Below are 57532 nucleotides of genomic sequence, written 5' to 3' on the forward strand. Positions count from 1 at the left end.
CCTTGCTGTTGCGGGTGCTGAACTTGAAGACGGGCAGCTTTTTGCGGCCCGTGGACTCCTCGGCACGCATCCCCATGCAGTTGATCACCAGTCCCCAGGCAGGGTGGCCTAGGGCTTGGCGTTCCCGCGTAATGCCGCGAATCGTTCGCTCAATGGGCCCACGCTTCAAGTCGCTGGTGCACCATCTCTGCTGAGGTGACGGGAACATTCCACGGTCTTCAACCATCCGCAGCAGGTTTCGAGAGGCCCGGCAGGTGATCAGACGCTCGCCGCGCGAGGTGGCCAGGATATGGCCGACCGCGCCGGCCCATTCCACGGCGCCGAGGTCGGCGTGCACGAGGATCAACTGTTCAGGCGGGACGAACTGGCGAAGGACCAGATACATAGCTTGGCTGTCCTTACCCCCAGACGTGTTCACAACCACGAGTGCGCCGCGCGCAATGAGTGCGGAAATTTCGGTCGGGATGTGGGCCATGATTAACCTCGCGCTCGCTTCCCTGTGCGCAACCTGCGGCGCGCGAGGCGGAGCCGAAAGCCTTTGCTGTGGTTGAAAGGGTAATAACCGAACAGGAGGAAGCCGGCGCCAGGGTCTCGTCCGAGGTCCTGCGGGCTAAAAAGCAACGCGTTGCTGATTCGGCGGGTGCGCATCTTCATCATGCCCCCTCGAGTTCGAGAAGGTTCAGTTGAACGGCGCCTTTGGACGGGATGGCGGTCACGGGCGCGCGCTGCTTGTCTTCAGAGGAGGCCTCGGTCTCGCGCGATCGGATGCGCTGGGCTGCGTCCTGCTCTTCCCGCGCGTGAAGCCGGCGCTCCCAGCCAAAAAGGCAGTGCGCTGGGGTGCGCCAGGCACTCTCGGTGTTCCAGCCCTTGTACGGCTCCTGCGAGAGCGAATTTCCGAGAAGGAGGATAGCGGGCACATTGAGCAAAGACAGCTGAATGTAGGACATCTGCACAGCAGTGCGGTCGATGTCCACGCCCGTCACATGCAAGGTGCGGTGGGGCGAAAGCCCTTGGTCACGGAACTGCTCCGCAACGGCAATGAGCATCGCGCCCCCGCCCGTGCACGGGTCGTTCAGTGTGATGAAGCCGCCGCGCTCACGCACCCAGGCTGCCAAGTCCCTTTGGCCATGGAGCATGCGTGCCATCAGCAGGCTGACCTCATAGGGGGTGAAGAACTGACCAGTCCCGGCGTTCCCTAGATCGAGACCCATGTACAGGCTGCCAAGGAAGTCCTGATACCGTTCTTCGAGGGCCATGACCACGTGCGCAAGGCATTGCGAAAAGATGGCCATCTCCTCGGGCGTGTAGCGCGCCTGAATCTTTGCGTATTCGGCTTCCCGAGAAGCGCGGCGTGCTGGCTCAACTGGTGAGCTGATCGCGCACGCCGCGCTGGCGATAAAGTCTTCCCAGACACGGTGGATGCGATGCCGGGGGCTGAAGGATTCCAGGAGTTTGATGACGGCGCGATGGTGGTCGGTGTGGCGAGGGTTTTGCTTCTTGGCCATGTGCATTCCGAAAGGTGAATGGGAGGTTCAATATTCAGAATACACATACGCATATGTACTTCAAAACATTTTGACCGGCGGCGATCTGCCGCATTTGGGTGTGCGCGGCGCATTAGGCAGCGCGTTGCCCTATCCGATCTTGCAGTCAGAGAATCTGCACCTCATAGGCGCCGCCTAGCGCGCGCGCCTCGAACACAGCCTCAGGAAGCGTGCACAGGGAGTCCATTCGCTCGCAAGGGCGGTGGTCATCCATTCGCGTGATTCGGTAAGTCTGTCGGTTCTGGGCGTGTGGCCGATTCGCGACCAGGTGGCCACGGTGGAGACGAATCAACGAGCGCAGGGCATCCCAGCAGATGGACGGAGTGCTGCCTGAATCCGCGTGGAGTCCCAACTCGTGAGCGAAGAGCGCACGAAGATCTTGCAACGTGCTCTCTCGCACGTCGACAACAGACACCGCCTCAACTGCTCGGCCCTTGATCCACGCCTCTCGGTCGGCCTGACTGTCGAGCGCCGAGTGTTCGTCGTGCTGGAGCATGATCGCAGCTGTGGCCAAGCACGCGGATTCCGGTGTGGGGGCGAAAACGTCGGCATCGAAATGGCCCTCGTCCTCCTGCGCCCAAGGCAAGACAACGCGCCAGAGGCGGTTTTGGGTAGTAGTCATTAAGAAATCCTGAAGAGAAAGGATGGCCTGCCGTAGCGGGCCGTATACGCTGAGTTGAGCCCTAGCCGTTCAGCGCGCTTACGTCGTCCCGGTCGACGAGCTTGTAGAAGTAGATCCAGGCATCGTCGGTGAGGATGTGAGTCCAACCTTCCTCTTCCGCCGCGTCCACGACGTGCATCGTCATGTCGTGCTCGTCGGGGCAAATCTTCTCGACGCCGCGACGTTGACCTGCCTGCTCCTGGCTGACCAGGACCGGATCACCGTCGCGCTCCTCTTGACGGCAGCGCATCAGGATCACGTTCTCCTGCTTGATGGTCTTGAGCTGCTCTTGGAGGTCTCCCGACGTGTTTGCTGAGGAACCGGGCGCGCGCAGGCGGCGCTCCAAAATAGGGAGGAGGGTGTTGGCAATGACGCGAGCTTGAGTCAGCGGTTGCACTGTGATGGTCATGTGAAATGGTCCGGAGATGGCGCGACTGCGCAGTGGGTAGTGATGCAACCCAGACTACAGAGCCGAGGGACCGCGGCAAAACTTTGCGGCTGCGATCACGCTTAGCGCGTGAATATCGTCGGCGCTACAAATATTGACCACGTTTGTGCGTGCGTCTCGCCGTCCCAAGATGACCCGCTCCAGGCGCTTTGGTCGAATTCGAACTCGACTTGGTTCAGGTCTTCATGGGCGAAGCCGAAAACCCGGCCCGGTGTACTGAGAGTGGCTGCAACTCCGTCCAAAACGACCACTGCTGCGCCGGGTCCGCTGGCCAGCAGAAGCGTGCGCAGGCGCTCCATATAGGACTGATAGGAATAGCGAGATGTACTGGTCATTGGAGACTTTCGATGGAGGCGGCTCCCGGGTTGGTGCCGCCTAGGTTGAGACTCAGTTGGGCACGTCGGCGGTCAGCGGCGGTTCAAGGACTACGACACGGCCGGGCAGGTCGAGTCGAGAAAGCCGCTCTTCAGCATCGCGCGCGGTCGTGTATGGGCCTTCGATGGAGATGCCAGTGTCGATCGTCCCGCGAAGGACGATGTGGCTTCCAGCTTCATTCTCGGGCTGTAGGACCGGCAAGAGCCACCAGTCGTAGGGAGCGTCAATGAGAATGTCTGCGTCCTCGACGCCGGTCAGATAAGGGCCCGAAAAGGCCAGACCGCGGTCGATGTATCCATACGCGAGGATAAACAGAGGGCGGTTCGCTGGTGAGGAGGGGGCGGCGGAAGTCGCTTCAGGGCTGCGTTCGGTCAGTGGTGTGTTCGTGGGCATAGGGCCCTCCAGATATAGAAAGACGGAGCTGGGGGCGGGTGCGAACCATGCTTGGCCGCGCCCCCAATCAATCGCTACCGGCTCAGCCGGGTAGGCCTGCACCAGTGGACGGTGTCGCGCGTTTTTGGGCGTTGCGGCTCACCAGTCGTAGGTAGGGACGTCGTCAATCACATCGCCGTCCTTATCGAACTCGATCCGGTCGATCCCGTTCGAGTCAGCGTACGCAAGGATCGGATGAAGCCACGCGGGCAATACGAGGCAGTCGCGGACTTCCGCCAGGCGAGGAGGCACCTTCCACAGCCAACCGAACTCCATCGACACGCCCATCTGGTCGAGGAAGTCCCGCGCAGGGGCTTCGTCGGGAATATGCGCGGTGGACAGTACGACGGAGACGAGCCGCTGTGGAATGGCGGGGAGGGAAGGCTGAAGCATCGGAAGCACTTCGGCCAGGATCGCTACCCGCTGGTCCTCGCGCTGGATAGCCTTGAGAACGCCCTGTAGTCGGGCGGCGAAGACCCCGGCGGCCGCTTGCAAGTTGTTCTCGCTAAGCGCAGTCTGAAGTTCGCGAGCGGCGCTCAATGAGGAACTGGTCCCGAAAGAGCCAGCAAAGTGGGACCCGAGGTACTGGGCGGAGCCGCCGAAATTGCCGTCCACGCAGCGGTCTGCCCATCGGCCCTCCTGCACGGAGAGTGACCAAAGATCGTGTCCGTCATTGAGAACCTTCGCGAGTGCGCAAAGAGTTGCGATTCCGACGTTGCCGTTGTCTGCTTCTTCCAGCAGGGTGTCAATGACCAAATGGTCGGGACTCTGGAAATGACTGCACAGGCGCAGGAGGACTGCTTCATCAGTGAGTTCGCTCGCGTCTGCGATGCCAAGCGAATCAGACAGTTCGCGCAACGAATCAAAGATTGGATCTGCGTCGCAAAGCCCGTCGCCGTCTTCCAGGAAAAAACTGAATGCCTGGAAACCGGGCGGCACTGCGCTCGCGTCGATGTCGACTGCTTCGACGGACTTGGAGGCGACGCTGCCGAAGAGTTTTTGAATGACGGCCGTGTTGCGACGGACGATCAGAATGCAGGTGGCGAGGGAGTATGCGTTGGCCATGTGTATCTCGAAGGTGGAAGGCGAAGTGCCGTTCCGTCCTTAACCAAGATACACATAGGCGTGTGTACTCCAAAACTTTTGTGCGGGCGAAAAAAAAGGCGAGGAGTGAGGTCCTCGCCAAAAAAGAAGGGGGCGCGCCGGCTGGGCACCCCGATCCGGTGCTAATTAGTGGAATGCGTACCGCAGACCGGCGGAGAAGACGTTGTTGTTCACGCCGCCCCGGCCGAGTTGCATGTCATAGTTGACGAACCAAGACAGATCCGCGCCGAGTTGCGACGTGGCGCCCAGGCCCAGCCAGCCCGTATGGCGTTGCAGGCCGATACCCTTGACCTTGAACGCGGCGTCCGGTGCACCAGCGAAGGCAGCGGTGAAGTCCAGGTTGGTCGGGTTGCCGTAGCGGTATGCACCGTAGCCCGTGAAGACGGTTTGGCCACCGGCCCACGACATCACGGACGATTGCAGGCGCAGGCCCAGCAGACCGGCGGTTTGATCGAAGGACTTCTTGTCTGCCTTGAGGCCGAACGCGTTGTCGGACTCGTCGATTGCACCGCGCTTCAGGGTGTCATAGGAGAGGCCAACGAAGGGCGTCACGCGGGTGCCGTCGAGGTTAAAGGCGTGCCCGACCTCGGCGTACAGCGATGCCAGGCGATCGGTGCGGCCGCTGTTCACTTGATCGGCGCCCCCCACCAGAATGTCACGCTCCACATCAGACTTCAGCCATTCGTAGCCAGCCCGGCCCGAAACGTAGGTTCCGATGTCTGCGCCGTAGCGACCGTACAAAGACAAGCCCGTACCTTGGCTTTTCGACTTACCACCATAGTTGTCGAAATCCGCTTTGGCTTCGGACCAGGTGAGCGCAGCGCCCAGGATGCCCTTTTCGGATACGCGATGGTCAAAGCCCACTTGGCCGCCAAACAAGCGCGTGTCAGCGCCTGCGAAACCAGACTCCTCCAGCTTGCCACGACCGCCCACCATGCTGACCCAGCCACCAGTTTTCGCGCCCGGGATTGCGAGGGTGTCCACGCGGTTCGAGATTGCGCGATTGACGGCTTGAGATTGCTGGAAGGTGAGCGCTTGGGACGAGGCGTAAAGTTGACCGCTCACGCTGTCGAGCGCGACCGCCAACGATTCGCGGTTCTCGACGGCCTGAAGCTTCGCAGCAGCAACGACGAATTCGTCGGTCACGGTGTTCTGCTCGCCCTGCACCTTGGCATCAGTCGCCTGGAATGCGGCTTCGACCGCCTCGGACGCTGCCATGCGGCTCGTTTGCCCACCGTACAGAGCTTGCGAGACGCTGGCGACGTTCGCGCGCGCCACGTCGAGGTCCACTTGCGTGGGCGTGTAGCTGGCAGTCACGTTATAGAGCAGACCTGCGCCGCCGGTCACGGAGCCGAATTGGCCGGACACTTGGCCAGCCTTCACGGCGGTTTCTTTGCTCTTGACCACGTACTGATCGTCGGGCTTTTCCACCACGAGCTTGGAGTTGTTCAGGGCTGCTTGGCCATCCACGTTGACGGTGGTACCCAGTTGGGTCGTCAAAGTGGCCTGGGGGGTCCAGGCGTTGTAGTTCCCTTTGATGTGGAGACCAACGCCGCGGGCCTGAACCACGCCACTGTTGTTCACAGATGCACCGGCTACACCGCCATTGGAGACGAGCTGACCTTCCACGAACACATTGACGTCGCTGCTGACGCTACCGTACAGCTCAACAGTGCCCTTCGTGATCGTGGTACCGCCTGCGTAGGTATTGTTGCCCCAGAGCACCAGCGATCCGGTGCCGCTCTTGGTCAAGCCCGCATTGCCCGAGATGTCGTTGTAAAACTGCGAGCGGTAGGTGTTGAAATCGGCAATAAAGTCGCCGCCCAACGTCAGGCTCGTGTCGAACTTCGCCGGGCCGCGGACAGCGCGGTCCGCGTTCAGGCGTCCCCAACCGAACTTCGACCGGTCGCCGAGATCGTCAGCCGTCGAAAGGATGGTCTGCCGCAAGGCGCTGTTGTCCATCCAGGGATAGGCTTCGGAAACGAGCGCTGCGGCAGCCGTCACAACCGGCGCGGCGAAAGACGTGCCCGTGAGACCTGCGGGTGCCTCGGCACTCACGCACCAGTTTGCAGCGACGCCGCATGCGTTCGACCAAGGGGCCAGCGTTCCATCCGCCTGAAGCTGTGTCACAGCGAGCCAACCGCGTTCGAGGACCGGGTCGACGGAGGGAAAGCCAGCCGCCAAGTAGGGGTTCGCTTGGCTTTCGTTGCCGTTTGCCCAGATGAGCAGTTGGCCATCGCGTAGCACGGCGTTGCGGAACACCCAGCCGAAGTTGTTGCGGAATGTCGAACCGGGCAGAGTTTGAGCGCCGCCGGGAAGGGCGTAATCGGGAGTGGTATCCAGCGACCAGGAGTTGTTGACGATCTTCACCCCGCGCCCGGCCAGCGTCGACAGGTTGTAATCCAAATCGCCGTTGTTGAAAGTGGACGGGTGATTCGCTTGGTACAGGCCGATCCCCGTTGCGGTGCCCTTCGGGAAGCCGTCACCAAGGTCTTGTCCGGCGATCACGCGGCTTACCGTTGCGCCATGGGTACCAGGTTCAGCTGCCGCGGGGGAGAGGACCTCCTGCAGCGCGCCGGCGACGGCGGCCTTATGGTCGGTCATGGGATCGGAGTCGAAACCACCGTCGAGGACGCCGACCTTAACGCCGGTGCCGTTGAAGTTTGCCGCAACCGGGGGCGTCGCACTCGGCTTGGTCGGAATCCAGCCGGTTCCCGGCGTGCCGCCACCTTCCGAACCTCCGCCTGTGCCGCCTTCACCGCCCGTGCCGCCGCCGGTGCCACCGCCAGTGCCCGGAAGGTTTCCGCTACCGCTATTCCCACCGCCGCCACCACCACCGCCGCCGCCACATGCAGACAGAATGGCGAGCGTCAGAATCGAAAGGGCCAGCTTGGAAGCGAGCTGGCGGGATTTAGACATTGTCATTGCTTTGCTTCTCCGAAGTAACCGGGGCTCATTGAGCGAACACGGTGTTGGTGTGTGTGATGAATGGGATGTACGATTCATAATGACAGATAGGCGGCACATCCCAAAGAATTTTTACGAAATAACTGGATAAATGTCGTTTCTTGTCGAAAAACGCGTAGTGTACGCAAATTTGGGGGACTGATAGCGCATCGTCGGGTGGTCCAGTGGCGCCGGCGGATTTGGCTTTTGACCCGTGGATGACGCGTTTTGAAACGCCAAAGCTCTTTTGCGCGCTATGCAAAGAATGTATGATCGTTACGATTCATCTTTTGTACAGTGGATCCGCAGGAATTGCGTTCGCGGCGCAATTTGCCGGTGTGGCGTGTTGCCAGAGCGAGGATTGCGGTCAAACAAGAACTAATGTGCGGCTGGACGCACAACCGAACCCCTTTATGGCGATAGAACTTCAGTACTTCGACCCCACCAAGACCAAGCCGACTCGCCTTCAGTACTACCTGCGCAAAGTCGCTGATCCTGCCGACTTTCCGTTGACAGGCGAGAAGCTGAACCTGCTTCGTGAGGGTCCGCTCCAAATGACGGAGCGCCAATGCGCGGAGATCCTCGGGGTCAGTTCTCCCCAGGAAGTGCGCTTTCGGGAGGCCATAGCGCGGCCCGGCCTGGTCGACATCCAGGTCGAAATGAACCTGCATCTGTACGTGGCCCGGCCGCACCCCTTGTCGCTGCGCATCGTCGCGGAGGAGGATCACTGGAAATCCGATCGGTTCACGGATTGGCTCTTCCAGGACATCGGCGCCTATTACGGTTCGTCGCATTGGCTCAACATGGGGGGCGCGCGATCAGACCTGCTGTCGCGCCTGCGAGTCATGGTGCTCGAATGGCTACCGATGCTCCTCAATGGCAACGTGAACAACCGGTATGCGATGGTGAATGGCACGAGGAGTAATTCCAAACCGTCGCTGCGCGTTCTGATGTCGCGGTTGCGGGAAGCGGACACGCCCAACATGGCTGACTTTGAACGTGGCGTGATGTGTTCGCCCCAGCAGGCTTATCAAGATCTGAAGGCGCTGGCGCAGTTCTGTTGGCACCGCCGTATTGGCCATCTGCCGCAGGCTGAGTATGTCCTGGAGAAAATTGCCCGGGAAGATCCTTTTGAAAGCGATCTCTATAAAGAAGTGAAGGAGCGATACGCTTCACGCGTAGAGCGGAATGACGAGTGAGTTCCCCGGCGAGCAGCGTTGCTCAGCGCCTGGCCTCCGTGTTGTCCAATCTTGAGGATCTATGAAAACCAAATCTTCCCCGGGTGAGACCGAGCAGGCCGTCCAGCCTGCCGCTGCACCGCCCAAGACAAGTCGGCAGCAGTTGGAAGCCTACATTCCGATTGATCCTTCTACGACGGAAGAATCGCCCGTGCGCGTGTCTTTGCGCCAACTCAGCGTTGACCTGCTGGATGGTGAGGACCAGCTGTTCCGCTTCCAAGAGCCACTCCAGACGTATATCGCGAAGTCAGGTTGGAGCAAGTCAGCCGGCGGATACAGCACGGCGCTGTATGAGAAGAGCCGACCGAACATTCCGAAGCGCATCGACTTTTCGTTCCCCTTTTCCGTCGGCAACCTGATGCCGCTGGACGAAACGCCCGGCCTTGACCTAACGCGCAACGACCGCACGATCACGCACGACCTGCTGACCTACTTCATGGCGCACTTCGACGCGCAACTTAGCAAGTTGCGCCGCGTGGAACGCTCGGCGATGGAGAAGATGGCCGAATCGCTGGTTCATCGCAAGCATGAGCATGTGTTGTACATGGCTCGGACGTTTCCCGGTCTTCTCCAGCAGCTGTTCGACGAATTCCCGAAGATCCAGGCGGTGCGCTACATCGCGCGCATCGGCGTTCCTGATATGCCTGAGAAGGACCAGCTCCAATCCAAGGTCGTCACGATGCGGTTCGATCCGACCATCATCGACCTTTACAACCCGTCACCGCTTTTGGACATCCGGCCCTAACTTACCGGGCGGGGAGAGCAACTGAGGGGGCGCCATTCGGCGCCCCTTTTCATTTCCGACGCTGCCTATGCGCCACGCTGTGGGTAGCGCGCGGCAACGCTTCACCCTCCATCACCTTGTCCGGCCTCAGTGGCCATCAAAAAGATGGCGCATCGTGTTGCGGGCAAAATTTTGTTTCCAGTATGATTCATTATGTTTATTCATCCCAATAAATCGCCCGCAGGTAGTGAGGATCCGTGGCACAACCCATATCCGGCAGCGCGCCATCTTTCCGCCAGAACGAGGCAAACCCAGCGACGGTTCGCTGGTTGGAAGGTCAAACGGAGTTCAGAAGCGACGATGCGAATGTAGTCCGGACCTTCGTTACTCGGCTGCTTCGGGATGGAACGCTTTCTCTCGTTCATCAGAACTTGCCCGCGTACGTCGTTCCCGCATTGGCCGAGTTCGGCCTGGCCGAAGCGGCTGCCCATGCCGTCTGGCAGCAGTTCTCGCAGGACACTAATCAGAAATCCAGTCCTTCGGGGCGGTGTCGAAGCGAGGTGCGCCGGAAGGCGAGCTTCTTGTTGTGGCTGAGGTCGCATTTGGGCAAGCCGGCCCTCAAAGGTGCCTTCCGATCGGATGTCGCTGGCACTTCAATCGCGAGGGCAATGTGATGGCTCCCTCGCTCGACTCGAGTGCTGTGGACGAGGAAGCCAAGATGCTGCTGCGACGGCACGGCGGCTTGGTGAACCGGGTGCTGTTTGGACTTGCGATCGCGTTGTTGTTGAACTCCTGCGTTTCGCTGTACGGCGCGATCCGACTGTTCTTCGCCGAACCGCGACTGGAGGCACATGCGCCAGGTGGGGCCGTATACCGCCCAGCTGTCTATGTCAATGGCGTTCGCCCAGAAGTGCCGGTCGCCGTGACTGAAGAAATGGCCGTCTTGCGTAGTGGAGTGAAGTAGCCATGACAAAAAGTTCGAAGCGAGTATCGCCGGCCACGGTGATCTTCATTCTGGCAGTCACCCTTGCCATCATGGTCGTGGCAAATGGCCTGCTCCTCACGATCGCCAGTCGCGAAAGGCCGATTCCGTTTGCCGTGAACGACAAGCTGCAGGTCATGCGGCCGGCACCGCTAGACACGCAGAACGTCTCGGACTCGAGAGTTCTGGACTTTGCTGAGGAGGCCCTTCGGGCGTCCTTTTCGCACGATTTCGTGAACGTGATCGGCACCTTGAATTATGCGAAAAGGTTCTACACAACCCAGGGCGGACGCATGCTCCAAACTCAGTTGGAGCCGATTCTGGAGGATATGCGAAAGGAGCGTGCCGTCATGAGCGTGTCGACGGAGGCACCCCTCATGTCCAGGTCCGCGCACCTGTTTCATGGACGAGTGGCATGGGACATCGAGATCCCAGTCACGATCAGATTCCAGGGCCAGCGCAATTCGTATTCCCCTCGCGAGCGAATCGCGCGTGTTCAGGTTGTTCAGGTACCCCCTGAAGAGCACGCCCGCGGCATTTCGGTGCACACGATCCAGCTCGAACCCTCAAGAAAAGCACGACCGTAGCAAACAGACAGTGCTTTCGGGGCGCCAAGAGCGAACGGATCAAGCACTTGTGTCGAAAGAACAAACAGCCGAAGCGGCCGATTGTGCCGGCAGAAATAGGAATAAGGAGTTCGCGTGAATCACCAGGGCATTTTCAAGATGCGGGCCATTGTCATGTCCCGTATCCAACCCACTGTGGGCAAGCACTGGCCCAACTGGTGGAGAGCCGTAGGGGGCTTGAATGGATCTGGGATGCGATCGGAGGGCACTGCGATGGAGTTGATGCACACGGCTCCCAGCGACTTGGCGCTCGGCTTCGCCTTTGGCTTGTACACGGCGCGAACGAACCTGAATCAGCTCACGGCCGATGACATGGTCGACAGTCAACTCGGGCTGCAGGTCATGGGGGCGGTTGATCATCACAACAATGAGCTCGCTATCAAGCACAGCGCGTTCGCCGACCTTGACCAACCTGAATTCGGTCCGGATTTCCAGGACTGGGAAGTCTGGTTTCACCAGGCACCAAACGACTTTGCGTGCGGGGTTGTATGTGGCCTCTTCAGCGCCTACGACGAATCGGTTCGAACCGGCCGAAGCGTTGCCCCGGTTGTGCGACCCCTGACATCTCGCGACTAGGGAAACCATGAGCAATCTGATCATGAAGGCAGGCCGGGGGCGATGGTCCATCGTCGCTGTCTTGGTAAGCGCAATCGGCTTAAACGTGCAGGCGCAGCCTACCCCTGCTGCCGCGGCGCAGCCCGATGCCGGTGGGGCGCCGAGCGCTGGTTCGGCGCAAGGACGTGGCGCCAGAGCTGTCACTAATGCTCCCCAAGTGGGTAACGCGAAGTTCGTTGGTGACGACGATGCTGTAGTGGCGCAGGCGTCAGCTGCGCAGCAGCCGGCTGGTGCAACTTCGCAGCCCACCAAGTCGCCTGCGGGGCAGAACCAAACCGCGGCCGCGTCGACAAACAGGGCCGGCGGCGAGCAGTCGATTGCGGCAGATGCGCCGCTTCCGTCTCCTCGAGTGGATATGGTCACGGCGGCCGTAGATCAAGTCGCACCACTAAATCCCGGCGAAATTCTTCGTCTGCGAAAGTCCGTGGACGAGAGGCAGGCTGCGGAAGTGCAGCCGCTCCGGTCCGATCTGATTCCCGTCTCGGTCACCTATGACATCGATCTGGCGCCCGGTGCGCGGCCACAAGTCATACAGGTCACTCCGGGGCAGGGCGCGCTGGTGAACATCATCGACCGAGAGGGTAACGGCTGGCCCGTAATGTCGGTGAAGAACTACAACGAAGGAGCAATCAAGGTTGAGCGTATGGGCCCGAGTACGCTCTCAATTGAAGCGACCAGCAACCACAAGATTGCCTCGGTCGGCGTTCTCCTCGAGGGAATGAGCGTCGCATGGTCGTTCACTGTAATCCCCGCTCAGGTGACCACAGATGTTCGAGTCGACCTGCGCTTGCCCTCCCTATCGCCTGGGTCCGTCACGAAGATCGGCCGTGCAAGTGGATTGCCCACGGTTGGAGCGAAGCTTGACGGGTACCTGTATGGCGGCACTCCTGAGGGTGCCCGCCGGCTCGAGGTGACAGGAGTGCCGGGCGCACGCGCCTGGCAGTCACCGGATGGCAAGTTGATTCTTCGGATCGCAGGCTTGGTGTCGTCGCCCGCCTGGTATGAGCGCATGCCCGCCGCGGATGGCACAGCCGTGTACGAACTGCCCGCCACGCCAATCGTAGCAGTCGCGACGGATGGCGGAGTGTCCCATACGGTGCGGATCAAAGGCCTGCAGCCGACCGTCGCCGCTTCAGAAAGCGCTTGGCGCCATCAATGACGATCGAGATTGATCAATGACATCGACAACTGATCCCGAGGCTTCCGGGAAGCCTCAGTCGCGGCCGGTGGCACGCGGCTTCAAACGCAACATCCTGCTCATTTTCGGCTTGCTGGTCATGGCCATCTTTACTGCTATGGGCCTCGTCTGGTGGGTCCAAGCCGGAAGCAACAAAGGGGGCGCGCCGGCGTCCGCAATTGGGCCGATTAATCCAGCGGGGAACGGCGAGGTTCGGAGAGAACTCAGCCCGGCGATGCAAGAAAAGCAAGACCGCGTGTTTCGTGAGGAAGCAGCTGCGGCACAGAAGTCCGGTCGGACATATATCCCCAATGAGGGAACGCTCGGCCCATCGGAGCCTGTCGAGTCCCTCCAACAATCGACCGCGGCCGAGGTAGGGCGGCCGATCGTTCAGCGCATGGCGGGCAATTCCAACGCTCAGCATGCCCAAGACAATCAGGGTCTGATGCGCCAGGTCGAGCGGATCATGGCCGGTATGGAAGTCAAAGCAGCCCCTGTTCAGGCGTTCCAGAAAGAGGATGCTGACATAAGGAAAGGGGCCGCACCTGTTGCTGTGGCATCTGCCAATTCGCAGGACCAGGGTGCAAACGCGACACCTCCCCGGGGTGCAGATTTGACCCAAGGGCAAGAAATCCACGCCGGCGAGTTGCTGAGCCCGATCGATACCGACAAGACCGACGAGGTTATGGCCAAAGTCACGGGCGGTCCGCTGGCCGGGGCCACCTTCGTCGGTAAGGTCGTGGTGTTTGAAGAGGATTTCTCCATCGGCTTCACCTCCATGCGCTTCAACGGAAAGTACTACTCGGTGCAGGCCGTGGGCGTGAACGAGCAAACCGCGTCGCGCGCGATGGGCGCCGACGTCGACCACCGCTTTTGGGACCGGTACGTCATGCCCGTTCTCTCGTCCGGCCTATGGGGAGCGGCGACCTACTTCACCGAGCGCGGTCGCACTGCGCAGCGGTATGTGCCCACCGGCATCGGAGGCGACATTGTTGTGAGCGACGAGCGCGCATCAAAGGAAGACGCCAAGAACACTGGCATTGGCGCGGGCATTTCGAAGGCCCAGCAGATCACGGAAGCTGAGGTCCAGCGCCGCGCCAACAAAAAGAACCGCATGACCTTGCCTCAGTACACGCCGATCGGAATTCGATTTGACCAACCGGTGTGTGCGAAGGACGCCAAGTAGCGCGAAGACCGGGCTATCAGCCGAAAAACACGGAGAAATTCTGAATGACCACTGACACAAATCGGGATTCGGGGCATGCTGATCTGCCTTCGAACTCGGCAACCGATCCCCAAGACGATCTCCCAGCTGGGCAGCCGGACGCTTGGGATACGACCGAAGGACAGCGGGATGGAGACCCGGAGGGGCAGCTCCCGCCCGAGGCAGAACACTACTCGGGGCCTCAGGGACAGGAAGAAGATCGCGATGGTGGTGACGCCGATCCTCACTTTGATGACGAAGAGGACGCTGCGGAGAAGGCGAAGCGCCGCAAACGCGGGGATTGGATCTTCCGTATTGGAAGCGTGGCGGTCGTAGGCATCGTGGGCGTCGTTGGCTACATCTTGTTTCTGAAGCCGTCTGCGCCCAGCAGCACGTCCGCGCCGGTCCTCAACACCCGCACGCAGCTTCCGACACCTGTGAGACCGCCTGTGGCTGCTGCAGCTGCCGTAGCAGCGCCGTCGCGTGACCCATCCCTCGATCACGGGGGGGCGGAGCGGCCGCAGGTGACCGCGCTACAGCGCGTGCCCGAAAGCACCGATCGCCTGCGTGAAATGGAGCTTGACGATGGCGAGTTTGAAGAAGGGCATCGTTACGTAGATCCGGCGGCAGATCGGCGCGAGCCCATCGCGGAGGTGCCGCCCGCTGGCTTGCGGGAAGCTTCGCCCAGCATGCAAGGCATTGCGGCGACTCCGAGCACTCGCGACCTTGGCATCAAAGTCGACCTGGTCGCCACCAACGTGGTCGAGCTGAACAAACAGATGGAAGTCTTGCAATCACGCCTGTCCGCGATGGAGGTGAGCCAGTCCGCAATCCTCACGAAATTGAACCAGGTGGCGGACAAGATCCCTGAGAAGGCACAGCCGGTCGTTGCGGTCGCCAAGGCGCCTGCACGTGCAGCCGAACCGAAGAAGGCACGAGCGGCGTCCGAGTCCGTTGATTCTAAGCGCGCGGTGAGCGGTGGCCCGGCGAAGACCGGCAAGCTGGCTGGTTTGTGGGTGAAGGGGGCGTATCCGACGACTGGTGGCGAAACGCAGATTGCATGGGTGATGAATGAGCACAACCAACTCGAAGCCACGGTGCGCGTAGGGGCGGTTGTGCGCGGCGCTCGCGTCACTGGATTCGATGGAATGAAGGTGATTACGACGGCCGGAACCATCCAGCCCCGCTAGCGGAACGCTCAGAATGAACTTGGACGCCTTCCTAAGCGGCTCACTCACATTCACTCAGAACATCATGCGGCTGGTGTTCATGGGGCTGGGTGTGCTCGCGGGCATGATCTGCATCTACTTGGCGCTGCGCATGTGTGTTGCCCAGGCGCAGGGCCAACGTGAAGGCAGGCCTCTATTTGGCCCGGTGGTTGCCCACGTTCTACTCGGCTACTTCTTTCTTCGGCTCGCCGGGTTTTCCACCGACGTGATCCAGCTGTTGATGGGTAGCGCACCTCAGACGCCCGCCAGCGCGCTCTCTTATCTGCCGGCGCAAGTGTCGCAAAGCAGCTTCTGGAGCCGCGTAGCGCTCGCAATTGTGAGTTGGGTGGCGATGTTTGGCGCGATCGCGATTTTCAGAGGTCTGCTGCTCTGGCGTGAGATGTCCACTGGCAGCCCAAATCAACCGGGCGACCTAATGTGGCGAGGGCTCTGGCACATCGTCTTCGGCGCGATCGCTTTGAACATAGGAGGGTTGTTCAAAGGGGGGTGAATTCGTAGAGCAATTGAAATCACGGAATCAAAGAAACTGTCGCCCGGAATCGGGCACTTTTAAGGAAGAAACATGAAGAAGATCTGGAAATCCGGTGCGGCCCGCAGCTTGGCCGTCGTTGTGGCGCAACTGGCGCTGATGGCCACTGCGCACGCCGATCTGATCGATATGGGCAATCGCGGTATCGACCTGGTGAAGGTGGGGACGCAGTTGCTCGTCGCTGCATCGGTATTGGGGGGCGTCGCCTCCGTCATCTATGGCTTCAGCCTGATGCGCAAGAAGGCCGGAGAGCGAGGTGAGGACGTCACGGTGGGCCGCATCTTCCTTGCGATGTTTGGCGGTTGCGGTCTCATCGTGATCGGGTTCGTCATCGGCTCCGTTACCGAGACGTTCGGCGCGGGTGCTGGCGACATCGGCAAGAATCTTTTCTGACGGCTCCCTCCAGAAGTGAGCATAGTGAAGGACTTATTCCTTTCCATTCGCCGCGAGGGTAACAAAGACAGCCCCTCGCGGCGGCCGGCGTCCGCGAAAGCCGCTGCAACCTCATCGACCGGCACCGCGCCTTCAGTTCGATGTGTTGACTGTGGTGTTTCCGTTCCGGACGCGCTTTCGACGCGATTCGGGACGAAAGGGATGGAGCACAGGTGTGAACTGTGCGCGAGCTACTCCACCGTGGGGGAAAAGGATCCGTGCGCCCGCGGCCGAGATATGGCTGCAAACAGCCGTGTCGCGGTCATCCCGGAGCTGTCTGGCACGGATCTGAACTTGCTCCACTGGGCGATGGCAGCCGCGATGGAGCATCCGACCGAGCGCGACCGCGCGGCGCAGGTATCCCAGCGTCTTCAGGCAAGGATATATGACGCGAAGAACGGGTACGGCTCCATGAAAACTGTGGCCTACGGTCAAGCCATGGCCTACCTGTCCGACGGTGAGTACGCCATGCGCGACGTGACTGAGCTAAGAATGGTGTTTTCTCCGACGCTTCTGCGGAACATGCAGGGAACGGTGGGAGGGGCGCATGGCGAATTCGCAGATTGCGAAAGATGGGAAGCACTGACCCAAGAGAACAGGCGGTTGATGACAGATGGCCCGGCAAGCCCGAGTCAGAATGAAGGAGAAGATCTTGGCAATTCTCGGTGACGATGCGGTTTCTGCTCGCGTGGATGCTGGAGTCCTTCCGCTTTCCGGCTATGCGCAGTTCGACGACCCTAACGCCGGCACGTCCGGAAAGGCCTTCTCGCCAGACGGGGAGGTGCGCCGCTTCGAGCAGATCGGTGATCTCGAATCAAGCGTTCTTTGGATTACCAACCTCGGCACCGGCGATGAGTCGTTGCGGCGGGGGGGAAAGCTCCGCTGCGCGTCCTTTATTGGCGCAAGCATCCAGGAGATTGCGAAAGATCTGGGACTCGATGTGCAACCTGATGGACGCTTGCCCGATGGCGCCGCGGCGCATGTGGCAGGCGTCCTTGATCGCTCCCTTCGCGCTGCCGCGAGTGCGTATGGCTCGGGATCCGCATTCCGTTGGGTTCATGGATTGAAAGGCGACTACTTGCACCAGGACATTGCTCGTGACCTACCCAAAGGCCCCTTGAGTGGTGTCGAGAACTTCCCGCGCCAGCGCGAGGTACTTGCGGCCGCCTATCAGACCCTGTCAATTCCGCAATGGGGTGAGTGGCCACTCGGACCAGGTACGCGGTTTGTGACGCTTCGGTTCAATCGTCTCGCGTACGCGCGACAAATGCTGCAGATGCAGTTTCCAGTGGGCAAGAACTGGGTGCACGTTGAGGGCACCGCGGGGGTAGATTTGGTCGGAGAAATGCTGGCTCGCCCGTGTCTGGTGCGCGGCGAAGTCTCCCTTCGGGAAGGCATGGAGGACACGTCCCCGGTAACACTGGCCGCGCTCGGGTTCGACGGCTCTCGCAATGGGAGGCGAAGAGGGTGGTTCTCGCAGCCAGAGCTCGCCAAATTGTGCGAGTTCATGAATGTGAAGGCCGAGGGGTTTCTTCTTGACGAGGATGGGACCCGACCGCTGCCGGCGCGGGCGCAGCTGCCGGAGGCGCTCACCTCGCGCGCCGAGCGATCTCTCTCCTATGCCTACGGCTTGGTGGCGCACTGTCACTGGCTTGCGCTGGCCACGGCACGGCGGGTGGCCGAACGTGACCTTGAGCACGCCGACGTCTGGAGCATCTGGCTTCGAGCCATGGATAGGGCGCTCATGCATGAAGTGGCCCTGCGTGCCCATCAAGACGGGCTGCACGTTGAAGCCTATGGAGAAGGGGCCATCGTATTGCGATTACTCGATTCCGACCTTCAAAAAGCACAGCGATTCTGGGAACTCGAGGGATTTCAGTATCCCGCCGGCGGTCCAGGACAAGATCAGTGACGACGCTGCCACCGCTGCCGTCGTTCAAGTTCGAACCTGCAGCCGCAATTGAGCATCCCTTCGAACCACTCGTAGAGAAGTTTCGACGGGGGAACGCTCGGATCCAGATGCAGCTGGATGAGTGCGTGGCCATGGAAGACGCTGTGGGCGCGATAGTGGCCTTGACGAAGCTGTACTTGGGGCTGGACGGTGAGCGCCCTTCCCAAGACGCCATCCAGTGCGTGTTGCCACTCCGAGACGTCGCGAAGTCCCGTAACACTGCATCAAAGTAGCCATTCACTTTTGAGGTTCAGCTGAGTGAGTACCACCACGATTGTCCTTTTAGTTGCCTTTATATCGCTGCAGGTATGTTTCCTTGCTGTTTGCTTGAAAAAGCGTGAAGCCATCGAAGCGACCATCCTGCACTTCATCGGCATGGTTTGGCGAAACGACGTGGAAGGCACCGTCTCCCTCGTATCGACTTTTGACAAGAACACGTTGATCTCCAAAACTCGCGATCTTGTTTCGTACATCCGTATTGAAGGCCGGGGGCGTTACATCGGTCCGGCGGAGTTCGACAAACTGGTGGAGCAGCTTGAGACCGCCCTGGAACATGTGCTCGGCGCTGGAGCCGCCAGGCAGCACCGGCTTGTCATCGGCTTTCGATCAGACCCTGAAGGCGCGGCGCATGTCTTGGATAAGGCTTTCCAGCCGGCACTCGCGACTGGGCATCGTATGGGCGCCGGACAAGGTCTGGGGATTTGGTTGGAGCGAAAGGCCCAAGCGCTATCCGGTGTCGTCGTCGACGAGAGCATCGTCCTGGGACTATTCACGCTGCGCAGTGGGTTATCCGCCGACGAGGCTGCTCGGGCGTCCGATGAGCTGGCTGACGCGCGTGCCGGGTCGGGACGAGACGCGGTGCGAGGCGCAAACTCTCAGTTTTCCCAGAATGCGATCGGCATCCCGCCGCTTCTGGCGATGCGCCATCAAGCGGCCCTGAGTACCCTGGTAAATAACCTGACTGACCACGAGGCCGGAATTGGCTTGATCGGCGAGGTGATTCCCAGTGTGGAGTCACTTCCACTCCTTCGTTCGTTTCTTGAAGGAAGACGTGCGCCGGAGGGTTGGAATCCGGCCCTGCTTGGCGGGCGTGGTGGCCCAGCTACTTCAGGCCGCCGCAGTGATGATGCGGCCGATCTTCTGCCTTTGGGCATTGGGCGCCAAGTCCATACAGCGACGACCCATGAGTTCTTCAAGGACTATGAGGGGGTGACGCGAGAAGGTTCCGTGCACGTCGGATTTGCGCTTGATGTCTTCCCGTCGGAAGACCCGACGCCTGGGTTCAACGTGTTAGCCCGTAGCATGAGCGATGTGGGGGGGAGCGATGGATCTCGCCTGCCTTACTCCGCGACATTCGAATTGTTCCCCGACGGGCAGAGGTACAAGAAGGCCAGCGCCACGATGGCGACGTTCTTGGGCGGTATGGGCGACTACAACAAGTCCATCAAACTCGCTTGGGATGACCTGCGAAATCATCGATCAATTGATGTCGCCCTTCGAGGTGTTTTCACCACTTGGTCCCATAAATCACAGGCGGAAGCGTTTGCACGGGCTTCGCAGTTGAAAAGCAAGGTGCAGAACTGGGGCGGATCCACCGTAAGCAATGAATCAGGAGCGCCGGCGGAACTGTGTTTTGCTGCAGCTCCAGGGCTCTCCGCGCGATCACCTCTGCCGTTCGTGCCCACCCCATTGGCGGCGGCCGTGCGCGCAATGCCGCTCTTTCGCGCCGCTTCTCCGTGGCGCTCTGGAGAACTTCTGCTTCGCACAGAGTTCGGGAAGCTGTTCCCGATCGCATTTGGTTCGACAGTTCAGGCCAACACCGGCGGATGCGTGATTGCACCTCCCGGGCGCGGGAAGTCCCTTCTGCTCAATTCGCTCAACTTCAGCGTCGCGATGGGTCCCGGGCTGCAGGATTTGCCGTACATCACGATCACCGACTTCGGGATGAGTTCGGCGCTGAACATTGCTCTACTGAAGTCGATTCTGCCTGAGCATAAGCGTCACCAGGCGGTGTCTGTTCGCGTGCGAAATGAAGCGAAGTACGCGAGCAACCCGTTCGATACGCAGTTGGGCTTCGACCGACCCACCGAGCGAGAACGAGACTTTCAGAGGTTTGTTGTTTCCGCGATGTCTCCAAACCTGGGAGAGGACGGGGGGAAGTTCATTGGCGCCGTGATCGATGCTGCATATGAAATGTTCTCCCGGGGGAGTCCAGAAGTGAAACGCTGGCAGCGCGCCAACCACCCCGAAATGACCCGGCTCATGGACAACTTGGGTATGCAGTCGGAGGGCCGTCGTATTTATGACCTCGTTGACGAACTGTTTGATCATGGCAAGGTGCATGAAGCGATCGTTGTTCAGCGATATGCGGTGCCCGTTCTTTATGACTTGATCAGCGCGGCACGGGCGCAGTCTGTCCGTGACCAATACGACCGGCCTGGTGAACCAACGCCTGCTAAATCCGGCGAAGCCATCGTGGCGGTGTTTACGCGAGCAATTAGTGCCGCGGCGAAGGACTATGCATTGCTGGCCACAGTGACGCAATTTGATCTGGATCACGCCCGTATTGTCGCGATCGATTTGGAGGAACTGGTGTCGGGGGGCGAAGACGAAGAATCTCGCCGGCGTGCCGCCGTGATGATGATGTTCGGCCGCAATGTAGGCGCGCGAAACTACTTCCTCCGGTGGGATGAACTCGATTCGACATGCCCGGAGCGCTACCGGCGCTATCACATGACGCGGGTGCAGGAGATCTACACGTCCCCGAAGTTTTTGGAGTACGACGAATTCCACTTCGCGAAGAACGTGGAAGCGCTGGAGGGGCTGATCGATTCTGATTATCGGACAGGCCGAAAGTATCAGGTGTTCCCGTTCTTGGTTTCGCAGCAATTTAGCGACGTCCCACCGGCCATGCTGAAGTCAATCGCGTCGGTCTTTATTCTGGGCGCGGGTAGCGAAGAAGAGGGCAAAGAGATCCAGGCAGCATTGAATCTGACCGATTCGGAGCGCCATTGCATCATGACCAAGTGCTTGGGTCCTACGTCGACCGGAAGCCCGATCTTCGCCTACTTTAAAACGGTTAAGGGGCCAGTGAGCCAACTGCTTTATCACACCGCTTCGCCCTTGGAACTGTGGGCTTTCAACAGTTCTGCAATCGATGCTGCGGTTCGCGCGCAAGTGACAGAGCAGCTTGGAGGCGACTATTGGAAGGCGCTTCTGGCGCTGACCGAGCAGCTGCCTAGCGGCTCTGCGCGCACATTGATCGAGGCGCGAAAGCTGCGCATGGGTGGTGAAGATGAGGTGGAGGATGGTGGGCTGACCGTAACAGTGGGGCGAGAGATCGCCGCGCGAGCGCTTGAGCGGTCAGCAGCCATCACTGCATGAGACGCGGACTCCACTGAACCGGAGTCAGACCGGGCGTTCTCCCATGGAAATTCACGTCCACAATGACCTGGCGCAAATTTCCTGGTATGTACAATACTTACGAGCCATAACGATTAATAGAAGCGGCTAGCCCCTGGGGCCCAGCCCTTCGATTTCGAGGTGCACGACAATGCAAACAAACTTCTGCCGGCGGATTCGTGCGGCTATCGTGCTGTTTTTATGCGGGTCCCTGGCCACGGCCTGGGCCGCCGACACAACGCAGCTGCCGCGGGACGACTCCACGGGGCCGGGCGCAGCAGTCGGGAACTCAGGTGCGCCTTGGAAACAAGATGTCGATTCCGTGCGTCAGCAGATCCCTATCTCGATCTCGAACGCGCGCACGGAAACCGTTACGTCTGCATGTGGTGCAGGTTATGCGGGCGTGCGCTTCCAGACGCGCTTAGTCAAGACCTTCACGAACGGTGTTTCGCAGGCGGATCCCTGGTCCGACCTCCAGGGCCAATGCGTCGCATTGCCGACTGTGGCTCGAGGAACAGTCCTTTACACAATGGAGGGCAGTTCGGACGCGGGCCGGTACGGCTACAAGACTTGCCAAATCGGTGGGGGCTGCACGCAGTCGCAGACGTGTCCTGCCGGCGTGTTCACTCCCGTGTCGTACGGAACCTGGCAGTCGGGAAGTGGCGAGGGTACGCAGCCGATCATCACGTACATCGCGACCGCACTCTGCATTCAACCGTGATCCTCTGATGGTTGCTTCGCTTCTCTTGGCCCCTGCCGCCCCCAGTGGGTTCGACGTCCTCGTTGAAAGGCCGCGGCGTCAATCCAAGACCGCGCTGGTGATGCTGTGTCTGCTAGACAGGGCAGTGGGCCGGCAGAATGCCGTATCCGGAAAGGCCGTTCGCACCGCGACAAGGATGAAGCCCGATGACGTGCATCGCGTTTTGTCGTCTCAGGCGGCCGGGGGGCGGGTCACCAAGGTTTTGGACAAAGCCGCTGGCGCTCGAGGCGAGTTCAAGTATTGGCTAGAGCCCGATCAGGCAGCCGAAGCCCAGATGTACCGGCATCTGAGCGGTGGGCGTCTGTCCTACCGGCATGAGGGGGTTTCCGCTGCAGATCTCGCGACACGGCTCAAGTTTTTGCTCTATTGCAAGGAAAGCACTTACTTGGGGGAGCACAAGATCCTAGACTCCATCATCGCGGACTACCGTGCCGCTCTAAAGCACTTGTCTCAAGCAGACATCTAGATTTATCCAATTGAAACATGTATCGTCCGTTGTGTCGATGAAGCGGTCCCACGACTAGTTTTAATGAATGACGTTGCTCTGCGTGTGTTGCGGCAAAGCAGAGTTTGCTTACAAAACCATGCAGTCTGACGATCCTGGCATGTCAGAAGATAGTGAACGGGGGCCGTTGGATTGAACTAGAGCCTCCAAATGTGCAAACCAAAAAAACAGCACTGGATGGCATCGCCCCTCACGGGTCAGTTGATTACCGCCATCTCGACCTTGGTGATTCAACTTTTGATGCTTTTCCTAAGCTATAGATATATAGAAAGCCAAAAAATTGAGTTGGCGGAGGCGGCACAGCGTAGCACTGATGCAAGTAATGACTTTGCACGCATTCGACTTGAGTTTGACGGAAAGATTGAAGAAGCCAAGCGGCTCGATGAGGCTCAGCGGTTGGAGATTGAGAAACTCCGAATTCTGACCGATCAACAGAAGCTGACGCCTGATTTCTTGAGGATGGTGGAAAGTGTGAGGCCATCGGTGACGACACATTGCACGCCACGGCAAAAAACGGTCCAGAGGAAGTTGGATTTCGATTGCCGATCGAAGAATCACGGGGGCGCAAAAGTAGTCCTTTCCCGAGAAGATTTCTTCCTCGTCAGCGCGACCACTGGTGAAATCAGAGAGGGCGCAATCGTTCAGGTTATTGGTCCAGATGTGAACGGCTTGCTGGCGGGAGGAGATGGCACTATGGGTTTTCAAATTCAATTGTCGCGCATTCCGAATTCCGATGACCACCTCCAGTTAAACTTTCGAGGTACCACCGACCGAACGACGGTGAACCTAGTAAAGCGACTCGCTTCGGGCGCTTTGCTTGACGAAGAAGTCGAAAACTTTTCTACCCAACTATATTCGTTGAACATTACCTTCCCGGCCGGGAGGGTGGAGTAAGGTTGCTCTCTTATTTTGGCCACGAAAGACCAATTGAGGTGGAATACGGCGTAACGGTGTGAGCCGTCTTCGCCAGGGCGCCGGCTAGCTCCTCGCACCTCATGCACCTGTTCAGGTGTCATCGCCTTTCAGATCTCTGGGCTTTGCGCAAGCCAGAGCTAGGTGCCACAAGAAGCCGGCGCTGCGTCTGGCGCCGCCATTGTAAGAGCCCGTTGGTCAAAAACCGGTCTTCCAATGACTCTCGCCGCTCACGACTTCTGTACATCGATCTCCGATGTTTGAAATCGAGGCCGGCCGGGAATCCCCCCGCTCGGGCAGACCGGCAGCAATCGCCGATACCAGACGTTGACTTTCTATCTGGCCAGACGTCCGCTGTGCGCCTCAAACCGGAAATTGGCTGAATCGCAGTCAGCCAGGCAGCCCAAACGGCAACTCTCGTAAGCTGCGAACTGGTGCTGACGACCCAAAGCAGGCGTTACAGGTCGTCTAGGAAACGATGCATGACGTATGCATCAACTAAACCAAGTTCCTTATGTGCGAACACTTTGGGAAGTGTTCCAACAATTGAGAAACCTAATTTCTTCCAAAGTGTAACTGCGGCTGTATTTGTGCTCACAACGAAATTGAATTGCATTGCCAAGTATCCGGCATTTTTTGCCTCTCGAAGGCAGTGAGCACCCAACTTTCTGCCTATTCCTTTGCCGCTACAACTCGAATGGACCATAAAGGAAGCGTTTGATACGTGTCCACCTAAGTCGCGCTGATTCTGGACAATCTTGTACATCGCCACGATTTTTCCTTCGTCCTCGGCGACGTAAGTCGAAATTTGAGTGCCAAACCAGTATGCAAATGCATCTTCATAGCTGGTGTCGGCAGCGAATACGTAGGTGGACTCAGACGCAACCGCCTCTTGGAAGATTGGCCACATGCTTGGGAAGTCTGATTCAACGGCTTTACGGATGTTCACGTCTCTACTTTCAAGCTAAAAGCGCAAATTTTGACATGAGTGACGGCTTCTGGCTGGAAGCCGCCTTTGACGGCCGATGGCTTCCTGCCCTACGCGCGGCGCCTCATTTTGAGGACTTGATGCGCTAAAACACCGTTGCAACCGCAGCGCTCGCACGTCCTGGCCACGCTGCGGTCACCCTCATCACTTCACGGCCATCGTTGCCCAATTGGTTTGGCCCGGCCGGACAAATAGCATTGCCAGCACACCTACTCCCGTCGCAACGGCAGCGGCAATGAACATGGACGAATAGCCATACTGCATCGTGAGATAGCCGGTCAACGTAGGCGCAACAATAGCGGCCGTATTGGCAACCGCATGCGTCATCCCGCTGAAAGCACCCGTGCGAGTAGCAGGCGCTGTATCGATGACGACAGCCCAAAACACCGAGTTCGGCAAAGAATTAATCGCGTTGGCCAAGGTCAACAAGCCAACGGCCACCCATACCGTCTCTGCTTTCGACACAAAGAAAAAGCACACACTGGTGCACAGCAGGCAGACAGCAGCAAATAGGCTCCGAGCTTTTACGAGGCTGCCCGTGGACTTGTATATCGCATCAGAAATCCTGCCTCCCAACAGCACTGTGAAGCAAGCTCCAACCCAAGGAATCATCCCCATGTACCAGAGTGACGAGAGATTGAAATGGAATTGATCCTCGAGATACTTTGGCGTCCACGTCAGCAGCAAGAAGTTGACGTACATGAATGAGAAATACGCCAGCGCATTGAGCACCAAGGTCCGGCTTTTGAAGTACGACCACCAAGGCACACGCACGGATGCGCTGTCATCGGTGTTGCCAGGCTTGGCTTGCTCTTCTTTTGCTTTCTCCTGAGCCAAGTAGGCTTTTTCTTCGTCAGAGATGTACTTGTTGCTCTGAGGAGTATCAGTGAACACACGCATTAAGAAGAAAAGAACGACCAGCGACACCACCCCGAGGATGATGAACATCGCCCGCCAGCCGCCTGTTGCGTACTGCAGGCCAGAGGCAATGGGCGCTGTCAGCAAAGCGCCCAACGGCGTGCTGACCAAACCCAGGGCCACGACAAAACCGCGCTCTTTAGGTGCTGCCCATCGAGAGATGCTCTTGTTGATTGCCGAGTACGCCGGCCCCTCGGCAAAGCCGAACACGATCCGGATGACAGCGAAACCAGCCAACGCAGACCCGCCAAACAACGCAACCCCCAGATCGCCTGCATAGGCTGTAGCCATCGCGAGAATGGACCAACTGCCCGCTGCCCAGAGCCAGACTTTTCGAGGCCCCAAGCCATCGGCCAGGAATCCGCCGCACAGCGCGCCAAAGAGATAGCCGTACCCAAAGTATCCGAGCAGAGCGCCCCATTGCGCCCTGTTCAATCCGTATTCAGCGGTGATGCTGGCCGCGGCGTACGACATGGCGCCGCGATCAATGTAGTTCAGCAGCGCAAGCAGCATGATCAACAAGAATATGTTGTATCTGCGCCTTGGTTCTGTGGTGCTCATTTTGTTTTCTACCCTTTTTATCCTGTTAACAAAGCCGTTTTGGCCTGCGTTTTCGATTTGGTCAGTATTGAGTCAATCAAATCCGATTGGCGGACTCGAGCACAGCGCCGACTTGGTACAGCGTGGCTTCATCTTGATAGCGGCCGATCAGTTGCATGCCATGCGGCAATCCGTTGGTCTCGCCAAAAGGCACCGACAAACTCGGATGACCAGAGAGATTTGTCGGTGCCGTCAGTCGCGTGATCAACCAAAAGGTCGGATGCGCAGTACCGTCTACCAACGTGTCCCGTTCGTCGATCCGCGGCGCAGGTACGCCGCATGTTGGACTCAACAGAATGTCCACGTCGGCCAAAGCGGCATCGAATGCCAACTGTGCCGAATGACGTTGTCCCAACGCGCCTAAGTAATCAGCCGCCGACACGTCTGCCCCGGTCATCAAGCGAGTCCGGACCTCAGGCAGATAGGGCTTATCCGCATCCAGCGCCGCCCGGTGTGTTGCATAGGCCTCTGCACGCAGAATCAACTGCTGGTTCTCGTAGATCGCCTGTGTCTCTGGCACCTCGATATCGACAACACGCGCGCCGGCGGCCTCCAGAGCCTCTCGAGCACGGCGCACACTTGCCTGCACGTCATTACTGACGAAGTCAGCGAAGTAGCCACCGGGCACGCCGATCTTCATACCTGCGATGGGTTTTCCGACCTTTGCGGCGTAGCGGCCAGACGCAGAGCCGCACAACACTTCAAGGACAAGAGCGTTGTCCAAAATGGTCGCGCTCAAATGACCCACATGATCAAGCGTGGGGCTCAGGGGAAATACACCGGTACTAGGCAGCAAACCCACAGTGGGCTTCAAGCCCACCACACCACAAAACGCTGCCGGCAAGCGCACCGAAGCACTGGTGTCCGTGCCCAAAGCGGCCAGGCACAGGCCTGCCCCGACAGCAGCAGCCGAACCACTGCTGGATCCACCCGACACGTGCTCAACGTTTCGCGGGTTACGTACCGGGCCGAAGTCCGACCGATCGCCCGTGGATCCATACGCGAACTGGTGCGTGTTGGTTTTGCCAAGAATCACCGCGCCCGCATTACGCAGACGTTGGACCACCGGCGCATCTGCACCGGCGACGTTTTTGGCATATTGGCTCGATCCCATCGTGGTGCGCATCCCTGCCACATCGATGAGATCCTTGATCGCCACCGGGGCGCCATGCAAAGGCCCCAGCGTTCCGCCGGCCGACATCACCGTGTCGCACAGCTCTGAGATAGCCAGGCTCGCCTCGCGATCCACCGAGATAAAGCTATTCAGGTCAGATTGCCCGATTTTGTCCAAGTAAGCCTGGACTACCTCTGACGCGGTGCTCTGCCCCGAGCGATACGAAGCTAGAAGTTGATTGATAATGCTCACAATTTCCTCTGCGCAACAATTTACCCAAACGATTGGGTTGAAGTTTCGCGCAAGGTTAAAGGTGCTATCAAGCATGGTTTACCCTAACGTTTGGGTAAATTTGAGTCGCCTTATGATTTGGGGTGGCTTGGTATCATTTGGGATTGCTTCAATCCTCTGTCCAATGAAACAAGGCCCTGTCACTCTGAGCTCGCTCGCACGACTGCTAAACGTGCACGTATCCACCGTCTCACGCGTGCTGAACGGCTCAGACGAGGATGCAAAATCGGCAGCAGCGCCCGAAACCGTCCAGCGGATCCGGGACCTGGCCAAACAACTCAACTACAGACCCAACCCGAACGCCATCGGGCTGCGAACGCAGCGCACACGCACGATAGGCGTGCTGGTACCGCAACTGTCCGACATCGTGGTCGCCATGATTTACGAGGGCATAGACGCGGCGGCCGTGCACGCGAATTACCAGACGTTTGTTTCGAACACCCAAGACATCCCTGCCCGGCAACGCGAGTTGGGAGAGTCGGCGTTGGCGCGACGGGTGGATGGAATCATGTTTGCGGATGCGCGGTTGGATGATCCGTACTTCATTGATGAGATTGCGAAACGTGGGATTCCGATGGTGCTGGTGAGTCGGCGACTGGGGCAGCACTGCTCTGTCACGTGTGATGATTTTGAAGGTGGGCGGTTAGCGGCGGATCATCTGGTCGGGCTGGGGCATAGGGATATTGCGGTGCTGGCGGGTCAGGCACATGCGAGCACTGGGGTGGATCGCACGGCTGGGTTTGTGGCGAGGTGCGAGGAACTCGGGGTTGATATTGATAAGGCCTGGCGGCCTACGAGCCCGTTTAATACTGAAGCTGGCCGGAGCGTGGGGGAAAGACTGTTGGCGGGGTCGCGAAAGCCGACGGCGTTTTTTGCTGTGAATGATTTTTTGGCTATCGGGTTGATGGGGGCGCTAAGGGATTATGGGATGACGCCGGGGTCGGATGTGGCGGTGGTCGGATATAACGATACGCCTGTGGCTGCTGATCTGCCTATTAGTTTGACGTCAGTGCGATCGCCTATGCATCAGATGGGGTATAGGGGGGCTGAGTTGTTGATTGAGCAGATGGGGGGTGGTAGGTCGGAGTCGGAGAGATTGATGCCGGAGCTGGTGGTTCGGCAGAGTAGCGGGGTGGCTTCGAACCGCGGACATATGTGATTTGACACCTACCATCGAGGAACAACAACTGCGCGAACACCTCGTGGTAGAAGAGATCACGTTCGCCATTCCCGCGCAGAGCTTCGCGATCTCGTGCGCCATTAGTGCTGAGGAAGCGTTGCCCGTGGTGACGGAATTCGCCCTGCGCATCGCGTACGTCTGTGGCACGCTCAGCCCCGCGCAGATCCAGGATTTTTTCGGCTTCTCGAAGAAGGAGACCGATGCCGTTCTCAAGTCTCTGCTGGACGAGCGTCTGCTGCAATGGAACGACGAGCATCTGGAACTCACCACTTATGCGCTCGCGCGTTTTCAGGACAGTTCGGACAATTTGCCGCGCTTCTTCAAGATCCAGGACTGGAGCACCGAAGTCGTATTCGACCTGATCAGCTTCAGCCCGGCGGAACGTCCAAGCCGCCTGAAGCGGGTGCGCTCCCAGATCGAATTGGCGACACGCAACCTGGACAAGCAGTCGCGCACGCGGCAATATGCGGAGCAATCCTTCCAGCAGAACTTCCGCCAGATCTGCACCAAGGACAAAGCCGAGATCTACAAGATCAGTGCTATTGACGCTGGCGAGCGCTTCAGCATTCCGCTGTCGTGCACATTCCATCTAGATCTTGGCGGGCAGACGAGCATCCGCCGCAACATCGACGATGAAAGCTTCGGCAGCCGGCTGGAGATATCCGAGGCGATCACCGATGCGCTGGCCAGCCAGGAGCGAGGCGACAACGAGCGCCTGCGTGACTTTATCCAGACCTTCGATGACACGCTGCTGCAACGCTACGTGACAGGGGATGCGTTCGATCTGCGCCGATACGCCCAGGAGGTCCATCTGACGCGGATCGTGCGCCCGGACGACGACCGCGTTACGCCAATGCTGGGCGCGTTGTACCTTCCCCGCAACGCCGGCTTGCTGCTCGAGCGCATTCAGGCCGCAATGGCGCAGTTAGACGCACGGTTTGAGCTTGAGCCGCCTTCCACAGAATCGGCAGAATCCGACACCGAGGAGGCTGCAGAAACGACACATCCCGCACAGCGGGAGGCCCTGTGGTGGGCGCCGCAATCACCGCTGTGGGCGCGCACGCGAAGCGCGCGCGACCTGGCGCAGAAGATCGAACGGTTGCTGGTCCCTCAAGGTGGCGAACGCCCCTCGACTGGGCTGCAGGTCGTGGTGCCTACCGCACGCCGCTCACGGGAGCGCCTTGCCGTCTACCAGGACCAGTTCAGCCGCCTGCTGGCGGCAGATGTAGTGTTGATGGATGGAAGCTTGGAACTGTTGCTCGTGCCGGACGCCTTGGTTTGTGCCATGTTCCACTTCAACTTGGCTCACAACGCGACAGCCGTGCCGATCGGTTTTATGTCGTCCGCCCCTGAACACATTGCATCCGCGGGGGCGCTGGTTTCAGCACGAATGCGAGGCCGCTCGGACAGCGTCACTGCGGCGCGCGAGGAGGGCGGCGCGGCTCTGATCGACGGTCTGGCCCAACTGGTCGCACGCCTGACACCGCCACGCGAAGTTGACGCGGACGGGTCCACCAAGGGGGGCCGCGCTCGACTGACGCTGAAGAAGTCACGAGAGAACGCTGGTTCATGACCATCAACCTCGAGTACGTAGGAGAAACGACGCGAAAGCGCCTAGCATTCAGCTCGGGCGAATCCGTGCCACTCGGCTTCGATGACCTGGTGGCTTTCCACGGAAAACTGCGCGAGCCCACTTCGAATCCGAGGGGCTCAAGTTGCTTCAACGGAACTCGAGCATTTGCAGATCGCAGATTCCGCGCGACCGACTTTATTCTTTGTATTCACGCCAGTCTAGACAAAACGGCTTATTGAGGTAATATAAGGGAACATAAAAGATCCCTTAAATTGCAATGAATGCAAACGCCCGCCCGGCCGGCTTGCCGGTTAAGCGACAGCCGCTTCCAAGTACCACCAAGCACCAATGGTCCGTGCTGCTGCAGACGCTACTCATTGCTGGCTTTGTCGAACGGTCCCGTTGGACGCAGTCTGAGGCCGTGTTTCACGGTGGGACCAGCCTGAAGCTTGGCTGGGGAAGCCCAAGGTGGTCAGAAGACCTCGACTTCCTTCTGAAAAAGGATCACCTACAAGAGGCCGAGCGGCACATTCAGAGCGCCGTGACGTTCGCCCGCGCCCACCTGGCGCGAATCGACGCTGCTTTGCAGGTCGAGGTATCGGGCAAGACCAGCGATCGCATGGCGCGCTACGCCGTGTCGATGACTAAGCCAGGGCTTCTAGGCAAGGCGATGGTCAAGGCGGAATTCTGGGGCGTTGAGGACAGCTATCTGGAACGCTATCCGTCCGCATTGCGCCTGCCCGAGCCTCCGCAGGAGCTGGCGCAGGCCGGCTACTTCGTACGTGTTAGCTCGATGCTACCCATGGCAACCTTGAACGCTGTGATGTGCGACAAGCTCGTCGCAGTTGCGAACCGACCGTACTTCAAGGCCCGGGACATCTTCGACATGTACTGGATCCGGCAGGAGCGGAGCTTCGAGCGACCGACTCCTGAACAAATGGCCAGGGACGTCCTTGTTCATGCCAGCGCCTATGACGCTCCCATGGACCCCGAACAGGCCCACGCCCCCAAGCTCGAGTTCACCTCGGAACAGAAGCTCGCTCTTTCCATGGCGGGGTCGCTGCGGTCCTGGGCGGATTCAATTCATACGACGGAATACCTCGTAAAGGCGCAAACCGAACTGAAAACGTTTCTTGTGGACTCCATGGGCGGTTTGCATTTGTGGGAGACCTATTGGAAGGGCCAGGTGTCGACCATGATCGATGACGCTGGCGCGATGGCGCTGCAGTGCGCTGAAGCGATGGAGAAGATTGTTGGCGAGGTAGAGGGGGAGCACACCAGACCGGCGCCCACCCGAGAATCACCGCGGGGCTGACATGGGCGTTGAGATGATCCGATCCCTCGAGGAGGCCGAAAAAGAGCGCAGCCGCAGGGTCTCAGCTGTAACGCGCCTCAAAGAACTTCCCGCCGTTTTCTCTTTGGCTGATCTTTGCCGCCTGCAGGAGATGCCTGTTGAAGCCGCCAAGGTTTGGGTCAAGCGAATGGCGCGCACTGGGCTGATCCAGTTCGTCGGGCCGCGCGCCGCGCTCTACTTCAATGTGCTGCGGTACCCGAGCTCGCCACAGGACAATCTCCTCGAGGCGGTGGGCCGCTTGTACCCGGACGCAGTGGTCCTGGGGGCGCACGTGCTCCATGCATATGGCTGGGTGACGCAGATCCCACAGATTGTGGACGTCGCAGTGACGCCGCGCCGCAGCATGGCGGCCATCAATGGCGTTCACCTGTGCCCGCGCCCCCGCGCCTGGTATCGGGAGCAGCAGGACGCTGGCGCCATCCTTCGCTACGGAGAGTCCCCCTTCACGCTGGACTCGCTCACGCCAGGAGCCGCCTTGCAGGACCTTCGGGCCAACGGGACGGGTGAGATGTGGATCCCGGACCCCGACGACCTCTACATCCCAGACAACGTGGAGGAGGGCGTCACACGCCATGCGACTGGTGACCATTCAGACTTCCGCGAACTGGACGAGCTCGACTCTGGCGATGCCAGCCCCCTGGGGGCGCATGAAAAGGACAACGGCTTTTTCGACGACGACGCGCCGGCCTAGTGTTGCGGCCGCCTTCCAATATTTTAGGCGGCCGGCGCTCCTTGATAGTATGAACAGACACGCTAATTCATACTTTATGGGTACTTCCAATGCGCACATATCGGCTTGTACGTTTGGCCGCGGCTCTGTGTTCCACGCTCATCGTCTCCAGTGTCGGCGCGGTTGAAAGTCGCTGCCCGTCACACTATGCCGGCGCACTGCCACCCGTGATCCTGGATGCCGCAGTGGCCACCGGCGCGATGGAACTGTGCACTCAGGGATATGGCGTTCTGTACTCTACCGAAGCGAAATCGCCGATTCTTGCGGCAGAGCACCTTTCCCCGGCCCGCGTACGCCGCGCGTACGAGCATCTGGGGCGCTCAAACGACTTTCGTCCAGACGAACGAGTCTCGCGGCGCGCTCGTGCATCCTTAGACGATTTCCGCGGCTCCGGCCTTGACCGTGGCCATTTGGCGCCTTCGGCCGATATGGATTCGCCCCAAGCCGACAGCGAGAGCTTCCTTCTCACGAACATCGTTCCCCAGGATCCGCATTTGAACCGCAATCTTTGGGCAGCGATTGAGAAGGGCGTGCGGGCCATGGCCAAGCATCGGCAGATCTATGTGGTCACGGGCGTTGTCTGGGAGCCCCACGGCACTCGAACTGTTGGCCGCGGCCAAGTGCGCGTGCCGGCATATCTGTACAAGGCGGTCTACGATCCCGGCGCCCGCGCCGCTGCTGCATACCTGGTGGCAAATGCTCCTCACCAGCGTCATCGCGAGCTTAGCCTTGCCGAGCTGCGCGCGGTCGCCGGGGTGGACCCGTTTCCTGGCGGCGGCGATTTCGCTAAATTGCGGCTCCCTCGGCCCCGGTACTAACTGTTGCGCTGCCCGAGCGCCATTGCAATTTTCGAAGGAGCGCTCTCCACGACGCGTAGATTTTCGATACATTGGCATCTGTCCAGAAATCACGGAGTCGGAAAGTGCCCATACCTAGACAAGGCGGCGGCCCCAGGCTGATCGTCATTGCATCAGACGAGGAAGTCCCTTTCCGATCTTGCGAAAGAGAAGCCGAAAACCACGCTCTTAGGACTATACGCGCTTACCATTCCCACGATTCCAGGTCTGAAGTTAACGAAGAACGCTCGATCGGAAGTCATAGACGCATTCCGCGCGGGGCTCGCAAGTGTCCCCGGCGTGGAGCCTGTCACTTATACCGAAGCTAGGGCTTTCGATATGCCCGCAGGCAAGCCGATCTTGGGCAGCGTATATGCCGCCCACCCCTGCGCCGACGATCTCTTCTACCCGATCGCATCCTTTCACCATTTGGTCTTCGATGACAAGGTCGCCGAGGCGAGCCGTCTTCTAAGGAGCTTGGGCGCAACGCGCCTAAGGATCGAGAGTATTCAAGGCTGGGACAAGAGCATCAGCGCTAATCTCACAGGCCAGATCAATGGCGCAGATGTAGGTGCCGAAGCCCGCAGCACCTCAACCTCTGCGTCCAATCTGGTTTTTGAAGAAACCTATGAGAACGACAGAACGCCGTCAATACCACGGGATCTGCGCTGGTACTTCCGAGAGCCGTTGTGGCAGGAACTCGCCAAGGGGCGGCTTGAGCACGGGATGCGCACCTTTTCCCTGGAGGCCACCTACGACGAAGATCACAATATCAACGCGGGGTTGAAAATTAAGCTCGAGAAGGCAGGCTTGGACATCGGGGGCGCGTTCCGAGAACACGTCGCTTCGACCTGGAAGATGACCGGCACTTTTTTCAACAACATCAAGCCTGCCTGAAATGCGAGGCGCGGCGCGCTACCGAGGCGCCATGCCTTTGCGCAGCTTCGCCGGTTCCTCCATCATCTCCTGTACGGCCTGGTCGCGTTCGATGACACAAGGCTCCGCGCGCAGAGCTTCCATGAAATCGTCGTATAGCCCCGCTGTGACGCCGGCGGGACGCTTGAAATCGTTGGAGAGTTGGTGGGCGCGCAGCAGCACCGAACGCAGCCGCTTGATCTCCCAGAGCAGGGCGATCACGTCGGCGTTCCAGTATTGCCGCTCGCGGATCGCGCGCAGCTCAGCATAGGTGAGAGGGGCTTTGAACGGCATGATGGAATACACTGTTTATTTGTACAGTATATTCCACCGAAAACGGGGTCACTTCATTGGCGTTGCGACGAGCTTGTCCGACGGGTAGGGCACCATGAATTGCCGGCTCTCATCTGCGCTCGCGGGGTAATCCCCCCATAGAAGCGTCGCATCCAGAAGTAGAATTTTCTCGTTGAGGAGTTCTACAGCATGAAGAAGTCGAGATTCACAGACAGCCAGATCATCGAAGCGATAAAGCGGGCCGAGGCGGGCTTGGCAGTGCCCGAGTTGTGCCGCGAGCTGGGCATCAGTTCGGCAACGTTCTACAAATGGCGGGCCAAGTTCGGCGGCATGGATGTGTCAATGATGTCGCGGATGAAGGAGCTGGAGGCCGAGAACGCCCGGCTTCGCAAGATGTATGTCGAGGAGAAGCTCAAAGCTGAGCTTCGAGCGGAGACACTCGAAAAAAAGTGGTGAGGCCATCTCGCCGGCGCGAGATGGCCCAACACATGGTGCGCGAGCGAGGAATTTCAGTGCGCCTGGCCTGCGAGGTGGTGGGCATCAGCCAGACCTGCTACCGGTACGTCTGCAAGCGCAGCCCCGAGAACGATGAGATTGCAGACTGGCTGATGCGGCTTACAGACAACCACCGCAATTGGGGGTTTCGGGCTGTGCTACCTGTATCTGCGCAACGTCAAAGGCTACTCGTGGAATCACAAGCGGATCTACCGTATCTATCGGGATCTGGCGCTGAATCTTCGTATCAAGCCGCGCAAGCGTCTGGTGCGCCAAGCGCCCGAGCCGCTGACCGTGCCAAACCAGCTCAACCATGTATGGTCGATGGACTTCATGCACGATCAGTTGGCCGATGGCCGAAGCATCCGATTGTTCAACGTGATTGATGACTTCAATCGAGAGGCCCTGGGCATCGAAATCGACTTCTCGCTGCCGTCCGAGCGCGTGATCCGATCCTTGAAGCAGATTATCGGTTGGCGGGGCAAACCGCGGGCGATACGCTGCAACAACGGACCGGAATATCTAAGCGCCGCTATTACCGAGTGGGCTGGGCAATGGGGTATCAAGCTCGAATACATCCAGCCGGGCAAGCCACAGCAAAATGCCTATGTCGAGCGATTCAACAGGACCGTGCGCTACGAGTGGCTATCTCAGTATCACTGGGAAGACCTGGATCACGTGCAGCGCGCCGCGACCGAATGGATGTGGTCCTACAATCACGAACGCCCGAATATGGCACTGGGCGGCTTCACCCCCAAACAGCGGCTAGCCATGGCCGCATAGCGTTCCTACTTCTGGCAATCGCTAAGAATGGGGGGGTTACCGGGTGAGCTCTGCTGGAGAGATGTCGTAGGTGTACATCAATCGGGCAATTGAGCCGATGGCGGAAGCTTTTGCGTTGCTTCGCACGACTTTTAGTCGCTGTTGAAGGCGGCTGATTTCGGCATGAATAGATTCCAATGAGTCGCGTCGTACCACACCTGTCTCCTATCAATAACCGTCCCTTGAGGCGATGAGAGCGAAGCTGAGCGCCAACGTACTCTCTCGAAGGTGAACCGTCGGGCAGCTTTTCGCCAAAGCATCCAACCTGGTGATCGCCACATGGGTGCCAACCCGCACCGACAACGGACCAGATCGTTTGTCATGCAACATCCTACTCCGCTTTAAACCGGCTCCGTCGCGTCAGACTGAACGGAACCCTGAATGGGATATAGCTGCAATATTGCAGACCTTGAGCTTGGCTTTGGCCCTCCGCAGTCTCAGGCGCATTGCCTTCACGTATGCGCCCACGTCGGCAGCCACGTCGCGCCAAAACTTGAAGAGGCGGCTGAGCAGGGGTAAGCGACGGACGATGAGCCAAATATCGGGGGAGGATTCGCTGTTTTTCAAGCCAGCAGTTTAGTGCGAAGAGATTGATACTCTGCCTCCGTGAGTTCGCCGGCCACCTTCAGTTCTGAGAGCGCCCGAAGTTCGCCCGCTATGGATAGAGTGGGTGCGTTCGTCATGCTAATTTGGGCCTCGAGTAGTCTTCGGCGCTCGGCATTTCTGCTGGCTTGATCGGCGCGTTTGATCATGACGTCAAGATGCGCATGAAAGAGGCGCGCTTCTTCCATGATCCGCTTCGCTTCCGGCGAATTTCGAGAGATTTCACGCGAGAGTAGTTGCACGTCGTGAAGAGGGTTATTGACATCATCAACGGTAACCCTGATCTCAATCGAAGAAACTTTTCGATTGGTCTTCTTTTTTCCTGATAGACCTCCAATGATCATCCCTACTCCGCCAAGCAGTAGCCCGCCAACAGCGGCGCCAGCGATCTGACTTGAGCGTGATGTGCTCGTTTCGCACTCTCCGTCGATGTAGAGTTCTGCGGCAAACACTTCGGCTACGTCAAAGACCTCCGCGTTGATCCAGTTGCCGCCTGCCAGGCATATCGACTTTGCGTCGTGGCCAATTGCGATACCCGCCCGCTTGTCAAAGCTGACCAACACGTGCGCGGACCCTTGCCCATTCACAACGGCCAACGAACGCACAAGTGTCGCTTCAGCCCGGCGACGTGCCTGGTTTTTCAAGGCTGCACAAAGCGCTACAGCGCAAATTATGAGCAGTAGGAAGCCATTCCCGGTCATAAGAAAATCCCCAGATTGAACAGGAAGAATACGTCACATTCAAAAATTCATGGTTGCATTTACAAATTCGTCGCGTCGGAGCGACGTTTGCCGTGAGTGGACGCGGAACTCGAAGCCTATGGATGAGGCGGCAGGCGGTAAGTTGCGCCGGGCTACGGGGCAGCATTTATTTAAGCGCGACGTGGACCTCTCTTTGAGACTACCGTTCGTGCACCCGACCGACGCACTCGCGGCGGCTCAGTGTCCGCGACCAGGCCGCGCAAGAGGGCACCCCAGGGCTGATCTTCAAAGTAACGCTTGCGCGGGACTGTTCCCTGGCCGCGGAAAGGGGCAAGTTTGCGCGAGACGGCGATGGCCGTATCGTCGCCATCCCAAACCAGAGTAGTACGATATGAACCTGCCCTATCGGAAGTGCCATCCGTCGGCCTAAGGCAGCGGAACCATGCTTAGAGTACATAGCCCCTGGAGGTCACCGTAATGCGAGTCCTCATTGTCGACGATGATTCCGTGTCGGCTGAGCTGACGGCTGAATGCCTAATGATGGAACCTGGCGTCATCGGCGAAATCGCTTGCGACGGTGCGTCGGCGCTGAGGATAATCGAGACGTTTGCGCCCGACGTCATTCTCCTAGACGTTTCCTTGCCGGACACCTCCGGACTGGACTTGGCGCCGCAATTAAAGATTGCGAACCCTGAACGTCCCCCGCGCATCATTATCTTCACCGGCAGCGTTTGGGACGCCGCTGGCGCCCTGCTACCCGTGGGCGTTGACGGTTGGCTTTCGAAACCCGCCCATTTGGACGATCTTCTTGCATGCGTTTTTCGGCCCATAAGAACGTGAGCGCGGGTCATAGCGGCCGCAACGATCGGTAGTGTTGGGGTCGATTCGATCTCCACAGTGCCCGCCGATTTCTCGATCTGCAATCGCCGGCGTTTGGAGTATTTCGGCTTAGCTCGCCCCTAGCCCGCCGCAACCAGTGGGTGAAACGTGGTGCGAAGTAGTGAATGAAGCTACCCGGCAAGGACGAACGGTTCTGCGCTGGATGGCTGGTGGAAGGTGGGACGCGCGATACACGTCCAGTTAAGACCAGACCAATCCCGCATTGGGACGTTCGGCTCGAGGCAGTCTACCTTTCCATACGTCTACGGCTTCGAGCGGACGCTCGCAATTGCCTTGAGGAGCGGTGGCTGAAAGTTATAGGCCTGCAACCTATCGAACTGAAGGTGCCCTCAACGCCGTTGCTACACAGAACGCGTATTCGGTGAGGCCTTTGCCAGCGTGCACCGTGCGTCAGCCTGGGAGGACAAACAGAAGGCTAAAAAGCAACGTCTCACAGTGGATGCTACCTGCAAATTCTGAATGCCGATGCGGTCCGATGCTTGACTCAAAGGTGGCACCGTCCAGTTCCCCGCGCGAGAGTGGCTCGTTGCTTTCCCGCGTGATTAGCGCGCTACGCGCCGCCCGGCGGTCGTTGGACTGCGTTTACGAGATGCTCCTTGCACCCAGATTATAAACGGCTGGCCACCCACCCACGCACGAGCGTTGAGATGCGGGGCTGCCTTTGGGCCGGCTGTGTGGCTACGCGTTGGTCTGCCCGTAATCCGAATGAAGGATTCCGTTCGTCTGCTGCTACGTCAACAATAGCTTGTCCTTGCCGGCATACGACTTGTCAATTATTCATGCCCTGTTTTCCGTGCGTGGAGGCAAACGAGGAGGAGCACACATGACTCGTAGCACCAGGTTGTCCGATGTGATTATCAAATTCCCGGACCGGTCTATCTGCCGCATCGAGCGCAGGTTGTTTACTACGCGCGCGTCAAATGGAGCTTCCGTCAGGCAACACGTCTGCACCTTACCTTCAGGCGAACTTGTGGTGTGGCTCGCTGGCGGTCGATATCGCTTGCCAGATGGCTCTATCGGCGTTGCAGTAGCCCACAGTCGGCCTCCGTCTTAGCAATGCGACGACGGATATCTATTCGGTATCTCTGCGTCGCCGCTGGCGCCCTCGAGTGACGAGCTGCTGTAAGCTGAGGCCCAGGCCTTCTGCCAGCCGTACCTTGTTCGGAAGCGTCAATCGGGCGAACTCCGATTCCATCGCCTCGTATTCTGACGTGCTTACTCCTAGACGTACTGCCATGATTTGCTGGTTCAAACCAAGGTACTCACGCCAGGCGCGCACCAGTGACCAATGATTATGAACGGCAGCGACTACAACCTCATGCGGAATTAGGCCGTCATCCGAAAGCGGGGAACATGAAGGCGCCTCTGATTCTGGCAGCTCCGCCCGATCTGTGGAAGGAGTCACCAAATCATCAACTTCAACGGTTTGGCTGTTCGTAAGAAAGTTTGCGGGATCGGCCGACTGAGGCGACGATCCAGACGCCATCGCTAGCAGCCGCTGGTACTCGTCGTAGCGCAGCACGACGAACGCGGGGACCCCGTTGAATTCCAGTATTTTGGGGCCAATCTCATTCATGGCTGCTCCTCGCTCAGTCTGACCTCTTCTACCTCCACGCCTGCGCGGGAAACGCGGAGACAGAGGTCATAGCCGCTGGCGGAAATGCAATGCTGCTCTCCGCTAGCGAACGCTTCGGCCTCGTGGTCGAAGCGCCGACGGAACTCTCCAACGGATTCAACCAACCGGCGCTGATCCGCGGTCGCCAAGCCCAGCAACATCTTTGCTGCCGCTGGCCACCAACTTAACTTCACCATCAAAAAGCTCCCCAAGCGGTTGGATCTTGCCCACCACACCTATTGCGTTGCTTCTTTGTAAAATGCGAGACTGCACAGGTCAACACTGTCCACGACGACGCGTTAGGGCTTGCGCACGGTGAACAGGTTTTCGGATGATCATCGTCAGGTCGCTCGTAGTTGCCAAAACGCGCCTGACTGCTATTGTCACTACGTAGCACCGCATTGTGATGCTCAAGCGGTAAGGATCTTGAGCCACGACGTCGTCCAACGATACAACGCATCTATCGCACACATTGCACGAGGTCGTTCAGGCTGTGAGTTGGTCGGGAAATCTTCGCCGGTCGATCATCGGACCTAGTCAGTTAACCCCTTTTTCGCGCCGGTGCGAAAAATGCATGCCCCGAGCTTCTCCAAATTTGCAGGCTTTGCAAGCCAATCATCAACGCCGGGCGGAAGAATACGGTCAGCGGGTTCTCGGGCACTGCCGCTGAATATGACGATACGCGCGGTTGGGCACATGGCTTTGATCCGGGGCGCCAAGTCTAAACCCGACACATCTGGAAGATGGACGTCCAAGAGTACGACTTCGGGGCTGAACTTGCCTCCTATGGAGAGCGCAGTCGCACCGTCAGATGCGACTTCGACGTGCACGTCGAAGTCCAGCATCAAGCACTCCGCTGTTAGTTCGGCCCCTAAAGTGTTGTCGTCCACGATAAGAATGCGCATTGCGGGGTGTCCCTTCTGCCGATTGTAGTAATTGATCCGGTCGCACTCATGCTCAATGAGGCGGCGCGGCGCGACGTTGCCAAATGCGGTCCCGTATCGTACTCCTCCACGCTCTCACTATCTTGGGGCCCAACAACGGTGCCGCATGAAGATACCAGTCCTCAAGCGGGGACTCTTCCGCCTGCAATGTCCGTCATCGGCTAGCACTGTATTGCGGCAGCTCTTGGCGTTGCGCTGGCAGGTGACGGCCTCCGGGGGGCTCCGCCGCCTGTGAGAGATTCAGGTAATGGCTAAGGTGAGCGCTCAGAGGCTGTTTGATCAGCGGCTTCATGAACGCCACCGACAGGTCGCGCCCCCTCGGTGGGAACGGAGCGGCACTTTGGGCTTCACACATAGGAGTTATGGCACGCCCCCGTTCTGTCAGGTACCCAACTTGGTCCCCGACCCGGCGCGTCGCGCCTGTCCTCGGCGTTCTCGAAGCTACGAACCGTTGTCCCTCTTCAAAGATTGAAGCCGCGAAACTCGGCCTCGACTGCATTCTGGAGCCGGCTTTGTGTCGTAGCGGCAAACTCTTGCTTCCCTAGACAGTCATGGTGCAGGTCCGCCGGCGAAATCTCACGGGCGAGAAAGCGTATCTGCGCAGTTTCGATCGATCAGCATGTCGGTCGCTGATGTCAAAAAAAACCCAGGATTGAACCTGGGCGAATCGCGAAGCAATCCGCCGGCACGGGCTGCGCGAAAGTTGAGACTAAAACCGGTCGGGAATTACCGCCATAATACATACACCATTGTCCATCTGCTGAACATCTTTTGGCCCAGATCCATTGCATCCGCCGACCTTCTCAGCAGTATGCCGGTCGATCGTGTCGCAAACGCATCCCATCAAGCCGTGGACCGACGCGAAGAGGAATAGCCGGGCTCGAACAGGCGCAGTGGCGCTGAGGAAGAGTGGTGCCGAGTTTGCGTTTCGCGCTTGAGCTAAGCGGGAGGCCGAACAGCGGACGCAGCTTGGCGAGGGATTCCGCCAGATGACGGATGGACGCTCCTATCTCACGTGGCTAGATTGAACATTCAATCGGAAAGGATAAGGGGTGGCGCAAATGCGCATCGGAATTTTGCTAGGTGTCGTCTGTTTCACGCTTGGTGCGCCAGCGTCGGCGCAGTACCGAATTGAGATCGAAAAAAGCAGAGCAGGGCCCTTCGCGCCAAACTACAAAACGCGCGAAGCTGCAATTTCAAATTTCGAAACCAAATGCAAGACGTGGCCCGACGCAATAGGAAGGGTGATTGAATCCAGTTCGGGTGAAAGCGTCCGTGTTGATTGCATTGCAGTCATGGAACGGATTCGTGCTGCTAAAGCAGAGCGCTTGACGCGCGAGAAGTCGCAGCGCGAGTTGCAACAGCGATACCAGGTTTTTGCGCAGAGCTCGACCGGGGTCTGGCGTAGTACTGGTGGGTATCCGACGGAGCAAACGGCCCGGGCGGCGGCCGAACGCCAATGCATTGATCGCGTGACCCCGCCCAAGAATTTGGCGAGCAAATTTGTGGATCCCGCCGGCCAAGAGATTGTATTTTCATGCGCAACTAAGCGCTAGGATTACATCCTGCGGCTACGAGAACGCCCAAAGTCCCCTCAAGCCAGCAAAGGAGCTCTGGGTGCTCGAACCGGTCCATTGCGGGGTTCTCTCCAGCAGACCTCCCGTCGCCCCTTTCGTGAAGGATGGAGAGGCGCAGTTCTCCCGGCTGCTCGGGCAGTTTCCGACTATGGGTCCGCGTCTTTGAATGCCCTTCGCTGTAGCTGCTGTACGGGTGTTCGATCGCGTGGATAGGGAGCCCCTTTCGCCTGTCTCATTCCTACGCCTCACCGGTCCTGCGCCGTCAATAGGCGGGCGGAGCTAGCTGTTCAAGCTCCAACTGCTTGATCAACTCGCAACTGCGACCCTTTGCACAAACACGGTGGAAGTTGAGTAATTGGACGCTCCGATATGGCAAAGAGGAGCGCCCCATGAATGCCGTTGAGCCTCCGAATCGAGATAGGGTCCGGCTTCCCAGAAGTCTGGCTGAGTTGGACGAGGCGCACCGCTACAAACTTCTGGTTGAGGCGGTGCTGGACTACGCGATCTTCCTACTCGATCCAGACGGCCTCGTGGCCAGTTGGAATTCCGGCGCGCAACGCTTTAAAGGCTACGGTGCTTCGGAGATCGTAGGTCAATACTTCTCTCGCTTTTACACCGAGGAAGATCGCATCGCAGGCGTCCCGGAGCGCGCTTTGGCGATCGCCGCCAGTGCGGGTCGTTTTGAAGCCGAGGGGTGGCGAGTACGAAAGGACGGCACGCGTTTCTGGGCCAGCGTTGTCATAGATCCCATTCTCAATGACGCAGGCCAACTAATCGGCTTTGCAAAGATCACGCGGGACATCACCGATAAGCGACGCGCTCAAGATGAGCTGCACGCCGCACAGCATGCCTTGTATCGGGCGCAAAAGATGGAAGTTTTGGGCCGCCTGACCGGCGGGTTGGCTCACGATTTCAACAACTTTCTGACCATCATCAGTGGTGCGGCAGAATTGCTACAGAATCCACGGCTGGCAACTGACAAGCGGGATCGCTACGTAAAAACGATTGCAGAAACCGCGACGCACGCGTCCCAACTCACAAGACAGATGCTGACCTACGCCCGACGCCGGCCTCTTGAACCGTGCGATTTCGACGTTCGCTCCTGCATTGACGGAATGAAGCAGCTCTTTGAATCCACACTGGGATCAACAGTTCAGTTGCAATACGAAGCTACCGACGACCCATGCGTGGTGTGTACGGATATGAGCCAGCTGGAGAACGCGCTGCTAAATCTGGTGATTAATGCCCGTGACGCCATGCCTGAGGGCGGAACTTTGACCATCGCCGTCGAGCGCAGGACCTCCCATCCTGATGGCCGAGGCGGGGTGATAGCCAATCCTTGTGTGGCTATCATCGTCGCTGACGATGGAGAGGGCATACCACCATCGGTGTTGGATCATATCTTTGAACCTTTTTTCACTACGAAGCCGGCGGCGAAGGGGACGGGCCTGGGACTTAGCCAAGTTTTCGGTTTCGTGAACCAATCTGGCGGCTACATCGACGTGGCCAGCACTCCACAGAAGGGCACATCCTTCACTCTATATTTTTCATGCGTATAAGCTGATGAGTGCCACGCCCCCGCTCGGTGCAATCACCGCGTATACGTGCCTAACTTCTGGGTATTAAAATTTCCAGATGCGCAAGAAGCTCGCCGTAGCCGTACGGTTTGGGCATGAACCTTGTCGCATGTGGCAGCCCATCTAGCGCGGGCTGATGCCGTCCGGACGTCAGTAGTACGGCCACTCCCGGCAGCCCCGCCACTATCCGTCGCGCCAACTCGAGCCCGTCTATCAAGCCGGGCATTTCGATGTCCGTCACCACCGCACGGACTTCCGGACTCCTCTCTAGAATCGCGATCGCCTCATCGGCACAATTCGCTTCAAGAACGACGTAGCCTTCAGCGGCAAGCATTTCTCCTAGGAGCCATCGGGCCGTGTCGTTGTCGTCCACTACTAGAATTGTGTATGTTGCTCCGGCCTGTGTTAATTCGGCATCGGTCATCTTTTCATCTCCACTGCACATTCTTCCCTTGTGGAAACAGGCGCATAGTGAGGCCTATTCTGCACTCTGACGATATTGGAGCGGTCGTAAGGCTGCATACCGTATGAATTGTTCCTGTTCGCGCCCGTCTGCAACGACCATGCCCGCCGCGCACGGAGTAGTGCTCATAAGATGCGGGGGTTACATGGGCGCAGCACAAATCTGCTGCACCGGGCGATATCCTAGAGGTCCCGTCCAACAGCTTTTGACTCGACGGAGCCGTCGGCTACGAAGATCGGGGCCAGCAGCCGCTTCCTGCGGAAAACCGGAAGCCGATGGCAGGTTTCGACTGTGGATTCAACAGGTCGTTGCGACAGCTTGGTCAAACCGCCTGCCAGATGATTTTTGAAATCCCAAGGCCGGTGGCCGGGTCGGCGTCAAGTGAAAAATTGTCCACATAGAAAACAGTCAAGCGAAAAAGCATGCACTCATCCGTGAATGAAAGGATACTGGGCGGCAATTCCCATTTGGCCCGCGAATACGTGATCCTTGCCATAGAAGGTCAACATCGAAACATGCTGATCAAGAGCTAGTAAGCAGCTAAGCGAAAAATCATCGCGTCGATTTGTGTAGCGAAGTTCAAGTTCTTCTCGCCATTGAGCGCTGCGCGCCATAACAAGTGCGCGTTCGCGACGTTGCTCCATCCTTTCCCGCGTTAACGTAAAGGGCCCTCGATTGCGGAACGAACCGCTTTCGGGAACGTGGTCAATCAGGCGAGGAGGCGGTCGATCATAAACTGCCAGAACAGAAATTTTGCCTTCGGCAGACTCGTTGCGACCCGAAGCATACCTACACGCGGCCAACACCTGTTCAATCGAGTCGAACCAAGCGTTGGCACCAGCTGAATCACTTGACCGGTGCACGTAGGCACGCAGATAGGCACGGCAACCAATTAACCGTTCGAACGTCCGTTCTGTAATAATGGGGTCGTATTCGGAGAGCAGGCGTCGTTGATCGCCCTGAGCAGCGATCCTGGCTAGTGTCGGAAAATCAACTGCCCTTCGCCGACCCAACTGTTCGGTCTCCTCTTTCCAAGTCGCAGGAGTCGAAGAATAGTCCTCGCAACAATAAATGCGGCACTCAGCCTCAAGCTCGGGAAAATAAGAATCTCGAGACTGAGTGCCGAATAACCAGCTGAAAGTGCCACCAAATAAGACACTTCCAACGCTTGAAAACGGGTCTCGTCCAGCAATCTTTGTAGGTTCGGGGCCGTAGCTCTCGAAAGGAGAGTTGAGAAGACTACTGCTAAAGTCAAGGCCGCGTAGAGTGCCCGGCAATCCGTCTCCTAACGTGTAGTAGCGTGCCGCAGGCGCCCACCCTCGTCGCCTGACGTAAAAATAGCGAACCACCGCATAGGCTACGTGCGTGGCGACTTCCCATGCTGCGCCCGCGTCGCGTTTCCGTAGTTTGCCCACCATATTAAGAGCACCATCCTGGACGTCGTGATCGTTCGACTCCATGATTAGTATCAGCGCAAGACAAGCAAGCTTGTCTGTGGAACCCTGCATCGCGAAGATTTGAGGCGCCATATCTTCAAGCGATGTCACAAATCGTGGGCTGTCAAGGACAGTCACAAACTGCGTTTCTGATGAACGCAAATTCCCAACAATACGATTCGCCCTAACGTAACCCAAAAGGCTGTCGACATTCGATAATCGGCTGATGCTGTACTCATACAGTAACAGGGGGAGCGCACTGCGGGAGTCCGCGGCTTGGTTATATAGATTCAACAGTGCTGAACGTAACTGAAAGCTATCTTTCCATATGTCGTTGGCTAAGGAGGTCGAAACAGGCTCATACCCAGATCCTCGCCGCAGGCCCCGCATTTCCTGCTCAAATCGGTGTGCCCCCTTTAGATCCCCCGCGCGAATGCGTTTAAGTAATCCATTCGTCAGCATCTCCACCGAGGATCGTGCTCCGGGTTCCACTCCTTCGCCTGGCTGATGGTTGTACAGCGACCAGAGTTTTTCGCTTGCGCGAATGAAGTTGCAAAGTTTGTCCCAATTATGGACTTCTACTTCAAAAGGGAGCTCTGCTTGATGCTGAAACTCTTGCAGAGCGTCGTGAAGATGCGAATCGTTTTCTGCGTTTGTCGCGACGATGAATAGATAGACGCCCGCGTAGTGATCGGCGCCCTTAATCTTTTCCGCTGCCGCCAGCACATCGGCCTTGATTTTACTGAGACGCGGGCAGGTCAGCGTAAATTTGCATTGGACAAAGACTCGTCCGCCCCGCTTGTTGATTGGGATGGCTCGATAGTCGTTCAGAAGAATATCAAGCCCTTGCTGCCACTGCCCACGCCGGCCAAAGAGCCGGGAGCTATGATAGACCTCCTCATAGATATCCAGGCACATAATCTCGAAGTCGTGCTCGTTCTTAGGATGAGGGATGTAGCGCGCTTCGCGCTTGTTGGCCTGAGTCGTCATTAGAGCTTTCTGCGCGAGTAATTTCTCGGGTTAGTAGCGGGATTGGGACTGGTTTCCGCGGTAGTCGGCCGAATTTAACACGGGGCCCGCCTCTGATAAATCGAAATGCGACAACCGGTATGCCCGGGGTCGATCAACCCGCGCTCGCCTTCAGATGGTTTGAACAGAATATGAAATGTGCCAAACGGACTGCGCTGCGCAGACGGCCCGGCATATCTATCCTGGTCGTTGGATGTTTAACAGAATGGGTATGAACGGCACGTCCCGAGACGCATCAGCACGGGAAGCGATCTCCGACCACCAATGCTAGGCTGCTGGTGGCTGAGTGACCCGGGTGACGTTCCAGCGTGTCCAGTTATTTTAGGAACATGAGTCGCTGGGTTAAGAACAGCATGGCCTGGTTCGAAGTCTAACCGAGAGACGAGGCTCCGCACAGCGGAGCTCAATTTCAATCAAATCGGGGCGCGCAGCTCGCGTTCATGGAATTTTCACTTCAGGACAAGAACACCGCCTCAGTGCACAGGTCAACTCGGTGACTTCATTTCTACTGATCCGTTTGGGTTTGATGGCTTAACAGGCGCTATCGTGACTTCAGAAGTCTGTTAACCTGGCGTCCTAACTGTTCGCTTTTTTCCTGCAATTGCGCTGCTCGTACGATTAAGACTGCGCAATGACTTGCTAAATTCTGCACGTCACGCTTTAGCCGTACGGTCTCCTGCCGCTTGTTCGCCAATACATCTTGCAAACGTGTCGGCTCACCTTGTCCCCTCCTCATTGCCAAGATACGGTTCCGAACGTGTGGATAAGGGCAATTGGAATGACCGATCAATGTTCTGGATCTTCCCGCCTCCTGCGCAACCGTGGTGACGTTGACTTTAAGTGCATTCTGTTTAGCAAGAATCAATAGCTTCCTGTTCTTTGGGACGCCCGCTTTCAAACGATCCAATGCAGCCAATAGCTCCAGCTCAATCGAGTCTCCGCGAGATGAATTAGTTTTCGGCATCATCATCACCGAATTTCTTAAGAATTCCCTCCGATTGCCGAATTCGCTCACGACAAACAGCGTATTCTTCGTATCGGTTAGCTCGCCGGGCGTCATTTAGAATAGTTTTGTTTTCTTGCAAGCGATTACGCCAAAACGGAACGTTTCGCGACGTGACCGCATAACAATCACATTTAATACATACGTCCGGGGATCGATGTGAAAATCTGGGACGCAGCGTAGCCGCGCCATTAGTGCCCGCTAATTCGTGGCAACGAGAGGCACCCGGCCGGACGCCGATCATGCAGTAACCATCGTCGTGCATCCAAATCCGCAAGTTCTGTTCGACTACATAGCCCTTCATCGCCCGGAATGCCACGTCTCCGGTCGACTTGCCAATGATGTTCTGTAACGACTGTTGATGTCCGAGTACTAACTTGGCCATTCCCCCCGCTATGCGTGTCTCTCCTCGCGTGCTCTCCAAGAGGAAAAGCGTCGTCTCATGAATATTGGCGCTTTCAAGCGCCGAGAGTAATTCCGGATCATTTCCCAGATATCCTTTCTCGGTCATCGGGTCTCCTGCAGCCTCGTAGGCGGCGAGCACGTGCTGAAAGAGGTCGAGCTGCTCAGGACTATGGCTCTTGCCGGGTCCATCTCGACGATTCGCTGCGCCACTGCCTCCAAGCAGGCGCGCCATACTTCGCCCAAGGCCTCTACGTCTAAGCCAACTCGTTGCGGCGGGCGGGGGGGCTGAGGATCGGCAGGGGCGCAATCCGGGAGGGGAAGGCTCGCAGCGCGGTCGTCAGTGGAGGCGGACTCGCGAGGGACCTTGGGCTGCTCGATGCCGCCGGCGGCCGAAACCGGGTAACCCAATTTGTAGAGCTGCTTTACGATGCAGTTGGCAAAGACCAAGTGGGACTTGTCTTCCGGCACAGTGCGGCCGGCGGCCAGCGCTGCGAAAGATACATCCTTCGGCGTCAGCGGCGGAAGAGGAAGTGGGGCTGTCATGCAGTTGCTCCAAGTACGTTGCGTGATCTGAGAACCACAATACGCACCTGGCCATGCATCCCAAAACTTTCGGCTCAACGGGCTGGACGGCAGCTGCCGGGAGGGACGAACGAGATGAAAGGGTGCGCCGCCTTCGTAAAAGGCCTGCGGCGCTGGCGGCCGGCTTTACTCCACTTCGTGGGTGTCGAATGGGGCACCGCAGGCTTCTGCAAGCTCGGCGTCGGACAGTTTGCTCAGCCGGCTGATGATCGCTTGTCGCAGTTGGCTTCCCGAGACGCCTTCTCCGTCGGAATCACCGGATGAGATCTCGAAGGCGAGTGAGTATGCGTGGCTGTATCGCGATGACATGGTTTCCGTTTCCTTTGCCTGTTTGGCTCTTGCCCGGTAGCCCGAAACTGTTTGGTATCTGGCTCCAGTCTACGGATGAGGCGAACACTGCCAAAGCTTCCCTTCTGCAACGCGCTGCCCCAGCGGCCCGGCGTTATGCAAACGTGTGGTGTTCCGTGGCCGCGGCGGAGTACAACGAATTAAGCGCGCTCCGCACCGGACGGCAGTTGCCGCCGTGTGGCGGCCGGTCATTCACGCTGCCGCTATGTCACATCGACTCCATCAACCTCAATGAGATCGGCATCGTCATCGGCACTTACTTCAGCCAAAATCTGCGAACCGTCCGACCACTCACCAAGCGAGACGGTTTCACAGTGCAGCGATTCGGAAAGCATCTTGAGAGCTTCCTTTTGGGACGCCGCCCGCACGCGAATTGACGCGAAGAGACGCACATCAAACAAGTACTCGTGCTCGACGAGCGGTCCGCCCGGCGGGTTGGTGCTTTGAACTGGCCCGACGGGGCCGGTCGCATGGGAAGTGGGATGGACGTGGCTTCGGGCGCGTGCCGATGCATTAGTATGGGTCTGGTTGGCTTGCATATCTTACTCCTAGGCGATTGGACTGTTCGTGAAACCAGTCTACGGATCGCATCATCACGTCCAAAACTTTTCACACGGCCCAGAATCCAGGCCGTGGACGGTGATTGTGCGAGCTAAGGTTCGCGGTAGCCTCTGATGGCCTTATAGAAGTCAACGACTCGGCGGCACTCCACGCATGTCGCCACCTGGCCGGGGATAGCAATGAGGATGGGTTCATCTGCGTCGCCGGTGTTGAAGGCGTCGAAGGCGACGCCGCAGGTGGTGTATTCGCCGCCTGCGAGAAGACCCTTGAGATGCAGGGGAACCTTGTTCATGGCGTCATTTGGGGGGCGTTACCCTCGACTCGAGCAAAGGCAGGCAGGTGCGCGTCGCCGGTCAGCTCGTCAATCAGGGCAATCTCGGCCGGCGTCAGGGGGGAACAAAGCCCCACCATTTCCGTCTTGAGCGCCGAGAGGGCAATCAACGACAGCTCATCGTAATCGTCTTGCGCCTTGTGCAGGAGACGCGAGACTGCTTCCAACTCGGAAATGCCCGCGTCTGAGGCGAGCCTCGAAACCTGATTTTGCGTCGTGTTCATCTAGGGGCCGGCCAAATTGTCAGGGGGGAGCAATGGGTCCCGCTCCCGTTGAGGGGGGCGGGCGTGCCTGCGGACTTATTGGGCAGTGGCAATGATGTCGAGGGTTCCTTCGATGTGAGTGAGGCTTCGAGCGGCAATTGCGATTGCCCCGGCGGGGCTCCTCGCATCGACCGGATCGAAAGTTTCAAGGCGTCCGCCGTTGACGCGGTACTGAACGATATAGGTCTTCATCAATTTCTCCATGTGGCTTGTGCGCGGCTGAGTCGCCGTGACGGCTGCTGTGTGAAGCCAGTCTACGGATCAGCCTTGCGCCGCCAAAACTTTTTACCCGCACGCCGTGCGCCGGCGGATATGCAGCAGTATCCGCCGGTCGACCGTCATGCCGCCAGGCGTTCCGCGATGTGTCGTTCGTGGGAGAAGTTGGCCAGGATGAGAGCCTTGGCTACGGGCGGGCAGACGCTGTTGCCGCACATACGTACCTGAGCCGTCTTGCTGAGAGGGATTCTCGGAATGAGGCGCGGATCGCCCTCCACCTGGTGCCCATCAACGAATAGCAGCTTCGGATCCGGAATTTCGTTGATCACATAGGAGCTGGGAAAGCCCTGCGCACGATACAGCTCGCGCGGCACCAGCATGCGCAGGGTGATGTCGACGAGCACCCAGCCGCCGACGATGATGAGGTCGGCCTTTACGGGGAAGTGTTCAGGCAGATACTTGTGAAAAAAGCGCGCGCAGGCTTTGGCCTTTGCCAGCATGTGGGGCGGAACCGCATCCTGACGGACTTGGACCGTTTCAACAACGCCAACCCGATCTTTCGTCGTCAGCGTGTGCATTGGGTCGTTTGCTGCTGCCCACTGACCACCCTCACCGTAATACTTGATGAGGTGTGCCGCCACCAATCGCTGTTGTGAGCCGGTGCCCATCAGCGTGGAGGTAGGCGCATCCATTGCGCGGCCATTGCCTTCGTAGAAGCCGCCGTTGGCTTGTTCCAGACATGCGGCGACCATGACCTGCTCCCCTCGGTTGGCTCCAGTAATCGTGGCGAGGGGGGAGTCGGGGGATGCGCCGGGCCGATCTCCGTGGTGAGTGAGGTGGGTCAGGTGAGCTGCAACCATTGCGTGCTTTTTGGCTGCAACCACCGTGCCAAGCGGCGCTTGCACGTCCTGAGCGCGAGCGTCTTGGCCAGGGCGCTCCCCATATCCAATCGTGATTAGGTGGGCGCTGCTCAACGCATGGTGAGTCCCCCCAGCCGAGATGGTGGAGACAGGCGCGATGGCGCTGTCACCCTGCAGGTGGCTTTCCTGGGTGCCTCGTAAGGGCGCAATCATCGGCGCTACGAGGGCGCGATGGTTCTCCGTGGTCAAGGTCCCCAGCGGCTGAGTGGTGCTCACCGGTTTGCCGGCGTACTCTGGCCCGCCTTGGCCAGCAATGAACGGCGTCATAGCCAGCTCGTCGCCGCCCCTGTCACCGACGGCTTGCGGCACGATGAACGGATTGGCGTTGGCCAGAACATGACGCCACGTTCCCTTTGCGACACGACGCAGCGTGTTCACGACAAGGGGGCGCTCGCGCTGGAAAATGGACGTCGCAGCGATGGTGAAGTCGATGCACTCTGCTGCGGTTCGCCAGGGCTGCAAATGCCCTTGCTTGACCGCGAGCGAATCCGGCGCGCCATGAGTGGCTTCGGGCCAGACAATCGGGCGCCCGTCGCGGCGAGCCACTAGGAAGAAGCGTTTCCGAATAGTTGGCGTGTCCAGATCGCTGGCACGCAATTCACGCCATTCCACCTTGTAGCCGTGTTCGCGCAGCTGCCGGACAAAGCTCTCGAAGGTCTTGCCCTTCTTCTTCGGATCCGGATACCACTTGCCGTCGGCTTTCACGACGAGAGGCCCCCACGTCCGAAATTCTTCGACGTTCTCGATCGCCAAAAGTCGCGGCTTGCACTTAGCTGCCCACCGCATCGCCACCCACGCGAGGCCGCGAATATGCTTCTCAACCGGAGTGCCGCCCTTTGCTTTGCTGAAATGCTTGCAGTCAGGGCTCAACCACACCAAGCCCACGGGCCTGTTTCCGGTCACTTTGATCGGATCGACGGTCCATACAGACTCGCACAGGTGGAGAGTGTGCGGGTGGTTGATGGCGTGCATGGCGAGAGCTTCAGGGTCGTGGTTCACCGCAATGTCTACCGGCCGTCCGAATGCCTGTTCGAGGCCCTCGCTCGTACCGCCGCCCCCTGCAAAGTTGTCAATGATCAGTTCATCACCGAGATCGAGCGCGAGATTGCGGGAATCCGAGTGGGGCACATCGCGTCGCGAGCGAGCCGGCTGAAAGTTCCCACGGGCCCGGCGTGTGCTCCGCGAGTCGCGAGAGGGAGGTAGAGGAACCTGGACGGTGATGTTTGAGCCGTCGAAGAGACCAACGGTGCGACCGGCAGCTGCCATGCATTTCATGCGCATGCCCTCAAAAGATTCCGTAGACTTGGGGCGTGCGAAGTGTTGGGTGGGGGACTGGGAAAGCGGGGGCACGGCAGATCTCCAAAGTGATGAGTTGGTATGAACCAGACTATCGGAGCGGGCATCCGCGCGAAAACTTTGACGCGGCCGAGTGCGGATGCATTCCAGTCACCGGAGCCAAGCAATGTCGTGCGCTGAGGTTGCGCCTATTGATGGCTTTCCTCGAGTATCTCGAGGTCCGCATCTGAGGTGCTGTTCAACGTGCCACCGCAGCGCTGAACCATGGAGGGTAAGAACGTGCGCATCGAGCCATCAGCGGCGCGTAGGACGATCTCGTGACCGACGAGGTGAGGCAGAGAAATTTTGGCGACGGCTTGGGCTTCGACCCCCGCCCATTGGTCGCCGGCCAATACGCGATACCAGACATCGCCATTAATGGCGTCTATCACATAGAACTGCGCCAGCGCGAGCGCTGACGCGTGATTTACGCGGTGGCGCCTGGTCACGGCCGTTCAGTCGCGCAAGGCAATGATTGGGCAGCTTCAAACGCGCTGATGTCTTCTCGGGTTACAACGATAGAGCGCTCAGTACCCGGTAAAGGAACTACCCAGCGTCCCTTCCTGGGGCCCGACGTTGCGGGCCGGAACTCGCAGCCAGTGAGCTTCATAGGGACGGGCCCATTGTTCGGGTCACCGACCAGTTCGCCGCGGAAGAAATAGAACGCGACCGAGAGAGATTTACCCAGGACACCTTCGAGCTTCTGCCGTGCTGCAGCTCCGCTCGACAGGCGCTCGAAGATTGCCTCCTTGGCTACGTCGGGAGCAAGGTAGCCAAGGGTTGGGTCATCCGGCAACAGGCCGCAGTCAGACGGGTCGCTGCAGGTCCTTGTATCAACGCTAAGCATGATCAGTCTCCGCAAAGGATGATATTCAGTCGCGGGCGCCGCCATGAGCGGCGACCAGCTCGGTCAGCAGGCGGTTGAACTCTCCGCTCATGAGCGTGAAGTCCGAAAGGAAGCGCTCCTCCTCGTTCTCCGCCTGCTCCTGGTTCTCCCGCAGGACGTCGAGGGGCCTGATTGACTTCAACACAAAGTTTTCAGTCAAGACGAAGGAAATGCGGTCGGCCCAGGTCATGGCCAGGCGCGTGCACTGCTTGCCGGCCTGGATGTGCCGGCGGGCGTCGTCGGCATCGATTGAGTGTTTCACGTAGCGGATGGCCGCACCGCTCTCGCCAGAGGACCGCAGCTCTGTGTCTTGGTCGATGGTGAAGTTGGGAGGCGCTTCGTCGTCCGCAAGCCAGCCAGTCATCGCTGCCGCCGGCGACTGGGCGACGTACAGATTCTGGATGGGGAAGGGGTCGACGCACTTGGACAGAAAGCCGACCACTTCGTCAGCCTTGGAGGATGTTGCCGTGTCGATGGCCATCCAGCGGTTCTTGAGGTCGATCCACACCTGAGTATCGCGGTGGACGAGGAAGGCTTTCGGAAGGAGCTCGTCGTGCACGCGCTCCGTGATTTCCTTGCGTTGCTTTTTCCCGGGGCGATAGCCCTGCTGCTCGGTGACCTCGTCGATGCGGTCGGCCGCGACCTGCTTCACCACAGTGGACGGAAGCAGCCGCTTTTGTGCGCGCAGCGCGAAGAGGAGCTGGTCGCCGCCGCTGGCCACGCACAGTTGTCCGCCCTTCCGGGGAGGGACCCAGCCGAACTGTTGCATTTCCAAGCCCGCTTCCGGTAGGCCGTTTTGGCTGAGGCGTTCCTGCAGCTGCTCAGCCGTGATGGTCCATTCGGGGAGTAGGCGATAAAGAGTCAGATTCTTGAACATGGGTCCGGGATTTCGTCGATTCAGAAAATGGGGGGCGCTTAGGCGGCGATGCGCTGGTCGTACAGCGCGACAGCGGTTTTGCGAGCGGGCTGCGACCGCGGCGTGGAGTCGGATGCCGCGGACGGGGCACGGCGCATCGGGCTCTTCGCACTCATTGCTTTCACTGCCACGACGCGTCCTCCGACCCAATGGACCACCAGATCTTCCTGGTTGAAGTGCCACACGCTACTGATGGCCATGGACATTGTTGTTCTCCAAAAAAGGGGTGAATAATTTTGGCCTACGATATGAATCAGTATAATGATTCATACTAACAAATCGCAAACTTTAGGAGTTCTTTGTGAGCCTGGGGCAAAATTTTCTGTCTCGCCATTGCGCCTGGTCACGCTGGCGCACACGGGTGAAGGTGGCGCTGGGGGCCCTGACTATGCTGGGGGCGCTGCAATCGGGGCCCCTGCGAGCCCAGACGGTCGAACTGGAAATCCTGTCGCCATCCAATGCGGAACCCGCTCCAAAGCCCATCGCGCGGCAACAGTCGACCGACGGCCGCCTGCGGGAAGTGACCCGTTTTGGGTCGTCAATGGGGGCTGCCGAGCGACAGGATTTCGTGCGAGAAGCACAGGATCTGTTGCGCGGCGCGCTGGCCAGCTACGCCCTGAAAGAACGCGCGCCTCTGCAAGCGCAGGTTTTCGACATCGAGCATCCGTTGCTCGGGCGGGCGCTGAGCACCAGCACGGGCCGACCGCTGTCCAATTTCTCCAACTACTTCATGGCAATGCAGTTCTATCCGCAGGTGGAAGTGAACAAGGTGCGCATGCCGTTCTGCTTCATTCTGTTCAACGGGAGCCGCGCCGGCACATTGAGCAGCTCCCTGTTTCAAAGCCGTGCCGACTGGCTCGCCTACGCGGTGATGCACGAGTCGGGCCATTGTTTCCTGGCCCACCAGCGCTATCTCGGCCGTATCGGACCGATGAGCGGTCGTGAAGAAGAGGCCTTCGCTGACATGTTCGCAATGGGCTATGCGCTGGCCAGTGGCAACCCCGACGCCGCGAAAGCAATCTTGAAGCTGCAAGAGTCGTTGACTCCGATTACCACGGAGAACGACCACTATGAGCCCGCCTCGCGGGCCGCGTTTCTCAAGCGATGGCTCGATGCGCCCCCGGCCCCTCGCGACATCTACGACCTTTTCACCGTCACGGCCTCGGCATTCGACGCTGTGAAGCCGCGCTGAACCTTTCCCTATCGCTTGGAGCACTTCGAATGTCAGCCAGTCATGCAGATCACCAGTCCAACACCAGCTGCGACCGTGGCGCCGGCCGCAAGGCGCCCGCGTCACTGACGACGCTGAGCGAGAGCCTGCTTCCGTATGGGAAAGCTTTCTGCCATTTCACGCGCACATTCCACGAAGAGGTGGACTGGAGGCCCGAGGCCATAAGCCTGATTTGCCTCTGGATGAAGGGGGTGCAGGACCTGCAGGTGAGCGATTGCGGACTCGGGCTGATAACTGCCTACGTTCGCCTGGATGCCATTCGCAATGTCGGCATGATTCAGGGGCTGCTTTCTGCAGACGTGGCGGGCCGGATGAACGATCGAGTCAAGGAAACGTTCCAGCAACAGGGCCGCAGGCTTGCGGATGCTTCTTCGCCGAACACGGTGCAAATCGAGGGCAGTGTGGACCTGGGCGACGCCGGCACCTTGCGCGCGCGTGGCGCCACGATTCACTAGGACGGTTCCAGATGACCACGCCGATTACTTTGGCCGCAATGGCCGTCGTAGGTCTTGCGGCCGGGGAAGCCGTTGTGCGCCTGCGCCAACGCATCGAGCGGATCTTCGATGCGGAGTGCTATCCGGGCGCTACGTTGCTGGTGCTCTTCGCCGGCGGCGTTCGCCCGGTGGCTGGAGGCCTGGCGCCGCGCGCGAGCATGCTGGCCATTTGGATTGCGTGTTCGATTGCCCCAATACCGCCGACGAACGCTGTGGCTCTCGCCTTCTTTCTGACATTGTTGGCAGCGGGCGCGCTCGTCGACGCCCATGCCAGGGTCCTGCCCGACGAAATCACCGGTTCACTTGTATGGGGAGGGCTGATCGCTCAATGGGCGGGCGTCGTGCCTTGGGGTGGCTCCATCGAAACCGCCGTGATAGGCGTCGTAGTGGGCTACGGGGCGGTGTGGCTGGTTGCTGCGGGCTACTGCGGCTGCCGGCGTATGACAGCCATCGGCCACGGAGATCACAAGATGATCGCGGGCCTGTCGGCATGGCTCGGCGTGGGCGAGTTGCCTGCCGTCATATTGGGCTCGTGCGTACTGCAGGTGGTCGCGCAGCTGGTCATGCGTCGACGTGGTGTCATGGCATTTGGTCCAGCGCTGGCGGTGACCGGTGCGATTCTGGCCATCTTGAAGCTGGCCGGAGTTGAACTGCCTTTGCTGCATTTGCCATGAGGGCTCTAGCCTGGATCCTGGCTTTGTCGATTGCGACGGCCGGCGCCGGCGCCGCGGCGCTGTTCGTGTATTCCCTGGCCATCGAGCGCCCCCGCGACCTACGGACAGCAGATCCAGATTCTCTGGGTCCGTCCGATGACCAAGTCCGGCACCTCGACCCGAACGCGGGCCTAATTGATGGACCGTTGCCCCCGATGCAGCCGAACGAGCTGCGACCACTCGACGCCGATTCGGGGACGGGGGATTCCGAGGGCGGCGAGCTGCCAGCCCCGGCGGAAAGTTGGCTTGCCTCCGCAGCTTATGGGGGCGGCCAGGCCGCAGAACGGTTGGCCAAGGCTCTTCTTGCTAAGGGCGCCCCTAATGACCTCATCGCGATTGTGCGACGCACCAGTGTGGGTGGGAGCGTGCAGTGGAGGGTGGAGATTGGTCCGCTCACCGTCGGTCAGGCTGACGAGCTGCGGGCGCTGCTGCAAGAGCTTGGCCTGGATTTCTCGTTTGAATGAGTCGCGCCTAAACCGAGTTGCGGTGGTTTTGAAATCATCATTCTTAGGTATGTCGGCGTGAGGTCTTGAACTGCTAGTCTGACGCACGTTCTCTTTCGCAGAAGGCGAGCCGA

55 protein-coding genes and 1 pseudogene (1 of these 56 running past the window's edge) are annotated in these 57532 nt (G+C 58.9%); 30 read left to right on the forward strand and 26 right to left on the reverse strand.

The window, feature by feature from the left end:
- The 8 genes from KVT32_RS21550 to KVT32_RS21585 form a co-directional block, all read right to left on the reverse strand.
- Positions 1-475: the 5' portion of a phosphoadenosine phosphosulfate reductase family protein gene (locus KVT32_RS21550; protein WP_152385751.1), read on the reverse strand. The gene continues 392 nt to the left of window position 1, outside the view; 475 of the gene's 867 nt are visible here — the first part of the coding sequence; its start codon is at positions 473-475; its stop codon lies off the left edge, out of view.
- A 178-nt stretch (positions 476-653) separates the two neighbouring features.
- Entirely contained in the window at positions 654-1505 is an 852-nt protein-coding gene (locus KVT32_RS21555) for an N-6 DNA methylase (protein ID WP_152385752.1), read from the reverse strand.
- 145 nt (positions 1506-1650) lie between these two features.
- On the reverse strand, positions 1651-2166 hold the full coding sequence (locus tag KVT32_RS21560) for a hypothetical protein (RefSeq protein WP_152385753.1): 516 nt from the start codon (positions 2164-2166) through the stop codon (positions 1651-1653).
- A 61-nt stretch (positions 2167-2227) separates the two neighbouring features.
- Positions 2228-2614 (reverse strand): hypothetical protein, encoded by a 387-nt coding sequence (locus KVT32_RS21565; protein ID WP_152385754.1) that lies wholly within the window; start codon positions 2612-2614, stop codon positions 2228-2230.
- A gap of 101 nt (positions 2615-2715) precedes the next feature.
- Positions 2716-2988 (reverse strand): hypothetical protein, encoded by a 273-nt coding sequence (locus tag KVT32_RS21570; RefSeq protein WP_193725398.1) that lies wholly within the window; start codon positions 2986-2988, stop codon positions 2716-2718.
- A gap of 52 nt (positions 2989-3040) precedes the next feature.
- Positions 3041-3421, reverse strand: a complete 381-nt coding sequence (locus tag KVT32_RS21575) for a hypothetical protein (protein ID WP_152385755.1) — start codon at positions 3419-3421, stop codon at positions 3041-3043.
- Positions 3422-3559: 138 nt separating this feature from the next.
- Entirely contained in the window at positions 3560-4525 is a 966-nt protein-coding gene (locus KVT32_RS21580; RefSeq protein ID WP_152385756.1) for a hypothetical protein, read from the reverse strand.
- A gap of 165 nt (positions 4526-4690) precedes the next feature.
- Entirely contained in the window at positions 4691-7483 is a 2793-nt protein-coding gene (locus KVT32_RS21585; protein ID WP_227741427.1) for an autotransporter domain-containing protein, read from the reverse strand.
- Positions 7484-7779: 296 nt separating this feature from the next.
- Between KVT32_RS21585 and KVT32_RS21590 the strand changes: the two genes are divergently transcribed.
- The 15 genes from KVT32_RS21590 (at position 7780) to KVT32_RS21660 (ending at position 23778) form a co-directional block, all read left to right on the forward strand.
- Complete coding sequence (locus KVT32_RS21590) at positions 7780-8709, forward strand: hypothetical protein (protein WP_054458079.1); 930 nt, start codon at positions 7780-7782, stop codon at positions 8707-8709.
- Positions 8710-8770: 61 nt separating this feature from the next.
- A complete protein-coding gene (locus tag KVT32_RS21595; RefSeq protein ID WP_152385758.1) occupies positions 8771-9493 on the forward strand; it encodes a hypothetical protein in 723 nt (240 codons plus the stop codon).
- Positions 9494-10145: 652 nt separating this feature from the next.
- Positions 10146-10436, forward strand: a complete 291-nt coding sequence (locus tag KVT32_RS21600; RefSeq protein WP_054458082.1) for a hypothetical protein — start codon at positions 10146-10148, stop codon at positions 10434-10436.
- 2 nt (positions 10437-10438) lie between these two features.
- Positions 10439-11041: a DotI/IcmL family type IV secretion protein gene (locus KVT32_RS21605; RefSeq protein ID WP_152385759.1), complete on the forward strand. Its 603-nt coding sequence runs from the start codon at positions 10439-10441 to the stop codon at positions 11039-11041.
- Positions 11042-11155: 114 nt separating this feature from the next.
- The gene (locus KVT32_RS21610) at positions 11156-11656 is read left to right on the forward strand and encodes a hypothetical protein (protein ID WP_054458084.1); all 501 of its coding nucleotides are present in this window, start codon (positions 11156-11158) and stop codon (positions 11654-11656) included.
- 7 nt (positions 11657-11663) lie between these two features.
- A complete protein-coding gene (locus KVT32_RS21615; protein ID WP_152385760.1) occupies positions 11664-12854 on the forward strand; it encodes a DotH/IcmK family type IV secretion protein in 1191 nt (396 codons plus the stop codon).
- A 16-nt stretch (positions 12855-12870) separates the two neighbouring features.
- Positions 12871-14058 carry a DotG/IcmE/VirB10 family protein gene (locus tag KVT32_RS21620; protein ID WP_152385761.1) on the forward strand — a complete coding sequence of 396 codons (1188 nt, stop codon included), beginning with the start codon at positions 12871-12873 and terminating at the stop codon, positions 14056-14058.
- A 44-nt stretch (positions 14059-14102) separates the two neighbouring features.
- On the forward strand, positions 14103-15266 hold the full coding sequence (locus KVT32_RS21625) for a hypothetical protein (RefSeq protein WP_152385762.1): 1164 nt from the start codon (positions 14103-14105) through the stop codon (positions 15264-15266).
- Positions 15267-15279: 13 nt separating this feature from the next.
- On the forward strand, positions 15280-15795 hold the full coding sequence (locus tag KVT32_RS21630) for a hypothetical protein (RefSeq protein ID WP_054458089.1): 516 nt from the start codon (positions 15280-15282) through the stop codon (positions 15793-15795).
- Positions 15796-15867: 72 nt separating this feature from the next.
- Positions 15868-16227 carry a DUF6750 family protein gene (locus KVT32_RS21635; RefSeq protein WP_054458090.1) on the forward strand — a complete coding sequence of 120 codons (360 nt, stop codon included), beginning with the start codon at positions 15868-15870 and terminating at the stop codon, positions 16225-16227.
- Positions 16228-16251: 24 nt separating this feature from the next.
- Entirely contained in the window at positions 16252-16935 is a 684-nt protein-coding gene (locus tag KVT32_RS21640; protein WP_152385763.1) for a hypothetical protein, read from the forward strand.
- The gene (locus KVT32_RS21645) at positions 16904-18178 is read left to right on the forward strand and encodes a hypothetical protein (protein WP_152385764.1); all 1275 of its coding nucleotides are present in this window, start codon (positions 16904-16906) and stop codon (positions 18176-18178) included. The genes KVT32_RS21640 and KVT32_RS21645 overlap by 32 nt, the downstream gene beginning before the upstream one ends.
- Before the next feature lie 297 nt (positions 18179-18475).
- Positions 18476-21601 carry a hypothetical protein gene (locus tag KVT32_RS21650; RefSeq protein WP_152385765.1) on the forward strand — a complete coding sequence of 1042 codons (3126 nt, stop codon included), beginning with the start codon at positions 18476-18478 and terminating at the stop codon, positions 21599-21601.
- Between the two features lie 746 nt (positions 21602-22347).
- Positions 22348-22845 (forward strand): hypothetical protein, encoded by a 498-nt coding sequence (locus tag KVT32_RS21655; RefSeq protein WP_227741429.1) that lies wholly within the window; start codon positions 22348-22350, stop codon positions 22843-22845.
- Positions 22846-23061: 216 nt separating this feature from the next.
- Positions 23062-23778, forward strand: coding sequence for a hypothetical protein (locus KVT32_RS21660; protein WP_152385767.1), 717 nt, complete (start codon positions 23062-23064; stop codon positions 23776-23778).
- A gap of 475 nt (positions 23779-24253) precedes the next feature.
- Here KVT32_RS21660 and KVT32_RS21665 read toward each other — a convergent pair whose 3' ends face one another.
- The 3 genes from KVT32_RS21665 to KVT32_RS21675 all read right to left on the reverse strand — a co-directional run bounded on the left by KVT32_RS21665 (position 24254) and on the right by KVT32_RS21675 (position 27743).
- Entirely contained in the window at positions 24254-24745 is a 492-nt protein-coding gene (locus tag KVT32_RS21665; protein ID WP_193725399.1) for a GNAT family N-acetyltransferase, read from the reverse strand.
- Positions 24746-24928: 183 nt separating this feature from the next.
- Positions 24929-26263, reverse strand: a complete 1335-nt coding sequence (locus tag KVT32_RS21670; RefSeq protein WP_152385768.1) for an MFS transporter — start codon at positions 26261-26263, stop codon at positions 24929-24931.
- A gap of 76 nt (positions 26264-26339) precedes the next feature.
- On the reverse strand, positions 26340-27743 hold the full coding sequence (locus KVT32_RS21675; RefSeq protein ID WP_152385769.1) for an amidase: 1404 nt from the start codon (positions 27741-27743) through the stop codon (positions 26340-26342).
- Between the two features lie 88 nt (positions 27744-27831).
- On the opposite strand from KVT32_RS21675, the gene KVT32_RS21680 reads away from it, so the two are divergent.
- The 6 genes from KVT32_RS21680 to KVT32_RS21705 all read left to right on the forward strand — a co-directional run bounded on the left by KVT32_RS21680 (position 27832) and on the right by KVT32_RS21705 (position 34277).
- Complete coding sequence (locus KVT32_RS21680; protein ID WP_152385807.1) at positions 27832-28866, forward strand: LacI family DNA-binding transcriptional regulator; 1035 nt, start codon at positions 27832-27834, stop codon at positions 28864-28866.
- Position 28867: 1 nt separating this feature from the next.
- Complete coding sequence (locus tag KVT32_RS21685; RefSeq protein WP_152385770.1) at positions 28868-30460, forward strand: hypothetical protein; 1593 nt, start codon at positions 28868-28870, stop codon at positions 30458-30460.
- A gap of 355 nt (positions 30461-30815) precedes the next feature.
- A complete protein-coding gene (locus tag KVT32_RS21690) occupies positions 30816-31775 on the forward strand; it encodes a nucleotidyl transferase AbiEii/AbiGii toxin family protein (protein ID WP_227741430.1) in 960 nt (319 codons plus the stop codon).
- A 13-nt stretch (positions 31776-31788) separates the two neighbouring features.
- A complete protein-coding gene (locus KVT32_RS21695) occupies positions 31789-32505 on the forward strand; it encodes a hypothetical protein (protein WP_227741431.1) in 717 nt (238 codons plus the stop codon).
- Between the two features lie 206 nt (positions 32506-32711).
- Positions 32712-33362, forward strand: a complete 651-nt coding sequence (locus KVT32_RS21700; protein WP_227741432.1) for a DNA/RNA non-specific endonuclease — start codon at positions 32712-32714, stop codon at positions 33360-33362.
- Positions 33363-33719: 357 nt separating this feature from the next.
- On the forward strand, positions 33720-34277 hold the full coding sequence (locus KVT32_RS21705; RefSeq protein WP_152385774.1) for a hypothetical protein: 558 nt from the start codon (positions 33720-33722) through the stop codon (positions 34275-34277).
- A gap of 18 nt (positions 34278-34295) precedes the next feature.
- On the opposite strand, the gene KVT32_RS21710 is transcribed toward KVT32_RS21705, so the two are convergent.
- Positions 34296-34589, reverse strand: coding sequence for a hypothetical protein (locus KVT32_RS21710; RefSeq protein WP_152385775.1), 294 nt, complete (start codon positions 34587-34589; stop codon positions 34296-34298).
- Positions 34590-34778: 189 nt separating this feature from the next.
- On the opposite strand from KVT32_RS21710, the pseudogene KVT32_RS21715 reads away from it, so the two are divergent.
- Positions 34779-35867 (forward strand): annotated as a pseudogene (locus KVT32_RS21715) (IS3 family transposase).
- A gap of 602 nt (positions 35868-36469) precedes the next feature.
- On the opposite strand, the gene KVT32_RS21720 reads toward KVT32_RS21715, so the two are convergent.
- The gene (locus KVT32_RS21720; protein WP_152385776.1) at positions 36470-37072 is read right to left on the reverse strand and encodes an SHOCT domain-containing protein; all 603 of its coding nucleotides are present in this window, start codon (positions 37070-37072) and stop codon (positions 36470-36472) included.
- 615 nt (positions 37073-37687) lie between these two features.
- On the opposite strand from KVT32_RS21720, the gene KVT32_RS21725 reads away from it, so the two are divergent.
- A complete protein-coding gene (locus KVT32_RS21725) occupies positions 37688-38050 on the forward strand; it encodes a response regulator (protein WP_152385777.1) in 363 nt (120 codons plus the stop codon).
- Between the two features lie 1132 nt (positions 38051-39182).
- Here KVT32_RS21725 and KVT32_RS21730 read toward each other — a convergent pair.
- The gene (locus KVT32_RS21730; RefSeq protein WP_152385778.1) at positions 39183-39686 is read right to left on the reverse strand and encodes a helix-turn-helix domain-containing protein; all 504 of its coding nucleotides are present in this window, start codon (positions 39684-39686) and stop codon (positions 39183-39185) included.
- Between the two features lie 89 nt (positions 39687-39775).
- Between KVT32_RS21730 and KVT32_RS21735 the strand changes: the two genes are divergently transcribed.
- Positions 39776-39913, forward strand: a complete 138-nt coding sequence (locus KVT32_RS21735; RefSeq protein WP_193725400.1) for a hypothetical protein — start codon at positions 39776-39778, stop codon at positions 39911-39913.
- Positions 39914-40258: 345 nt separating this feature from the next.
- Here the strand turns inward: KVT32_RS21735 and KVT32_RS21740 are convergent, their stop codons facing one another.
- Positions 40259-40630: a response regulator gene (locus KVT32_RS21740; protein WP_152385779.1), complete on the reverse strand. Its 372-nt coding sequence runs from the start codon at positions 40628-40630 to the stop codon at positions 40259-40261.
- A gap of 1100 nt (positions 40631-41730) precedes the next feature.
- Between KVT32_RS21740 and KVT32_RS21745 the strand changes: the two genes are divergently transcribed.
- Both KVT32_RS21745 and KVT32_RS21750 read left to right on the forward strand, forming a co-directional pair.
- Positions 41731-42225: a hypothetical protein gene (locus KVT32_RS21745; RefSeq protein WP_217618839.1), complete on the forward strand. Its 495-nt coding sequence runs from the start codon at positions 41731-41733 to the stop codon at positions 42223-42225.
- 410 nt (positions 42226-42635) lie between these two features.
- On the forward strand, positions 42636-43805 hold the full coding sequence (locus KVT32_RS21750) for a nitrogen regulation protein NR(II) (RefSeq protein WP_217618840.1): 1170 nt from the start codon (positions 42636-42638) through the stop codon (positions 43803-43805).
- Between the two features lie 49 nt (positions 43806-43854).
- On the opposite strand, the gene KVT32_RS21755 is transcribed toward KVT32_RS21750, so the two are convergent.
- From KVT32_RS21755 to KVT32_RS21805, 11 genes are all read right to left on the reverse strand, one after another.
- Positions 43855-44247 (reverse strand): response regulator, encoded by a 393-nt coding sequence (locus KVT32_RS21755; RefSeq protein WP_152385582.1) that lies wholly within the window; start codon positions 44245-44247, stop codon positions 43855-43857.
- A gap of 467 nt (positions 44248-44714) precedes the next feature.
- Positions 44715-46712: a hypothetical protein gene (locus KVT32_RS21760; protein ID WP_152385583.1), complete on the reverse strand. Its 1998-nt coding sequence runs from the start codon at positions 46710-46712 to the stop codon at positions 44715-44717.
- A 989-nt stretch (positions 46713-47701) separates the two neighbouring features.
- Entirely contained in the window at positions 47702-48391 is a 690-nt protein-coding gene (locus KVT32_RS21765) for a hypothetical protein (protein ID WP_152385584.1), read from the reverse strand.
- Between the two features lie 901 nt (positions 48392-49292).
- Entirely contained in the window at positions 49293-49628 is a 336-nt protein-coding gene (locus KVT32_RS21770) for a hypothetical protein (RefSeq protein WP_054458113.1), read from the reverse strand.
- 113 nt (positions 49629-49741) lie between these two features.
- Complete coding sequence (locus KVT32_RS21775) at positions 49742-49942, reverse strand: hypothetical protein (RefSeq protein WP_152385586.1); 201 nt, start codon at positions 49940-49942, stop codon at positions 49742-49744.
- Positions 49939-50205 carry a hypothetical protein gene (locus tag KVT32_RS21780; protein ID WP_152385587.1) on the reverse strand — a complete coding sequence of 89 codons (267 nt, stop codon included), beginning with the start codon at positions 50203-50205 and terminating at the stop codon, positions 49939-49941. Before KVT32_RS21780 ends, KVT32_RS21775 begins: the two co-directional genes overlap by 4 nt.
- 75 nt (positions 50206-50280) lie before the next feature.
- Positions 50281-50436, reverse strand: coding sequence for a hypothetical protein (locus tag KVT32_RS21785; RefSeq protein ID WP_193725383.1), 156 nt, complete (start codon positions 50434-50436; stop codon positions 50281-50283).
- 146 nt (positions 50437-50582) lie between these two features.
- Positions 50583-52655 carry a DNA cytosine methyltransferase gene (locus KVT32_RS21790; protein WP_152385588.1) on the reverse strand — a complete coding sequence of 691 codons (2073 nt, stop codon included), beginning with the start codon at positions 52653-52655 and terminating at the stop codon, positions 50583-50585.
- 209 nt (positions 52656-52864) lie between these two features.
- Complete coding sequence (locus tag KVT32_RS21795; RefSeq protein ID WP_217618841.1) at positions 52865-53164, reverse strand: hypothetical protein; 300 nt, start codon at positions 53162-53164, stop codon at positions 52865-52867.
- A 423-nt stretch (positions 53165-53587) separates the two neighbouring features.
- Entirely contained in the window at positions 53588-54478 is an 891-nt protein-coding gene (locus KVT32_RS21800; protein ID WP_152385590.1) for a recombination-associated protein RdgC, read from the reverse strand.
- A 38-nt stretch (positions 54479-54516) separates the two neighbouring features.
- The gene (locus KVT32_RS21805) at positions 54517-54717 is read right to left on the reverse strand and encodes a hypothetical protein (RefSeq protein ID WP_227741402.1); all 201 of its coding nucleotides are present in this window, start codon (positions 54715-54717) and stop codon (positions 54517-54519) included.
- A gap of 101 nt (positions 54718-54818) precedes the next feature.
- Between KVT32_RS21805 and KVT32_RS21810 the strand changes: the two genes are divergently transcribed.
- The 4 genes from KVT32_RS21810 to KVT32_RS21825 are packed head-to-tail and all read left to right on the forward strand — an operon-like array spanning position 54819 to position 57419.
- Complete coding sequence (locus KVT32_RS21810) at positions 54819-55709, forward strand: hypothetical protein (protein ID WP_227741403.1); 891 nt, start codon at positions 54819-54821, stop codon at positions 55707-55709.
- 29 nt (positions 55710-55738) lie between these two features.
- Positions 55739-56203 carry a hypothetical protein gene (locus tag KVT32_RS21815; protein WP_152385592.1) on the forward strand — a complete coding sequence of 155 codons (465 nt, stop codon included), beginning with the start codon at positions 55739-55741 and terminating at the stop codon, positions 56201-56203.
- Positions 56204-56214: 11 nt separating this feature from the next.
- Complete coding sequence (locus KVT32_RS21820; protein ID WP_152385593.1) at positions 56215-56916, forward strand: A24 family peptidase; 702 nt, start codon at positions 56215-56217, stop codon at positions 56914-56916.
- 23 nt (positions 56917-56939) lie between these two features.
- Positions 56940-57419, forward strand: a complete 480-nt coding sequence (locus KVT32_RS21825) for an SPOR domain-containing protein (protein WP_227741404.1) — start codon at positions 56940-56942, stop codon at positions 57417-57419.
- Positions 57420-57532 lie beyond the last annotated feature (113 nt).

It is taken from the genome of Achromobacter sp. GbtcB20, assembly GCF_019091095.1.
Lineage (GTDB): Bacteria > Pseudomonadota > Gammaproteobacteria > Burkholderiales > Burkholderiaceae_B > Achromobacter > Achromobacter mucicolens.

Bases quoted from the DNA above. Each gene is read 5' to 3' on its own strand.
- KVT32_RS21555 (WP_152385752.1), bottom strand. From the start codon at position 1,505: ATGGCCAAGAAGCAAAACCCTCGCCACACCGACCACCATCGCGCCGTC.
- KVT32_RS21560 (WP_152385753.1), bottom strand. From the start codon at position 2,166: ATGACTACTACCCAAAACCGCCTCTGGCGCGTTGTCTTGCCTTGGGCG.
- KVT32_RS21565 (WP_152385754.1), bottom strand. From the start codon at position 2,614: ATGACCATCACAGTGCAACCGCTGACTCAAGCTCGCGTCATTGCCAAC.
- KVT32_RS21570 (WP_193725398.1), bottom strand. From the start codon at position 2,988: ATGACCAGTACATCTCGCTATTCCTATCAGTCCTATATGGAGCGCCTG.
- KVT32_RS21575 (WP_152385755.1), bottom strand. From the start codon at position 3,421: ATGCCCACGAACACACCACTGACCGAACGCAGCCCTGAAGCGACTTCC.
- KVT32_RS21580 (WP_152385756.1), bottom strand. From the start codon at position 4,525: ATGGCCAACGCATACTCCCTCGCCACCTGCATTCTGATCGTCCGTCGC.
- KVT32_RS21585 (WP_227741427.1), bottom strand. From the start codon at position 7,483: ATGTCTAAATCCCGCCAGCTCGCTTCCAAGCTGGCCCTTTCGATTCTG.
- KVT32_RS21590 (WP_054458079.1), top strand. From the start codon at position 7,780: ATGATCGTTACGATTCATCTTTTGTACAGTGGATCCGCAGGAATTGCG.
- KVT32_RS21595 (WP_152385758.1), top strand. From the start codon at position 8,771: ATGAAAACCAAATCTTCCCCGGGTGAGACCGAGCAGGCCGTCCAGCCT.
- KVT32_RS21600 (WP_054458082.1), top strand. From the start codon at position 10,146: ATGGCTCCCTCGCTCGACTCGAGTGCTGTGGACGAGGAAGCCAAGATG.
- KVT32_RS21605 (WP_152385759.1), top strand. From the start codon at position 10,439: ATGACAAAAAGTTCGAAGCGAGTATCGCCGGCCACGGTGATCTTCATT.
- KVT32_RS21615 (WP_152385760.1), top strand. From the start codon at position 11,664: ATGAGCAATCTGATCATGAAGGCAGGCCGGGGGCGATGGTCCATCGTC.
- KVT32_RS21620 (WP_152385761.1), top strand. From the start codon at position 12,871: ATGACATCGACAACTGATCCCGAGGCTTCCGGGAAGCCTCAGTCGCGG.
- KVT32_RS21625 (WP_152385762.1), top strand. From the start codon at position 14,103: ATGACCACTGACACAAATCGGGATTCGGGGCATGCTGATCTGCCTTCG.
- KVT32_RS21630 (WP_054458089.1), top strand. From the start codon at position 15,280: ATGAACTTGGACGCCTTCCTAAGCGGCTCACTCACATTCACTCAGAAC.
- KVT32_RS21635 (WP_054458090.1), top strand. From the start codon at position 15,868: ATGAAGAAGATCTGGAAATCCGGTGCGGCCCGCAGCTTGGCCGTCGTT.
- KVT32_RS21645 (WP_152385764.1), top strand. From the start codon at position 16,904: ATGAAGGAGAAGATCTTGGCAATTCTCGGTGACGATGCGGTTTCTGCT.
- KVT32_RS21655 (WP_227741429.1), top strand. From the start codon at position 22,348: ATGGTTGCTTCGCTTCTCTTGGCCCCTGCCGCCCCCAGTGGGTTCGAC.
- KVT32_RS21660 (WP_152385767.1), top strand. From the start codon at position 23,062: ATGGCATCGCCCCTCACGGGTCAGTTGATTACCGCCATCTCGACCTTG.
- KVT32_RS21670 (WP_152385768.1), bottom strand. From the start codon at position 26,263: ATGAGCACCACAGAACCAAGGCGCAGATACAACATATTCTTGTTGATC.
- KVT32_RS21675 (WP_152385769.1), bottom strand. From the start codon at position 27,743: ATGCTTGATAGCACCTTTAACCTTGCGCGAAACTTCAACCCAATCGTT.
- KVT32_RS21680 (WP_152385807.1), top strand. From the start codon at position 27,832: ATGAAACAAGGCCCTGTCACTCTGAGCTCGCTCGCACGACTGCTAAAC.
- KVT32_RS21695 (WP_227741431.1), top strand. From the start codon at position 31,789: ATGATCCGATCCCTCGAGGAGGCCGAAAAAGAGCGCAGCCGCAGGGTC.
- KVT32_RS21705 (WP_152385774.1), top strand. From the start codon at position 33,720: ATGCCCGCAGGCAAGCCGATCTTGGGCAGCGTATATGCCGCCCACCCC.
- KVT32_RS21710 (WP_152385775.1), bottom strand. From the start codon at position 34,589: ATGCCGTTCAAAGCCCCTCTCACCTATGCTGAGCTGCGCGCGATCCGC.
- KVT32_RS21725 (WP_152385777.1), top strand. From the start codon at position 37,688: ATGCGAGTCCTCATTGTCGACGATGATTCCGTGTCGGCTGAGCTGACG.
- KVT32_RS21730 (WP_152385778.1), bottom strand. From the start codon at position 39,686: ATGAATGAGATTGGCCCCAAAATACTGGAATTCAACGGGGTCCCCGCG.
- KVT32_RS21735 (WP_193725400.1), top strand. From the start codon at position 39,776: ATGCTGCTCTCCGCTAGCGAACGCTTCGGCCTCGTGGTCGAAGCGCCG.
- KVT32_RS21740 (WP_152385779.1), bottom strand. From the start codon at position 40,630: ATGCGCATTCTTATCGTGGACGACAACACTTTAGGGGCCGAACTAACA.
- KVT32_RS21745 (WP_217618839.1), top strand. From the start codon at position 41,731: ATGCGCATCGGAATTTTGCTAGGTGTCGTCTGTTTCACGCTTGGTGCG.
- KVT32_RS21750 (WP_217618840.1), top strand. From the start codon at position 42,636: ATGAATGCCGTTGAGCCTCCGAATCGAGATAGGGTCCGGCTTCCCAGA.
- KVT32_RS21755 (WP_152385582.1), bottom strand. From the start codon at position 44,247: ATGACCGATGCCGAATTAACACAGGCCGGAGCAACATACACAATTCTA.
- KVT32_RS21760 (WP_152385583.1), bottom strand. From the start codon at position 46,712: ATGACGACTCAGGCCAACAAGCGCGAAGCGCGCTACATCCCTCATCCT.
- KVT32_RS21765 (WP_152385584.1), bottom strand. From the start codon at position 48,391: ATGGCGCGCCTGCTTGGAGGCAGTGGCGCAGCGAATCGTCGAGATGGA.
- KVT32_RS21770 (WP_054458113.1), bottom strand. From the start codon at position 49,628: ATGCAAGCCAACCAGACCCATACTAATGCATCGGCACGCGCCCGAAGC.
- KVT32_RS21775 (WP_152385586.1), bottom strand. From the start codon at position 49,942: ATGAACAAGGTTCCCCTGCATCTCAAGGGTCTTCTCGCAGGCGGCGAA.
- KVT32_RS21780 (WP_152385587.1), bottom strand. From the start codon at position 50,205: ATGAACACGACGCAAAATCAGGTTTCGAGGCTCGCCTCAGACGCGGGC.
- KVT32_RS21785 (WP_193725383.1), bottom strand. From the start codon at position 50,436: ATGAAGACCTATATCGTTCAGTACCGCGTCAACGGCGGACGCCTTGAA.
- KVT32_RS21790 (WP_152385588.1), bottom strand. From the start codon at position 52,655: ATGAAATGCATGGCAGCTGCCGGTCGCACCGTTGGTCTCTTCGACGGC.
- KVT32_RS21800 (WP_152385590.1), bottom strand. From the start codon at position 54,478: ATGTTCAAGAATCTGACTCTTTATCGCCTACTCCCCGAATGGACCATC.
- KVT32_RS21805 (WP_227741402.1), bottom strand. From the start codon at position 54,717: ATGGCCATCAGTAGCGTGTGGCACTTCAACCAGGAAGATCTGGTGGTC.
- KVT32_RS21815 (WP_152385592.1), top strand. From the start codon at position 55,739: ATGTCAGCCAGTCATGCAGATCACCAGTCCAACACCAGCTGCGACCGT.
- KVT32_RS21820 (WP_152385593.1), top strand. From the start codon at position 56,215: ATGACCACGCCGATTACTTTGGCCGCAATGGCCGTCGTAGGTCTTGCG.